Origin of the sequence: Paenibacillus sp. PK4536, assembly GCF_028594455.2 — a bacterium.
Lineage (GTDB): Bacteria > Bacillota > Bacilli > Paenibacillales > Paenibacillaceae > Saccharibacillus > Saccharibacillus nuruki.
The window spans coordinates 3,753,534-3,811,204 of sequence record NZ_CP126313.1 but is presented as its reverse complement, the minus strand read 5'-3'; the positions used below and the strand labels follow the sequence as shown (position 1 = coordinate 3,811,204).

Genomic DNA, 57,671 nt, shown 5'->3' with positions numbered 1-57,671 from the left:
GAAAAACCTCTAAAGGTTTATTTGCATCGCTATTGACCTTCTAAATACTGGTGTTAAGCTAATATTGCTGATTATCCTTACAAATAGCTAACATCAATCTTGCTTCTTGTATCTGGAATAGCATAAGGTAGACAAGACACTATTCTTTCTAGATATACATAATGGTAATATAAGTATTACATTGTTAAGTTTATAAAACCCTATGCATAATGATCTCATGATGACGGGCTATAAGGAGGAAATATTTTGTCCGAAAAATATGAATACTCACAATCTTCCGATCAGGACAAAGCTATATTTAATCGTGAATTGCATACCAAATCCTTATTGAGCGATGCATCTGTTGTGCATACTCCTGAGTCTTTTGCCACACTATTAGAAACGCTTGAAATGATGCCTTATCGTAATGTTAATCTTTCGGTCTATGAAGTTCGCAAAAGTCTGGAAATTGCTAAGTCGCTTAATGTTGAAGATTTGATTATTCGTACTCAACTCATTCATGCAGATATTATGGGCAGACAAGGTAAAATTGCAGAAGGTGGACGCAAAATCCGTACCATCAATAAATGGGCACTTGATCATAATCATCATTATTTATTAGCACGTAGTCATCGCTTATTAGCTGCTTTTTATAGACGTATCGGAGATAGCGAGAGTGCTCTGGAAAATGCTGTAATTGGTTTTAAATATTTGCCAGAAGATGCTTCTTTGCCGATCCGTGCCGACCATCTAATGACACTGGCGTTAACGTTAGATGAAGTAGGCGCATACGAAGATTCAGTACATCGTTTTCAAGAAGTGCTAGAGATCGCTACCAATACTAATGATTTTCAGATATCGATGTTCGTTCTCAATAATATGGCGTATACGCATTATGAACGTGAAAATATTCCTGAGACACTCAAATTAATTGATCAAATGCGTGAACTCAGTGTTAAACATAAAGTACCTTTAGAAGCGCAACAATTAGATACAATCGCTGTTATTGAAATTCAAGCCGGTCGTCCAGAAGAAGCTGAAAAAACGTTAAAACCTTTGTTAGATGAGCCGGTAGGTAGACGCAAATTAGGTGAACTGGCTACATTGCCCGAATGTCTATTAACGGTTGCCAAAGCACAACGTCTACAAGGGAAGTTGCATGAAGCTGAGAAAACGTTAAATGAAGCTGCTCATATTTCTGAAGAACACGGGCTGGGTCGTCTTAGTGTCAAAGTACGGTTGGAACGTTCAGAATGGTATGCCGCTTCCAATCGCTACCAAGAAGCTTATGAAGAACATCGTATGTTTTTCAAAGAAAACGAAACGTTACGTTCTACACAGCGCGAGACCAGAGCACGGATATTGCAGATTGTGTACGATGCTGAAGAAGCGAAGCGAGATAGTGAGTATTTCAAAGAAATGGCACTGCGTGATCCGTTGACAGGATTGCATAATCGCCGTTTTATGGATGTGCATATGAACAAATTGCTAGAACGGTGCATTGTACTCAATCAACCTCTAACCGTAGCGATGATCGATCTGGATTTTTTCAAATTAATCAATGATACATTGTCTCATGAAGTTGGCGATATTGTACTTGTTCATGTCGCTAAGATACTCTCTTTGACGATTCCATCGCTTGGAGCTGTAGCCCGAATTGGTGGGGAAGAATTTGTAGCCGTCTTCCCGGAAACGGATCTTAAGCAAGGACGGGTGTATGCGAATATGTTATGTGAAGCGATTCGTTCAGCAGATTGGAGCCCGATTACAGGTAACTTACCAGTGACAGCCAGTATCGGTATTGCAACGATTACTGATCACGCTCAATCGAGTTCAGAATTGCTCGCTATCGCTGATCATTATTTGTATGAAGCGAAAAAGGCGGGGCGTAATCAGGTCATTTGTGGCGAAGATATATCCAAAAATATAGAATGATTGAGAAGATATTTAGTTATTTTTAATAAATAACTTATAATTAATAACAATTAGGTGTATACTATAGAGATAGTGAATCCATAAGACCATCCATAATTAACAAGAAGGAGGTATTCATTATGTCTGAACAACACCAACATTCAGATTCATCACATTCTACTAATACATTAGGAAATATACCGATATCTGTACTTGACCTTGCACCTATTACAGCAGGTTCAACCGCAGGCGAAGCTTTTAAAAACAGTCTAGATATGGCACAACATGCTGAAAAATGGGGCTACAATCGCTACTGGGTTGCCGAGCATCATAATATGCCCGGGATTGCGAGTTCAGCAACTTCAGTAGTTATTGGCTATTTAGCCGCAGGAACTTCAACTATTCGTGTCGGTTCTGGTGGAATCATGCTTCCAAACCATGCGCCACTTGTGATTGCAGAGCAATTCGGTACTTTGGAATCGATGTATCCAGGTCGGATTGATCTAGGGCTTGGACGTGCGCCAGGTAGTGACCGTCGTACAACACTTGCATTACGCCGTCAATTGGACAGTGGAGAAGATTTCCCTGAATTGCTACAAGAATTAACTTCCTTTTTTGATGCATCAGCGACTTCTTATCACGCACCGATTCGTGCTGTACCCGGCGAAGGCTTAAATATTCCGATCTGGTTGTTAGGTTCTAGTGATTTTAGTGCTCAATTAGCTGGTCAAAAAGGATTGCCGTTTGCTTTTGCAGGTCATTTCTCACCAGATTATACACAGCGTGCATTAGCTGTCTATCGTCATCATTTTGAACCATCTGCTATTTTGGACAAACCATATGCTATGGTGGGTGTCAATGCAATTGCTGCCGATACCGATGAAGAAGCAGAATGGTTAGGTACCACGATGCAACAGCAATTCTTGAATATTATTCGTGGCAAAACAGGTCAAGTTCAACCGCCTACAGATATGTCTAGCAAATGGACACCTTATGAAAAAGATGCAGTGGAGCAACAACTACGCTCTACGATCAAAGGTGGCCCTGAAAAAGTAAAACAACAACTAACACAATATATTGCAGATACAGGTGCAGATGAATTGATTGTAACAGGTATGTTGTACGATCATCAGGCTAGACTACGCTCTTATGAAATTATTAGCGAAGTGGCTCAGATTCGTAATACTGTAAATAGTTAATCATTTTCTAAACTCATAGAACGAACTAACCGGCGATATGCTTTCGGAGCAGAGCCGGTTTTTCTTTTGAATAAAGCATGAAAATAAGATACATCATGATACCCAACCTGCTCGCTGACCTCACTAATCAACAGATCTGTAGTTCGCAACAAATCACAAGCTGCTTGAATACGTATCTTCTGTACATAATGAGACATTGATGCTCCAGTATGCTTAACAAATAAGCGATGAAGCTGACGAACACTGACTTTCATTTTTGCCGCCATCTCCGATACAGTAATAGACCCGGCATAATTAGTATGAAGTTCATGCACCATATCTTCCCATCCTGAAGAGGAGGGTTGTATCCGTAATTGAGTTTCTGTATCCAAGCGCTGTAAATGAATCAAAATCTGAATAACATAGGTATAGACCGATATCACCCAACCTTCACGACCTCGCTGATATTCTTCGTACACTTGCTCAAATAAACGCTGAAATTGTTGCCAGCGATCATCATAGTAACGATATTGCGTTTCTTTTAATAAAGGCTCAATTACCTCACTTCCCGGATAAGTAGACAACACCTCTAATAGCGAATCCGCATCAACCACACAATTGTATACAATCAACGGATCGGCATCACTGGCTGTGGAAGGGCGATATACATGAGAGATGCCCATCGGCAGAAGAAATAGGTCTCCTTTTTTGACAGAAGAGGTCACGCCATTAATGACATGACTTCCTGTACCTTCACTTACATAATTTAATTCTAAAAAATCATGAATATGTTCATGCAGTTCATATGATTCTGCGACTCGATTAATATAGATCGGAATTTCTTTGTTGAAAAAGTAGTCGCCTATCAGCGTATCTATTCTGCGTTTGATTGTCATAAGATGTTATTCCGTCCTTTCTGATGTCTGATTCACCATATAATGATGTCCGAATACACCATGTTAAACGCTTACAACTATCGTATGATAAAAAGGAATTCATCTCAAGAAAAGATCATCTCATAGATGTATATATCTTAGGATAGAAGGAGCGTGGGTCGAATGAAAGATACTCTGTTACAACCTAGTGGATTAGAAGTGATACAACTGCAATGCGAATATCGTAACGAATGGTTAGGTAGCGATCAATCTCATCCTCAATTTAGCTGGATCATTCAATCGGATCAGCGAGCCACTGTACAAGCTAGTTATCGGATACAGGTATCGCAAGATATCCAGAACTGGCAACAACTCTGTTGGGATTCTGGACATGTGAAAAGCGATCAATCGATTCAAGTTAAGTATGCAGGCTCACCTTTACAATCTCAAACACGTTATTATTATCGTGTCCAAGTTCAAGATCAATGGGAAAGAACGTCAGCATGGAGTGCTATTCAGTGGTTGGAGACGGCTTTCTTTGATCAGTCAGAGTGGCAAGCAGAGTGGATTACGTCTGAGAAGGAATGGCATAATGCGCAACCCGAATCTGTTTTTCAGCTACGCAAGTCATTGAATCTACCCAGTCGACCGATCTCTGCACGTATCTATGCCTCAGCGGCTGGATTATATGAGCTGACGATCAATGGGACGCGTGTAGGAAATGAATGGTTTACACCGGGATGGACAAGTTATAACCATCGTCATCAGTATCAGACTTATGATGTGACAGCATATCTGCACATGGGAGACAATGCGATAGGGGTAAGTCTAGCCGATGGATGGTATAGCGGTCGTCTCGGTTGGGAGAATCAGCGTCAGCATTACGGAGAACATAAAGCGTTATTGTTACAGCTTCATCTTCGGTATGAGGATGGACAAGAAATAATCATAGGTACAGATACATCATGGCAAAGTGCACCCAGTCCTATTACACTAGCTTCTATTTACGATGGAGAACATTATGATGCTTCCTTAGAACAGCAAGGTTGGGATCAACCGTTATTTGATGCTTCAGAGTGGTCCAAAGTGAAGGTGTTAGAATTGCCTTATCATCATCTGATTGCTCAAGAAAATTGGGCTGTTCGAGTGACTGAAGTGTTGACTCCTGTAGACGTTATACATACACCTGCTGGAGAAACGGTATTGGATATGGGGCAGAATATGGTAGGACGAGTACGTTTTACAGGTGTATTACCTGCTGGCGCATCATATACCTTATATCATGCTGAAATTTTAGATCAACAAGGGAACTTTTATCGGGGGAATTTGCGAACTGCTAAGCAGGCGGTTCATTATATAGCGGATGATACACAAGATCGTCAGATCAGTCATGCACCACGCTTTTCATTTCAAGGATTTCGTTATGTTCAAGTCGAAGGACTGGATCATCTCACCGATCAGCAATTACTGGAGGTGTTCACTGGAGAAGTGATGCATTCAGATATGCCTATTGCCGGTTCATTTGAATGTTCTCATCCGTTAATCAATCAGTTGCAAAGCAATATTGTCTGGGGGCAGCGAGGAAATTTTCTGGATGTGCCTACCGATTGCCCACAACGAGATGAGCGCTTAGGCTGGACAGGTGATGCACAGGTATTTATACGTACAGCAGCTTATAATTATAATATCGCACCTTTTTTCCAAAAATGGTTACGTGATCTTAGTGCAGATCAGCGCTCCAATGGTAGCGTACCGTTTGTTGTGCCTGATGTGCTAAGTGTGTTAGACGAGGAGAAAGGGGATACAGAACTGCCTGGTTCAGCGGCATGGGGCGATGCGGCTGTTATCTGTCCGTGGGTTATGTATTTGCATTATGGAGATAAGAAGTTATTGCAAGAACAATATAGCAGTATGAAGGCATGGGTCGACTATATTTACAATCAAGGCAATAATCAGCATCTATGGAATACAGGATTTCATTTTGGCGATTGGTTAGCATTGGATGCTAAAGAAAATAGTTATATGGGATCAACGCCTACGGATTTGGTAGCGACTTCCTATTTTGCTTATTCTACACGGATTGTACGTGATACGGCTGTCGTGTTGGGAGAAGTAGAAGATGAACAATTGTACAGCGAACGTCTTCAGCAGATTATTCAAGCGTACCGTCATGAATTTGTAACGCCTGCCGGACGTTTAGCTGCACCGACACAGACTGCACATGCTCTAGCCTTAATGTTTGATTTGCTAGATGAACATGATCAACAACGTACTGCTTTAGAATTGAATCGTTTAGTGATCCAAAATGGTTATCATTTAACAACTGGATTTGTAGGCACACCGTATCTGTGCTTTGCATTGTCAGATCATGGGTATCACGATACAGCGATCAAGTTATTACTCCAAGAACAATACCCATCTTGGTTATATCCTCTTTCCAAAGGCGCCACAACGATCTGGGAACATTGGGACAGTATTAAGCCAGACGGTTCATTCTGGCCGGACGATATGAACTCGTATAATCATTATGCCTATGGCGCTATAGGAGAATGGTTGTATCGTTATGTAGCAGGCCTCGATATGGATGAGAGTCTTCCAGCTTACAAGAAAGTTAAGATTCATCCGCTGTATGGAGAAGGAGAGATTACTTCTGCCCGGGCGACGTTAGAGTCTGCTTACGGTACTATTTTATGTAGTTGGATAGAAAGTGGGGAGAAGCGGCAACTGGAAGTCATTATTCCGCCAAATACCACTGCTGACGTTATCTTAGAGAATGCGCTATTATCTTCGATCCAAGAAAATGATCAGTCATTACAGGATGTTCAAGGGATTCAGACTGTAAAAGAAATCCAAAGCGCTGTTTCTGTAACGATTGGTTCTGGTCATTATCATTTTACGTATACACAGAAGCCTATCAGTTGATAACATCAGATGTATTCTCCATTTATAATCACATCAAAAAGCTCTGTTAATGCATCATTTAACAGGGCTTTTTGCATTTGGAAAATGATCTGGGTGATACGCTAAAGTGGCATAGTCATACAAGCATTGTTATAATCGTACGAAATGTGTTAGCGATTCACGAACAATATTGTAGGGTAAAACATGCATAAATTTACAATTCAATTCCTATAGATACCCCTATAATAACGTGCCCTCTCAGCACAGAACTAGAAGAACAGCTAGTCTTTGATAGCATTTTTCTTCTAGCAAAGGAGCGAAAGAGATGAACACGAGAGATTATTATTTTGATAATTTAAAATTCCTTCTGATTACATTGGTCGTTATTGGTCATTTAATTGAGCCTTTAAATGAAGATCCAGTACTGCGACCAATTTATTTGATGATTTATACATTTCATATTCCATTATTCGTGCTGATATCCGGTTACTTTGCTAAAAATATTGGTAGCGGTGATTATTTGAATAAAGTTATCAGTCGATTAATTGTGCCTTATTTGCTGTTTGAGTCATTATATTCGTTATTTGATTTCTGGATATATGATCGAGCAGAATTGAAGTTTTCTTATTTTACCCCTTACTGGTTGATGTGGTTCTTTTTAAGTATGATTTTGTGGAAAGTCGCAATGCCTTATATTATTCGTATTCGTTATGCTCTACCTATTGTTATTGGGATCGCTATACTTGCTGGATATGCAAATGATGCTCAATATTACGCCAGCGTATCGCGTACACTTGTGTTTTTCCCTTTCTTTCTAATCGGTTATTATATGGATAAATCATGGATCGAGAAGTTGCGTACCACTACAATGCGTATCATTTCAGGCGTCGGATTAATATCAACGTATGTGATAATGTCTTCGTATGGTTATATGTATAAAAAAGAATGGTTTTTCGGAAGCTTCTCCTATGAATCGTTAGGCCATCCTGAATGGAGTGCTGGACTTTATCGAGTTGCTGTCTATGTGGCTGCTGTACTGATTGGTGGAATGGTAATGATCTTGATTCCTCAGCGCTCACTTCCATGGATATCGACAATGGGGACAAATACGCTATATACGTATCTCCTACACGGATTTATTGTATTGTATCTGACAGCAGGCGATGCTTATGCTCATTTTACAACGACGACTGAGAAGTTATTATTAATTCCTTTAGGCATTATGTTAACGATGGTATTATCTTTTAGCAGTATCCGTTACCTTTTCAAATGGTTAGTCGAACCTAAAATGAAATTATTATTAAAACATAGCCAGAGTCGTTCTAATCGCAAAAGCCAGACTGAATAAACCAAGTATAGATGGAGGAACGTATGGAGGATATGAAAGTACAGCGCATCGATTGGAATACAGATCAATATCGAGCTTGCCTGGAATTACGTGATCAGGTGTTACGGCAACCTCTCGGACTCAGTATCTGGGACGATCCGTGGCAACAGGAGCAACACGATATTCATATCTGTGCCACTCTTGATAAAGACACTATCGGTGTTCTGTTATTACGTCCGCTTGATTCACAGCAAGTACAGATGAAGCAGGTTGCTGTGAGTGAAACGGCTAGAGGAAAGCAAGTGGGTAAAAAGTTGGTCGAACTCGCCGAACATATAGCAGTGACTGAAGGATATACAACGATTATGTTACATGCGCGTGAGAATGCTATTCCTTTTTATGAAAAAATGAATTACTTGTCGATCGGAGAACCTTTTACTGAAGTCGGCATTAATCATCGTCAAATGATCAAGCATTTCTCTTAAACGTTAATGAAGTATGTGTTGAACAGATCAGTAGTAGAATCTGTTGCAGATACTTCACTAACGTTTTTTTATTATGATTGATTGCGTGGGTATGAGACGGAATAGATATGACGTTCACTAGACGACTCCCTATCGGCAAGATATGATAATGAAGTATAAATCAGAACGTGTATATGAAGAAAGGAAATGATTATGTCAGCTATTTTATATTATAATGATTCATTTTTGCGAGAATGGACAACCACGATTGTCGAACGCAAGGAACAAGATGAGCAGTACTTTGTTCGTTTGGCAGAGACTGCTTTTTACCCGCATGGTGGAGGACAGCCTTGTGATACAGGAGTTATTAATGATATTGCTGTACTGGATGTAGTGAAAGAAGAAGAGGTTATCTGGCATCAAGTAGAGCGATTACCAATCGAGGATCAAGCAGACTGTCAATTGAACTGGGAACGTCGATTCGATCATATGCAACATCATACCGGTCAGCATTTATTATCAGCGACAGCACTTCAATTATTCGATGCCCCGACACTTAGTTTTCATTTGGGACAAGATATGGTCACAATAGATATTGACCGTTCATCGTTTAGTGATGCAGAAATGACTACATTAGAGCAAGCGGTTAATCAACGTATTTATAATAATCTGGCAATAAAAAGTTATTTTGTTAATGCAGAACAATTGGCTCAATTACCCATCGTCAAAATGCCTAAAGTGACTGAACATATTCGAATCGTGGAGATAGAAGGTGTTGAGTATAATGCTTGTGGAGGCACACATGTAGCGCAAACCGGGCAGATCAGCATCATCAAATTGTTCAAAGCTGAAAAACAAAAAGGGAGTATCCGTCTATATTTCAAATGCGGTGCTCGTGCTCTTCAAGATTATAACAATAGTCTGGATATTTTGAATACGCTTGCTGTCAAATTCAATACTGGTCGCAAAGACATTCTAGAACGCTTTGGCAAATGGGAAGAAGATCAACAACAACTCAAAACAGAATTAGAACAATTGCGTAAAGCTAACGATATACATGAAGCCAAGCAATTATCGTCTCAGATTCAAAATCAACAATTAACTCATATGTTTGAACACAAAACATTACCTGATTTGCAACGTATAGCGGCAAACTTGATGGCTGAGCAACCATTGATTGTACTTTTGGCAACCTCAAGTGAATACAAAGTATTTCTAGCTCAGAACGGTCATCCTCAGTTAGAATGTGGAGCTTTCTTTAAAGAGCATCTGTCGACGTTTAATGGAAAAGGTGGAGGAAGTGATCTGTCTGCACAAGCTACATTTACATCTGAAGCTGATCTCATCGCCTTTTATACTTTTGCAGAACAACAACTCGGCATTATGCATTAAATAGGGTGTCGTTTATCAGCAGAACTGATAAGTACTATAAGGCATTCTGATTGGAAGTCAATTGACCGCTACATCGCACTATGATAAGTTCAAAGAAGTAAATTAATTCTGATCACAATACTAGGAATTAGTATCGCAGGATGCTACAGATGGGGTGGATATTGTTGGAACTTCAAGTGATGAATAGTCCTTTTAATCAAGAGCAGGTCGATCTGCTAAATCGTCTTCTGCCTACGCTAAATACCACACAACGTATTTGGCTTAGTGGATATATTGCGGCATTGCCTGAAACGGCGGCAGGTCCGACAACAGCAAGCGCTGTTGCTACGCCAGTAGAGACAAGCCCTACAACAACAGAAACGGTATCCTTTTCCAAAGACGTAACGATCCTTTTTGGATCACAGACTGGTAATAGTAACGGCTTAGCGAAAAAGATGTCTAAAAAATTAGAAGAGCAAGGTTTTCAGATTACACTTTCATCGATGGGCGACTTCAAGCCTAATCAATTGAAAAAAGTAGAAAATCTGCTGATCGTGGTAAGTACTCAAGGAGAAGGAGATCCGCCGGATAATGCGATTCCTTTTTTCGAATTTGTGCATAGTAAACGAGCGCCTCAATTAGAACATGCACGCTTTGCAGTGTTGGGATTGGGCGATACTTCATATGAATTCTTTTGCCAGACTGGAAAAGATTTCGACAAGCGCTTAGCAGAGTTGGGTGCAGAACGTCTTGTACCTCGTGTTGATTGTGATGTGGATTTCGAAGAACCGGCAACAGCATGGATGAATGATGTACTGGCTGCTTTGACGCAATCGGCAACCGCTTCAGCTAGTTCTGCTACGACAGATCAACCCACGGTATCCAGTACAGTTGAATCAGAATATACACGGACGAATCCTTTTCAAGCTGAAGTATTGGAGAATCTTAACCTGAACGGACGTGGTTCCAGTCGGGAGACTCGCCATATTGAACTTTCATTAGAAGGTTCACATCTGGAATACCAACCTGGCGATAGTCTGGGTGTCTATCCACAGAATCATCCGCAATTAGTTAATGATATCATCTCTGCAATGAGCTGGAATAGTGATGATATCGTTACGATTAGCAAACATGGCGATCAAGCTTCTCTACACGAAGCGTTGCTTCATCATTATGAGATTACAACAGTTACCAAGCCGATTGTTCAGCAATTAGCAGAATTATCTTCAAGTGATGAACTAAAAGCATTAGTCGCACCGGGTCGTGAACAAGACCTTCGTGCTTATATCAGCGGCATTGATCTGCTGGATCTGATACAAGATCATTCTTTTGCAGGCGTGTCTGCCCAAGAATTCACTTCAGTATTACGTAAAATTCCTGCACGTTTGTATTCGATTGCAAGTAGTCCACAAGCTTTCCCAGAAGAAGTTCATGTTACTGTTCGAGCGGTTCGTTATGAAGCACGAGGTCGTGAACGTTATGGCGTATGCTCGGTTCATTTGGCAGAGCGTCTAGAAGCGGGTGATACATTACCTGTCTATATTCAGCATAATGATAATTTCCGTTTACCTGAGAATCCAGAGACACCGATTATTATGATCGGCCCGGGTACAGGAGTAGCGCCTTTTAGAGCATTTGTTGGAGAACGTGAAGAAACAGGAGCTTCTGGTAAGTCATGGTTATTCTATGGAGATCAGCATTTTGCTACTGATTTCTTGTACCAGACCGAATGGCAACGCTGGCTTAAAGATGGTGCGTTAACTCGTATGGATGTTGCTTTCTCCCGTGATACAGCTGACAAAGTCTATGTACAGCACCGCATGTTAGAACGTAGCAAAGAGTTATTCGAGTGGCTTCAAGAAGGTGCGGCTATCTATGTATGTGGTGATGAGAAACAGATGGCGAACGATGTACATTTAACACTTGAACAAATTATCGCTCAAGAAGGTCAATTAAGCCCTGAAGAAGCGACTGAATATTTAACACGGATGCAACAGGAAAAACGTTATCAACGGGATGTGTATTAAACGTTCAAGGTTCCAAGCGGTTGAACTTGATTCATTCTGTAGATATCGAGAGGAGACAGTTAGATGGGGAATCTAGAAAAAGAAAAACCGTATCCTCCACATGATCGAGCGCATAGCGATGTTGAGGATATCAAACGCAATAGTAATTATTTACGAGGTAGCTTAGAGGAAACATTGAAAGATCCGATTACCGGTTCGATTCCAGAAGATGATAACCGTCTAATGAAGCATCATGGTAGCTACATGCAGGATGATCGTGATCTACGTACCGAACGTAATAAGCAGAAGTTAGAACCTGCTTATCAATTTATGCTACGTGTGCGTGCTTCTGGTGGTGTGGTGACACCGGAACAATGGCTGATGATGGATAGTATTTCTCATAAATACGGCAACGATACGATTCGCTTAACGACACGTCAATCGTTTCAGTTGCATGGTGTATTGAAATGGAATTTGAAAAATACGATTCGTGAAGTTAACGAGTCGTTACTGAGTACACTTGCGGCTTGTGGAGACGTGAACCGTAACGTGATGTGTAATCCGAATCCCTATCAATCAGATGTACATGCTCAAGTGTACGAGTGGGCTTGTAAAGTCAGTGATCATCTCGATCCGAAGACAAGAGCGTATCACGAGATCTGGTTGGATGAAGAGAAGATTATCGACAGCAATGATGTAGAACCAGAACCGATCTATGGCGCAGTCTATTTGCCACGTAAGTTCAAGATTGGGATTGCGGTTCCACCTTCTAATGATGTAGATGTATTTTCACAAGATTTAGGCTTTATCGCTGTGGTCGAAAATGATGTATTGCTCGGATTCAACGTTTCAGTGGGTGGCGGTATGGGCATGACACACGGAGATGACAAAACATATCCGCAAGTGTCTAAAGTGATCGGATTCTGCACACCAGAACAAATGATTGATGTGGCTGAGAAAACAGTCACGATACAGCGTGACTATGGTGATCGTGCGGTACGTAAGCATGCTCGCTTCAAGTATACGATTGATGATCGTGGTCTACAGTGGTTTATAGACGAACTACATGAGCGTCTAGGCTGGCAGTTGCAGAGTGCACGTGCATTCCATTTTGATCATAATGGAGATCGTTACGGTTGGGTAAAAGGCAGTAATGGCAGATCCCACCTGACTTTATTTATTCAAAATGGACGGATTATGGATGATGGTGATTATCAGTTGATGACAGGCTTACGTGAAATTGCCAAAATTCATGATGGTGACTTCCGCCTCACAGCTAACCAAAATCTAATTATTGGCAATGTAAGCAATCGCAAAAAGAAAAAGATTGAAGAACTGATTGAGCGTCATCAATTAACCGCAGGTGCTCATTATTCTGCTCTTCGTCGTAATTCGATGGCTTGTGTATCGTTACCAACATGTGGAATGGCGATGGCAGAAGCAGAGCGTTATTTACCTGAGTTGATTGATAAGATTGAACCGATCTTAGAAGAAGCAGGTCTACGTGATGAAGATATCGTGATTCGTATGACAGGTTGTCCTAATGGATGCGCACGTCCAGCACTCGCGGAGATTTCATTTATTGGTAAAGCTCCTGGGAAATACAATATGTATCTAGGCGGTAGCTTTACAGGGCATCGTCTAAACAAGCTATACAAAGAAAACATTGGTGAAGAAGAGATTTTGAACTCACTACGTCCGATGGTGAATCAATATGCCAAAGAACGGATCGCTGGCGAGCATTTCGGTGATTTTGTAATTCGTGCAGGTTATGTAGAAGAAGTATTAGACGGTATGCAGTTCCATGCTTAATGATTAGTATCTCAGCTACAATTTAAATGATTATATCCAAATCCTTTACAGTACCTTTTATGCTGTAAAGGATTTTTTTATGTATTTCAATTATAAAATCTCCGCAATTATAACGTTGAGTTGTTAACGATTTCCCCCTATAATAAAACGAGGAAAAAAGTCTAACAGAAAAGGTGTTATATCAACCATGAGTATATTAAATGTAGAGAAGTTAAGTCACGGATTTGGTGATCGTGCTATTTTTAAAGATGTATCATTTCGTCTGCTAAAAGGCGAGCATATCGGCTTAATCGGAGCGAATGGTGAAGGTAAGTCTACTTTTATGAATATCGTTACAGGCAAATTACAGCCAGATGAAGGTAAAGTAGAATGGTCGAAGCGTGTACGTGTAGGTTATTTGGATCAACATGCTATTCTGGATAAAGGCATGAGTATTCGTGATGTATTAAAAGGTGCTTTCCAATACTTGCTTGATATGGAGCAAGAGATGAATGATATGTACGGCAAAATGGGAGATGTGACTCCTGAAGAACTAGAAGAATTGTTAGAGCAAGTGGGTACGATTCAAGATACACTAACTGCTCAAGATTTCTACTTGATCGATGCCAAAGTCGATGAAACGGCGCGTGGTCTAGGATTAACAGATATCGGTCTTGATAAAGATGTGAACGATCTCAGTGGTGGTCAACGTACCAAAGTCTTACTTGCCAAATTGCTGCTTGAAAAACCAGATATCCTTTTGCTGGATGAGCCGACCAACTATCTAGATGAAGTGCATATTGAATGGTTGAAGCGCTATTTGCTTGATTATGAGAATGCTTTTATTCTGATCTCTCATGATATTCCTTTCTTAAATAGTGTGATCAATATTATTTACCATATGGAAAATCAGGAATTAAGCCGTTATGTAGGCGATTATGATTACTTCCAAGAAGTCTATGATATGAAAAAACAACAGCTCGAATCTGCTTTCAAGCGTCAACAACAAGAGATTTCACAGTTAAAAGACTTTGTAGCACGTAACAAAGCAAGTGTAGCGACTCGTAATATGGCGATGTCCCGTCAGAAGAAGCTGGATAAAATGGATGTGATCGAACTTGCACAAGAACGTCCGAAACCGCAGTTCAACTTCAAAGTCGGTCGTACCGCAGGCAAATTGATTTTCGAAACGAACAATTTGATTATTGGTTATGATGAGCCATTGTCCAGACCGCTTGATCTCAAAATGGAACGTGGTCAAAAAATCGCTTTAGTCGGTGCCAATGGTATTGGTAAAACGACATTACTACGTAGCATTCTAGGCGAAATTCAAGCGATTTCGGGTACGGTACAACGTGGAGAACATCAGCAAATTGGTTATTTTGAGCAAGAAATGAAAGGCGACAATTACAATTCTTGTATTGAAGAGATTTGGAAAGAGTTCCCTTCGTATTCCCAGTTCGAAGTTCGTGCTGCACTAGCCAAATGTGGACTAACGACCAAGCATATCGAAAGTAAAATTGCTGTACTGAGCGGTGGCGAAAAAGCTAAAGTTCGTCTCTGTAAATTGATCAATCGTGAAACGAATATTCTTGTACTGGATGAGCCAACGAACCATTTGGATGTCGATGCCAAAGACGAGCTTAAACGTGCGCTTCAAGCGTACAAAGGCAGTATTTTGATGATCTCTCACGAACCTGAATTCTATCGTGATATCGTGACAGAGACTTGGAATTGTGAAGATTGGACAACAAAAGTATTTTAATTTAATAAATAGAGATTACAGTAGAAAGAGTGCTTACAGGCACTCTTTTTTATTGTTTATTTTTAAATGTATATATTGATATAAAAGTTATTGTATAATGTAAAACGAAGTCTAATCTTACATTAATAAGAGAGATCGACTACTTTTTATTCATTTCAAAGGAGAATCAAATGAACAATCTGGAGATTGCTTTATTGATCGTGATTGGTTTAATTGCTGTAGGGATTATCATGACAGGTCTACGTTGGATGAGTCTGAGTAACAAACGTAAGCAAAGTGGAGCAGTTGTGGAACCTAGCCATGGTGTTCTTGCCTTTACACCTGAAGAAATTGCGAAAAAACTGCTGTTTGTTTTTCTCAATACTGAATTTCTGTTTGTTGCTCTTTATCTATTAATCTATGTCAAATCCACTACAGCTAATATGATTGCTTATGTACTGCTTGCTGTATATATTGTCGGCACGATCTATAATATTATTGTAAATATCCGTAAGTTCAAGACCAATGAATAAATGAATAAGGGTCAATAGGATTGAATGGAGAAGTACATAGATACAAGGTTATCCTGACGAAACATTCCGTCCTAAAGGCAAATGAACATCTGCTGAAAGTGCTGTTATTTGGAAAAGATGACTGGATATGCACGTTATTGTGAACCAAAATGAACAGAAACAGCAGGAATGAACTTGTTCACGCATCTTTTTACGAGTATAATTAGACACTGACTGATTATATAGATTTAATATTAGAAAGAGAGCGGGATAACTATGGGCCGTAAATGGAATAATATTAAAGAGAAGAAAGCTTCAAAAGATGCTAACACAAGTCGTGTCTATGCCAAATTTGGAGTTGAAATTTATGTAGCTGCGAAGAAAGGCGATCCCGATCCGGAAACTAACCGTGCATTGAAAGTCGTTGTTGAACGCGCAAAAACATATAACGTACCTAAAGCGATTATCGATCGTGCACTTGAAAAAGCAAAAGGTAGCGGAGATGAGCAGTATGCTGAACTTCGTTATGAAGGCTTTGGTCCAAATGGTTCTATGATTATTGTGGACGCTTTAACTAATAACGTAAACCGTACTGCACCAGAAGTTCGTTCTGCTTTTAACAAAAACGGCGGTAATATGGGTGTGGCTGGTTCTGTTGCTTACATGTTCGATTCTACAGCAGTAATCGGAATCACAGGCAAAACAGCAGATGAAGTCTTGGAAATTTTGATGGAAGCAGATGTTGATGCTCGCGATATTCTTGAAGAAGATGAAGCGGTTATTGTCTATGCTGAACCGGATCAATTCCATGCTGTACAAGAAGCGTTCAAAGAAGCCGGTGTTACTGAATTTACCGTTGCTGAATTAACGATGTTGCCACAAAATTACCTTACTCTTCCGGATGAAGCAGCGTATGCACAATTTGAAAAATTAATTGATGCGCTTGAAGACTTGGAAGATGTACAACAGGTTTATCACAATGTAGAGTTCGAAGACTAAGATTCTACGTATGTAGTAGGATATATGATAGATTACTTTAAGCCCTTTGCCTGTTTATTCGGTAGAGGGCTTTTGTATATAATTACATATTGTTTGAGAAAGGTGACTCTGCGGGTAAAGAATGAATTATGTCGAAAGATTAAATAAAGAATAGACTATAGGAAATGAGAAGGTGACTGTACATGAAAAAAAATATTGCAGATTCAGTTGTAGAATCATTAATCAATGCAGGTGTTAAACGCATTTACGGAATCGTAGGCGATTCATTGAACGCTATTATGGATTCTGTACGTCGATCCGGTCAAATCCAGTGGATTCATGTTCGTCATGAAGAAGTGGCTGCTTTTGCCGCAGGAGCAGAAGCGGAATTAGAAGGTAGTATTGCTGTCTGTGCAGGAAGTAGTGGCCCGGGTAATCTGCATTTAATTAATGGATTGTATGATTGTTATCGCAATCGTGTACCTGTGCTAGCCATTGCTGCTCATATTCCAAGTGATGAGATTGGAAGTAGTTATTTTCAGGCGACACATCCAGAACAAATTTTTCAAGAATGTAGTGCTTTTTGTGAAACGATTATGACAGAGAAGCAAATGCCACGTACGATCAACATGGCGATCCAGACAGCTATAGCGCAATCTACAGTATCCGTTATTATTTTACCCGGAGATATTGCTGCACTAGAAGCAGGAAAACATCCTGTATCTGAAATTCCCGGTCATGTGACTCGTCCAGTCGTTCACCCTTCCACAGATGAATTGCAAAAGCTAGCCACCTACTTAAACGAAGGCAAAAAAATCAGTCTATTATGTGGTGCAGGATGTAAAGGTGCTCATGCTGAAGTGATGCAATTAGCAGAACGATTGCAATCTCCAATGGTGACTGCGCTTAGAGGGAAAGAACATTTAGAATATAACAATCCTTATTTTGCAGGTTTATCAGGATTGATCGGTTATTCTTCCGGTTATCATACGATGATGGATTGTGATGTACTCTTAATGTTAGGTACTGATTTCCCGTATCGTCAATTTTATCCTGAGAAAGCCATTATTTTGCAAGTGGATATTGATCCTTCTCATATCGGAAGACGGACAAATGTGAATTACGGACTCTGCGGAGATGTCAAACATACGATAGAACAATTATTACCTTTACTTACAACAGTACATGATTCGAATCATTTGCAGAAATGTGTAGATCGTTATACCAAAGTACGCGAAGGACTAGATGAATTAGCTGTTGGCAAACCAGGGCATACTCCAATTCATCCGCAATACCTCATGAAACTGTTAAGTGATGCAGCGACTGATGATGCGATCTTTACAGCAGACGTCGGGACGCCAACAGTATGGGCGGCTCGTTATCTACAAATGAACGGTCAACGTCGTCTTTTGGGCTCATTTAATCATGGGACGATGGCAAATGCACTTCCACAAGCGATCGGAGCGCAAGCCACCGCTCCAGAGCGTCAGGTGATCTCTTTATCCGGTGATGGTGGGTTATCGATGTTAATGGGCGATCTATTGACGTTAAAACAACATCAATTGCCTATCAAGACTGTTGTCTTCAATAACGGCGCACTTGGCTTTGTCGAACTGGAAATGAAAGCAGCAGGTTTTCTTGAAACAGGGACTTCGCTTGTGAACCCTGACTTTTCGGCTGTAGCAAATGCGTTAGGCATTATGGGGATTCGAGTTGAAGATCCTGCTGACCTTCCTTCTGCAATTGAGCGTATGCTTGCTCATGATGGTCCTGTACTACTTGATGTGGTCATTAACCGTCAAGAACTATCCATGCCACCGAAAATCACACTCAAACAAGCAGAAGGATTTACAGTATGGAGTATGAAAGCGATCCTTAATGGACGTGGTGATGAGATCATTGATTTGGCAAAAAGTAATCTTTTACGTTAAATCATTTCTTTTGGGTAATAGATAGTATGAGAAAACAAAGAAAAACACAAGGAGGTACTCTTATGGGTAACCCGATTAAAGATATCAAAAAAAGTATCGACAAATGTAAAGCCACCGCAGACCAGATCAAATTGACTTTGGATGATGTCAAAAAAGATGTAGATGGTGTAAAGAAAAATGTAGATCGTATTAAAGGTGAAGCGCAACAAAAGTCTGCTGACTTGAAAGTAGCAATGGCGACGATTAAAGGAGCAGGGGATAATACCAAAGAAATCGGTAACTCATTCATGTTATGTCTGCATGAAGTGAAAGCACTATTTTCGATGAAAGAAGAATCAACGTTGACGACATCTACGTCTACTTATTCTGAAAGCACAGGTGAACATCAACCTTCACTTCAATCCTCATCTCGTTATTAATCATCATAAACAAATCAACAGGATCATCTGCATACTTTTGTGCATATGATCCTGTTTTTTTGTAATTCAATCATTAACATACAAGATCATACAAGACTTGGTCACAATTGAGAGTCACTAGATATTCAAAATAAGTTCGACAATTCTGTGTTATAATCAATCTATATTACATAGAGGTCGAGGTGTCTGAATCATGGCAAATGAATTAATACATTCTTTAAACGAACAAATGAACTTTGAATTTTATTCGGCGCATACGTATATGGCAATGGCTGCTTACTGTTCAGGAGAAAGTCTGGATGGATTTGCTAACTTCTTTATTGTTCAAGCAGAAGAAGAACGTTTCCATGCGATGAAAATCTACAAATTTCTAAATGACCGTGGATACCGTGCTACACTTACAGCGATGCCTGAACCAACCAACGAATACACATCGATGCTTGATGTATTTGAACATGGCTATGCACATGAGAAACGAAATACAGAGAAGTTTTATCATCTGGCAGATTTAGCGCTTAATGAGCGTGAACATGCAACCATCTATTTCTTGAAATGGTTTATTGATGAGCAAGTAGAAGAAGAGGCTTTGTTCGATAATCTAATCCAAAAGTTACGTCGTATTGAACAAGACAGTAATGCTTTCTATATGATGGATACCGAATTTGCTGGACGTTCGTTCACTGCTCCTGCACTATAATAAAATAAAAAACTAAAATCCAAAAAGCCTACCTTTTACGGTAGGCTTTTTCATGGAAAGAAATAATATGACGAAATAGAGATTCTCCTTGATCATCGACAACAAAGTCAGCTTGTACAGGTAATACCATTGCACGATAAGGTTCGGGAACCCAGATATATTGATGTACATAAGAGGTCGCAATAAAGCCGCACTTTTCCCAAAATAATAATCGGCTTTGATTCAGCGGAGTATCCTCAGCTTCCACTTCGATCACAATAGCCGCCAAAGAATACTCCTGAATCGCCCATTGCTTGATCTGTTCCAAAAAAGACATCCCAATTCCTTGATCACGCCAATCGTGATGCACAGCCATATAATCAATAATTAATATATATTCAGCAGAAGAACCGACCAGACCCGTGATCGCCATCGCTATTACCTGATCTTGATCCATTAAAGCATGAATAAACGTATGATTTTGCTCCAGCATGGTACGCAATATCCTTTTGGGCTTCGCTCCATGTGGAAATGCTTCTTCATAAATAGGTTGAATCTTTTGCCATAATGATTCATCCCATGTTGTAGTTGTAACCCATTGTAATGATGTCATACCGTTCTCCCTCCACAATATCGCTTTCCTTATTCTATTAGACCAAACATCCTATATTCTAACCAACGTAAAATATTTCATTTCCTTCTTAGGTAAAAAGAGGTAAAGTTAGAAATAATATAAATGATTATTAAGTCACATTAGTATGGTTTCTATCTTTTTTTCTATATTTTTCTTAAAGGAGTTTTTGTATGAGTTCTGCCACTAACTATAGAGCATCGTATCAGTCCTATTTAACCCGTCAAGATGTAGATGGTTCCAAAATGAGGTACATATTTATTATCAATACAGCCGATAGTCTACAGCGGTATATGAAGCGTAATAATATGCAATCCGTCTTGACCAAGCTGTCACCGTTATCGATGTTCGGTGATATTGAAGTGATCGCCCAGACCGAAGGATCTTTTTACAAGTTACCTCATTTTGCAGAAGTGACCGCTTCTCATTATATGAAAACACATATTTACGGTAAAGATCCATTACGTGGAGAAAAAATAGATTTATTCGCAGAACTATTTCATACCAGTGAATTAACACATATTATCTGGTTTACAGATGAAGAAGTTACACCGTATACACGAGTCATTCAATCGATGAATGCACCGCATATGTTCTGGAATTTTGTATCGATTAAAGGATCACCTTTACGGTGTGCTGGAAAACCACCTAAAAATATTATGCTAACGCATATTCCTAAGATTTCTAGTCTAGCTACTTCGGTATTATATCGTAAATTGTTGAATAAATTTGCGCAGTATGTAAACAAAACAGATTTACCGATGCATGGACGAGTACGCATCAGTCAGATCGAAAACATAGCAGATTCACAACATGTGATCAAAGGCTCCAAATCCAAAGTAGAACAAACCAATCTCAAAGTAGGGATCGGTTGGAAAACAGTCGAAGGGGAATGTCTAAGCGCGGCGATGTTGCTTGCCAATAATCAATTAGCTGATGCTGAAAATATCGCTTTTTTCGGTAATAAATCCACGATCGGGATGACCCATGTCGATGGACGAGAATTACCAACAGAAGATATGGAGCAATACACTGTCAATCTATCGGCAGTAGAGCAAGCAGGGCAAGATAAGATTCTATTTTCACTGGTTATGCCTGATGGTACGCCTGAACAATTATATATTCGTGTGCTCACTTACGATAATCGTGAATTGATTCGTTTTCATATTGATATGGAGACATGTGCTTCTAATACAGCGCTAGAATTGGGTGCATTATACTACTACAAGCAAGAATGGCGCTTTAATGCTATCGGGAACGGTTATAATGCTGGCATGGAAAAGATCGGTGCCAATTATGGGATTCCTGATCTGACGGATACGTATAATTTCACGCCAGAAGTGTTAGAAGATATCGCTTTAAATGGTAAAACGTTTGAGTATCATATGCAGGATTTGTTTACCAAATTAGGCTATGAAGTCGAAGTCCCTACCAGTGATCCTTATGCTCCTGATTATGGGGTGGATCTGATTGCGATCAAAGGCGGAGTACGCAAAGCGGTGCAGTTAAAATGCTTTAGCAATGTGGTTCCAATCAAAGCTGTACAAGAAGTATATGCAGGCGCAAGAATGTACAATTGCGACAAATATATGGTTGTAGCAACAAATTATTTTAGCCGTGCTGCGCTACAATTAGCAGAACAATTAGATGTAGAAATATGGGATAAAATGCAGTTAGCCAAAGTGGAAGATCGTTTGCGCTCACGTATCGGAGTCTCTGATGAAAGTGAACTCAAGCTCAAATTATCTAAAAAAGATGTAGAAGACGAGATTGATATCGATATTTCTGCTTTTCTCGTCGATGGATCGGATCAATGTCAAAGTGATGAAGATTTAATTTTCTACAATCAGACTGATCACCCGAGTGGATGTATACGATTGATCAACGATAATGCATGGGAAAAAATGATGTATATCGATCTATCCATTTTGCCTGCATATTGCGAGAAAATTGTGATTGTAGGTTCACTCGATGCGTATAAGCAAAAAGTGGAATTGACGATTGATAATGAACTGAACTTGTATCATACGTTTGAATATATGCCGAGTACAGTATGTGATACACTCGTATTAGGTCAATTCCGCAAAATCGATGGGGAATGGGCATTTACCACTTCGGAAACGTATTTTGTCGGTGGATTAGAAGAAGCTTGCAAAATGTATGGTCTAACTACGGGTTAACTGTTAGTGCTGTATGTTCATCAATAGATTCATGTTCAATATAAGATAGAAAGTCGCTCTACGTAGCGGCTTTTTTACTTTTTTTTCAACGATACAAGGTACATAAGTTATCATTCTAATGATAATACGATCTATGCCATTCTATAAATCTGCAATATCGTACAAGACTTTTAACAATAATATTGATTAAAATAGAATCAGAACCCAGCAGGTTAGGAGGATAACAAGATGGCAAATGAACTCAGGACATTACATTTGGATACTCAGCTTCAGATAGAAGCTTATCAATTTCAAGGTATTATGCAGAAATTTTCTCCTCATTTTCATGAGTATTATGTGATCGGATTTATTGAAGCAGGTCAAAGGCAATTGATCTGTAAAGGGAAAGAATACATTATTAATCCGGGTGATTTACTGTTATTTAATCCATATGATATTCATAGCTGTGAACAGATCGATCATCTCACTCTGGACTACCGCTGTATCAACGTTAGTATTGATGTGATGCGAGAGTTTAACCAAGGAGAACTTCCTTATTTTGCTTACAATGTACTTGTAGATCATCCATTAACTCAGACGTTAAAGCAGTTACATTCATCTATTGTGAGCGCAGAAGATCAGCTTGCCAAAGAAGCACTATTCCAGCAATTACTACAATCTTTGATTGAGCAATATACAGATATGTCTGTGCAACATGCACATGCAGTATCTCATCAACACCCAGATATCCAGACCGTCTGTCATTACCTGGAGCAACATTATTCGCAGACCGTGACGCTGGCTGAATTAAGTGATCTGATAGGCTATAACAAATATCAATTGATTCGTGCTTTTCAAGATGAGAAAAAGATTACTCCTTACAATTACTTGGAGACGATACGTATTAACAAAGCGAAAGAACTGCTAGAGCAAGGCACACCTTTGATCGAAGTCGCTATACACACAGGATTCAGTGATCAAAGCCATTTCAGCAAGTTTTTCAAAAAAATGGTCGGTCTAACACCCAAGCAGTATCTCAATGTCTTTCGACAAGAACGGTTGAGTTCTTAAATGGAACATCTGTTGACCTACATATTAATGGCTGTGTTGATGTCGATGTTACCGGGTACAGATACGGTATTGATTATGCGGAATTATTTTGCCTATGGAGCCAAAGGGGCTTATTATACTGTAATTGGTATTGCAACAGGATTGTTGTTCTGGACATGTATTGCGGTGTTAGGTCTTTCTGTAGCGATCTCGCAATCTGTTTTTGTTTTCAATCTGATTCGATATGTAGGAGCAGCATACTTATTGTATATCGGGATTAGAGTATTATTGACCCGAAGTCATTTGCAAATTCAATCTTTACAACCTACCGATTCATCTGTGATGATGCATCAGCCTACCAAGCATTACAAAGAATCATTGTTACAAGGTATGATCAGTAATATTCTAAATCCCAAAACAGTGCTCGTATATGTTACTTTTATTCCTCAATTTATTGATACAGAAGGGCATGTGCATCAGCAATTACTGTATCTAGGATTGATTCTAACGTTGATTGCTGTAATCTGGTTTATCGTATTAGTCGGATTACTTCAACATCTTCAACACGTATTACAAAAGCCTAAAGTACAGCTTGTTTTCCAAAAGTTAACCGGACTTGCGCTAATCGGATTTGGTGTGAAAACAGCTCTATAATTATTTAGGTAGTAATTTTAAGTGTAGGTTTTATATGAGCGATTATGTATAACTTTGACTCCCATTATAAGAAGGATAGCAAGACGAATGGGTCGTTCAAAACCTTTGTTTGTTTTCTATAGTATGCCTTGTCTTGACAAGTCGATAGCATTTCCCACATACTAAATAAACCCTATTTATTATGTATTAGGAAAGGTTATTATGAAAAAGATAAGTACTCATTTAATCAAAGAAATTAATCTAAGCAATGTGCGCCGTGTGATGAAAGATATCGAAGTCGGTACTAAGCCACAGATCGCTGAATTGACTCAATTAAGTGTTGTTACCATTAACTCATTGATCAAAGAATTAGTGGAACAGGGCGAGATTGCTGAAGACAAAATGATTCCTTCTAATGGTGGTCGACCGGCTTTGACCTATCGTTATAATTATAATTTCAGTATGGCTCTGGTCATCTATATGAATGTAAAGCAAGGCAAAGATACCACTTCGGCAAGTGTTATCAATTTACGAGAAGATATTTTAGAAAAAAAAGAGTATCATATGCCGATCTTTGAACGTGAAAGCTTTTACGAAATGATCGATTATTATCTTGCTCGTTATCCTGCCATCAAAGTGATAGGAGTGGGCATCCCGGGACAAGCAATCGACGGACAGATTATTGTAAGTAGCCACCCTAATCTACAAGGTGTGCGTATGAGTGAAGATATTCAATCTCATTTTGGTATTCCAGTTGTGTTGGAAAATGATATTAATGCTGCGATTACTGGATATTATGTACAGCAGGAATCACCACAAGAACAATGCATCGTAGGGATGTATTTTCCAGAGAAGTATTGTCCGGGTATGGGAATCCATCTGAATGGGCAATTGATCAAAGGGAAACATGGTATGGCAGGAGAGATTAAGTTTTTGCCAATCAATATTGATTGGGAAAGCGATCTTAGCAAAGATACTTTTCTAGAAACGCTGTGTCATTTAGTTCAGACGACGAATGCTATTCTAGCACCACAACAGATCATTATGTATCAAAGTTATATTCAAGAAGAAGAGTGGGCTCCGTATTGGGAAGCATATCAAGTGAAGCGTGCTATGCCTTCTTATCCTGAACTTATTTTCCTAGATTCATTCCATGATGACTTTGAAATTGGAATGAAATGGTTAACACTCAAAGCATTAGAACCCTTTCTATCGCATATTCCGAATATTTAAATACTCTCATTACGCAATGAGAGTATTTTTTTATAAATAAAGTAAGATCGTATTGACAGTTAATACAGTCTATTGCATACTTAATAAATATTCTTTATTAAGTTGGTTTATTTAATTAGATATTATCATGTTGGAGGGGTATTGTCGGATGGCTACTTGGTTTCTTATTGTTATTTATCTTGCATTTATCAGTTTAGGGATTCCGGATGCATTGCTTGGTTCAGCATGGCCGGTCATGCATCCACAAATTGGAGCTTCACTTGAATCTGCTGGCTTATTATCTATGATTATTGCAGCAGGTACGATTGTATCCAGTCTAGCAAGTGGAACGATTATCAAAAAATGGGGAACCGGGCAGCTTACATTATTTAGCTGTGCGTTGACGGCTAGTGCTTTGCTAGGATTTTCATTTGCTCCTTCGTTATTATGGTTAGCTTTATTAGCTATTCCATTAGGGCTTGGTGCAGGCGCAGTAGATGCTGCACTTAACCATTATGTAGCCAATCATTATAAAGCCCATCATATGAGCTGGTTGCACTGCTTCTGGGGAGTCGGAGCAATGACAGGACCGATCATTATGTCTTATTTTATCGCTAAACATGGATCATGGCGTGAAGGATATTCGACGGTATCTATGATTCAATGGGGACTGGTTCTTATCTTACTAGTTACTTTACCCCTTTGGAAAAAAGTAGCGAACCTTCAACAATCCAAAGTCGATCATAACGACCTATCTGATCCATCATCGGAACCGACAAATGATACTTCTACAGATGTGAATTCAAAAAAGGTTCATCCGATCCGTATCAAAGGCGTAAAGATGACATTGATTGCATTTCTATTCTACTGTGGAGTAGAATCGACTGTCGGCTTATGGGGTGCTAGTTATCTTGTAGGTGCTAAATCAATGACTGCTGAAACCGCCGCTCTGTGGGTGTCTTTGTATTATGGCGGCATTACCGTAGGTCGATTGATAACCGGCTTTATTACGATGAAAGTCAACAATCGTATTTTGATTCTGGCAGGTCAGATTATCGCAGTGAGTGGAGTAGTGCTTATGTTACTTCCTTTACCTAATATCGCCAGTATGATCGGGTTAATTTTGATCGGTGTAGGCTTCGCACCTGTGTATCCAGGATTAATCCATGAAACGCCACATCGCTTCGGTAAAGTGAATTCAGCTCAACTGATTGGATACCAGATGGCAGTTGCTTATACAGGAACTACCTTTTTACCACCGCTATTCGGTGTTTTAGCATCTCAATGGAGTATTCAGTTGTTTCCTATTGTCGTGCTGATCTTTATAGTAGGGATGTTGTTAAGCTCTGAATCTGTAAATGTAGCACTCAAAAAAAGACAATCAAACCACTATTAATAACATCTTATTTTTTCGGACTTCTAATGACTACTGTATCTACTTAAAGTAGGAAATTGTTTGTATATCTGACTGAATAGAAAGAAGGGAGTATTATGTTACTCATTTCAGGATTAATTCTATGGATGTTATTATGTATTGTCATTTTATTCGGTGCTAGTTATGCAGCAACAGACAAAGTCCCAGATCTAGACAAGAAGAACTCTAAATCAGATGATCCATTTGCTTATTTATTTCCTTTATAACAAAGCTCTTTATTATAGAAATCTTTTTTCAAGTGTTTAGTAATCTATCTTTCTTATAAATACCTTTGCTATATTAGTAATAGTATTTATAAGAAAGGAGCTACATATATGTGTGCATTATATCAGAATCAAACAGCTGTTTTTTTAGGAGATAGTATTACCTTTGGTTATGAATTAAAAGAAGGAGAACAAGCGTATCCTGCTTTAGTTAGCGAAAGCTTAGGTTTGAATTCTTATGAAAATCACGGGATCTCTGGAAGCAGTGTATCTAGTGGCGGATGGGAACCGATGTGTGAACGATATCAACATATGAATAGAGACGCAGATATCATCTTTTTTATGGGGGGTCGAAATGATTTCTCCTCATTAGAAAATGAATTTGGAGATATAAATACTTCTGCCGATGATACATATACTTTTTATGGGGCTTTAAAACATATTGCTGAGGGACTTATTCAATATTATCCGGATCGCTTAATTGTCTTTTTGACTCCACCTCATGGATCAAGCAATAGCGTACCTGAGCATTTACCGAACACAACAACAGGTAAAATCTATAGCGATTACGTTCAAGCTGTACGAGAAGTCGCTTCGCTCTATTCTTTTCCTTGTTGTGACCTATGGAATACAGCAGGGATTCAGCCTCTACTGGAAGTTCACAAAAATATGTATTTTACAGGAGAAAACGGTATACCTGACGGACTGCATCCTAATCAAAAAGGGCATGAGCGATTAGCCAATCGGATCGTTGGATTTATGAAAACATTATAAAAGAATACGTTATAACCTAAAGGCTGATAGACCTATCAGCCTTTTTTTGTTGCATGTAATATATTCAGTCCACCCATAACGATCAGAACAACACTTTCAGCTAAATTAGATGGAGATTGTTCATGACTTTGTTTCCAACGATAAGCCGCTCCGTATATTGCCCAGCTAATCATGGTCGCTGCTGTTGCTAATGTATGCTCATCAGCATGTGTATGTTCTTGAGTGATTAACTTGAGTATAAATTTCTCTAACTGTACTTTAACGTTTTCTTCCATAATGGCAGATACTGAATTGTATTTTTTGATACAAGTCATACTCGAATCATGATATTCACACAGTGCCATGACTAACTCATAGATCATTTCTTCGGTTAAATTGATATGATTATCCACTTTGTTGATTACAAATTGTAAAAAAGTATCAGACAACATCGTTTCTAATAACGCATATTTATCTGGAAAATGAGCATAAAAGGTTGCCCGATTAATCGTCGCATGTTTGGTAATATCGCTGATCGTGATCGTTTCAAAATCCATGTTATGAAGTTGTTCTAAAAATGAATCCAAAATCAACTGTCTTGTACGAATCACACGCGGATCATTGGGATTAGGAGAAAGAACACTTGCCATCGTTATACACCGCTTTCGGTCTAAGTTATATTTATTATAGACGCACCTTCTTGTAGCAACAAGTATAAAGAAGATAAACAACAATATGATCGATCTGTTGCTTAAGCAAAATAACAGAAACATTGTTGGTTGTAGAGCATATCAAAGCTTGATAGGATCGATGTATACCAATCAGGAGGTGCTATTTTGAATAATCAACAACAACAAACTCATTCAACAGAAGCTTTATTTCAACCATATACACTAGGTACATTAACGTTACCTACTCGAATCGTGATGGCTCCAATGAGCCGTATGTTCTCGATCAATGGAGTACCCGGAGAAGATGTAGCGGCTTATTACCGTCGCCGAGCTGAAAAGGGAGTCGGATTGATCATCACAGAGAGTACCAATATAGATCATCCAGCAGTGATCAGTGAACCTAATATCCCTAACTTTTATGGAGAAGAAGCTTTACGTGGATGGGCTGAAGTGGCACGTCAAGTGCATGAAGTAGGGGGCAAGATATTCCCGCAATTTGGGCATATGGGTATTGCTCGTCCAGCAGGTTCTTTACCGCATCCAGAAGCTCCATCGCTTGCTCCGTCCGGGCTTGATTTGGATGGTAAGCAGGTAACTGCACCGATGACTCAGCAAGAGATTGATGAGGTGATTCAAGCCTTTGTCGATGCGGCTGTACAAGCGCAGAAACTTGGATTTGACGGTATACAGGTTCATGGTGCACATGGTTATTTGATTGATCAATTTTTCTGGGAGAAAACCAATCAACGTACTGACCGATACGGTGGAGACTTTATCAAGCGTGCTCAATTTGCTGTGGAGATCATTCAAAAGATACGAGCTGAAGTAGGGCCAGACTATCCAATAGCAATACGGTTATCTCAGTGGAAAATGAGCGATTATCAAGCCAAACTATTCGATACCCCTGAACAACTGGGTCAATTTCTAGATGTGTTAGTAGAAGCTGGTGTCGATATCTTTGACTGCTCCACACGTCGCTTCTGGGAGCCTGCTTTCGAAGGATCAGATCTAAGTCTAGCAGGATGGGTGAAGAAGCTAACAGGCAAGCCAACGATTACTGTCGGCTCTATTGGACTCGATAGTGACTTCACAACATTATATACCGAAGGAAAAGGAGCCGAGCAAAAAGATATCCAAGCGTTGTTAGATCGTTTGGATGATAATGAGTTCGATCTTGTCGCTGTCGGACGTGCATTGATTAGTGATCCCGATTGGGCGATCAAAATTCGCGAGAACCGCACGGAAGAATTGCATAATTTCACACCTGAATCGTTAACAACATTGATCTAAAATAAAGCTACACATCTTATACACAAAAATACACAAACATAAAAAAGCGTTCTTCATGTATAGTGAAGAGCGCTTTTTGCTGTAGAACTTTTGCTATAGAATAATAGATTAGATAAGAAGGTTAGGTATCATCATAAACAAAGCAGATTTATTTGATATTCAAATATTCTTTAAGCCCTGCTACAATCGCTTGCGCTACTTTATTTTGAAAATCATCTTGTACCATAATGGATTCTTCTGTTTTGTTAGTCAAAAATCCAATTTCAAGTAGCGCTGCTGGCATGGTTGTTTTGCGGATCACCAGATAGTTGGCTTGCTTGGAGTTGCGATCTTTAAACCCTGTAGCGGCAAGCACATGTTTTTGAATAATATCAGATAACAGCTTACTGCGCTTGGTATCGGCATAGAATGTTTCAGTACCGCTAGCGTCTTTGTTAGGAGCCGCATTACCATGAATCGAAAGAAACACATCGGCATTAGCATCTTCAGCGATTTTCACACGACTATCTAACGGAATAAATGTATCATCGGTGCGTGTCATAATCAGATCAATTTGCGATTCTTTTTTGAGTAGGGCAGCGACTTTATTCCCTACATTTAGAACTACATTTTTTTCAAGTACGCCTGTAGCTCCTATACCACCTGAATCGGTATCTCCATGACCGGGATCAATAATCACTACTTTTTTACCGCCAGAGCCAACCGGTTTGGTGGTTGCAGTGGTATTGAGATCGACAAAAGTCAGATCATTTTGTTGATACAGTTTATACGATTTGCTTTGATTAAGATCGATCACGATACGGACTTGAGAAGGTTGGCTACTGAAGATAGAGTAACGAATCTGCTTCACATCTGCTGATCCAGTCACCGGTATCGTTCCAACTTCACCTTGTTTTAATTCAGTGCCTTGTAGAAACCCTGCACCGAAAGATGTTTTGGGCAAGTCGATCACGATGCGATTCGGATTCGTAAGGACAGAGTCTACTGGATTTACTTTATCGCTCGACGAAATCATTAAGCGATTGTCACTGTAGCTAATCCCTTCGATAGTCGTACTATTGGGATCAGGGGTAACTCCATTATTGGTATCCGGCCCAGCAGTTACTTTTTCTAAATGAACTGTTTTGGATGTGTTATCCCATTTTACTTTCAATCCCATCTCTGTACCGACAAAACGTAAAGGAACATAGGTTGTATTAGACTTCATAAATGGAGATTGCTCTAGTACCACATTGCCACGGGTAGAGTCTGCATTAGACTGTCCGACGGTCAGCTTGATTGTTGCAGAAGGATTCGATATGGTCACTTGTTGATCTGACTTTTTCCATTTTACGTTATAGCCCAACTTTTCGGAGATCACTCGAATAGGAACCATTGTCGTCTGATTGGTAATCATGACATCACCAGCACCTTCGATAGGCTGGTTATCCAACATAATTTGTGTAGATGCCGCTGTCGTTGTCTGCGGAAGTAAAATGAAAAAGCTCATCAAGAATGCGAATGTTATCGTTAGCCATAGATTTCGAGTATTCCGGTTCATTGTTATCTCATCTTCTTTCCCGTTAGAATAGTGCTCACTTATGTATATTCGGTTTCTCCACTTAAAAGGTTAAACTCATCTAAAGAAAAAAAGTTTCTCTAATGCAAAAATAAAAGCAAAATAAAAAAAGCTATAATCGATTCCTCTATAGAAGAGAGAACCGATTATAGCTCTAATCATCACGTACCTATGATCTATTAAGCGATCAAACAGTACGCAATAATCATCAAGAAGATAATCGTAATATGATTGATCGAGAAGATAAACATTTTGTGTGACCATTTTTTGTTTTCGTATTTTTTGAATGTGGATACACTAAGAATCAACCATGCTAGTGTTACGACAAAAGATACGAGAGTCACATAAGGACTTAATGTCCAGAACAGAAAGCTTGAGAATAAAAGCAATACGATATATACATTGGTCTGAATATACGTGCGTCTGATTCCTTTAACGATCGGAAGCATAGGAACGCTTGCTGCTTTGTATTCATCAAATCTGCGAATCGCAATACCGTAGAAATGCGGCATCTGCCATAGTAACATTGTTACGACAAGTGCCCAAATTTCGAAATGCCCCAAATCTTGTGAAATCGCACACCAACCAATCAATGGTGGCACAGCTCCAGAAAGACTACCAACTTCCGTATTGTAGACTGTTGTACGCTTTGTCCACATGGTATAGGGAACGACATACAGAAAAAGTCCCAATATACCGAACACAGCCGCCATTGGCGTAGCCATATACAATACAATAGCACCCAAAATTGTCATCGTAAAACCGATAATCAAACCTGTTTTTGTATCCACTTGGCCAGTAACGGTTGGACGGGTTCGGGTTCGTTCCATAATGGCATCAATATCCCGGTCATACAAGTTATTAAATGCTCCTGCGGAAGCAATAATCAAAGTCGATCCAACCATAGCGAGGATAATCGGTACAATTTGTCCCCAGACGGATTCATTAAATACATAAAGTGCCATACATAAACCAGCAATAACAGCAATCAGATTAGATTTGATAATACCGACTTTGATTGTATCAAAAAAAGCTTTAGGTATTGAACTGTACTCCACTGTAATGTTAGACTGCGCACTATTATTCATCATTATCATCTACCCATTTCTATATAATTAAAATTTTATACGATATAATGTAGTAATTATATCACTGTTTATAGTAGGTGAATTCTGTAACTTGACTTCGTTAATAATAATGTCATTTAAATGTGAACAATTTTAGAACACTCCGTAATTGAATTGTGAAAAATACATCAATATGATACAAGTCATATCTATTAAAAATAGCCCAAATCCGCTGTAGAAGCAACAAAAAACGGTATCTTTTTGTATAGATACCGTTTTGGTGTTTGTTTTTTTTATTTTAAATTAAAATTGTCACATCTGAGATAACAGATCATTAACTTCTTGACCTATCACCAATTGAGCAGGATGGAATTGATTTGTTGTATCATTTTTCATCAGTCCCATTTGTAATACATCTACAATCGAGGAATATGCCCAGTGTTGCTGAGGTACATCGGTCGATATCTTAGCATGTTTTATTTCTATAGATGGTTTTGTAATCTTGCTCCAATTTGAGACCACGGTAGCCAGTTGAGCACGAGTGACTTGTTCATCAGGTGCGAAGGTGGTGGATGTTGTTCCTTTCATCAAACCTTGCGCAACCACCTGTTGAATAGGTTTTGTCATATCAGACGAGACAATGTCTACAAATGGTGTTGTCGATGTAGATTCAGATAGCTTCAGAACATGTGCTAAAGCATTTGCTAGTTGAGCACGAGTAACCATTTTATCCGCTGCTAGCTTTGAATTAGCTACTGAATTGGAACGAGATTGGTCAAATAACCAGTCAATAACCTCATCATTATTCAACGCAGGAACCCATGACCAGTGTAGCATTTTATCGTACAAATGTTGTTCTTTCATCCATTCATCACTATACAGCGTTTCTTTAACTTGGGTTGATCCTAATTCGGTTAAAGCTTGATAAGATAGCTTAGTCGTGCGGCTATCGGTCGTTGGATCATTTTCAGCATGGATCAGCCAAATCGGAACGTTGGTTAGCGATTGTAATGCTTGTTTGAATGGTTCTACGCTTCCTTTATAATCGGCAACAGCATCTTTGGCTGCAATCACAATGCTACCTGCAAATAGATCAGGATACTGCATCATAAAGCGTAGTGCACCACCGCCACCGCTGGATACACCTACCAAATAGATTCGCTGTGGATCAACTTTTCCTTCATCAACTAATTGTTGGATCAGTTCATATTGAAGAGTGAAATACGCTTGCATTTGCGATAATTCTACTGGATTGTTGTAGATCGCCCAGCCATAGTTTTGCGGATATTGTACAGCAAGCACCGAAGTATCTTGCCCTGATTCTGTCCAGACGGTTGCTCCGCGGTTCTCTGTTAATTGCTTGGTATTGTCTGTTCCGAACTCACCACCACCATGAAGCCAGACCACTAGAGGTTGAGGTTCAGTAGAAGAGGTTTCTTTGAAACGATAAGGTAATGTTGCTCCATCGCTTGCTGTAAATGAACTGGATTTAAAATCATCGACTGTACGTGTATTCACTTTAGTCACATTGTCTTTGGTAAAAGACAGTTCGGGATAGGTACTGCTTTTGACAGCGAATGGAGCTAGATTACCACCAGGATATCGAAAAGATTCCACTTTCATATGAATCATTTGATCTTTGATCGATAGTTCGATGCCGTCGTTTGTGTAATCATTCTGTACAATTTCACCTGCTTCATTGAGCGGATATCCATTGTAATTACCTGTAATATCAAAGTCACTGGCTTGCAAACGATCATATTTACTTATATCGTCAACAGCGATATCGAAAGACTCCACCATCGTACCAGCATCACCAATATATGTATTTGCAACGACCGATGATACAGAAGAAGCTTCTGCGCTTGAAGGGTTCGGTATTAAAGCCATAGTAGTCATTAACAAAGTCAGGGCTGCGACTCCACTAACATTTATTTTTTTCCTCATCTCAATTCCTCCTTGGGTATCTTGGGATTTATCTGAATGTCTATTCAAACGAAGCTACGCAAAAAAGGGCAAAACCAAAAATGATATCTGCAAGAAAACAGTCTTCTTCGCAAAATAGTCATAATGGTTTTGCCCACGTAAGCGGTTACAATCCAGATCATATAATTGCTTTCACCATAGCATGAGTTCTATTCATTTGTCAAAACGGTATCGTACTTTTATTAAAAAAGGAATTGACTTTTAGCTTGATTTAAGCGGGGACTTGACACCTATATGATATATTAAAATGGATGGTTGATAAGATGTTGAAGATATTGGAGGTCTATTGTGTATCAATATAAAGATCAAGAATACGATGCTGTAGAATTTGATGGACGAGATTTGCGGTACGGCGAATTGGTACGCTGTACGTTCAGAAAGTGTACTTTTATGAATGTATCTATGGATGAAATAGAAACCAGTTACTGCCGATTTATCGAATGCGATTTTAAAGGAGCCACTTTGAATGGTTCGATCCATACCGAATCTGCATTTGAAAATTGCTCGTTCACCGGTGCTAATCTATTTGTATCTAAATTTAACTTTTGCAAAATGACAGGTTCAGACTTTGCCGGTGCTCAAATGGATGGAATCACGCTCAATCAAGGTGATTGGTCGTACACGAATTTGAGTTATACGATATTCAAAAAGCAAGATTTAAAAGACATTAAATTCTATGAAACCGATTTTTCCAATGCAGATTTGTCATTTGCAGACTTGAGAAAATGTGATCTCACGGGTGCTGTATTGATCAAATCGAATTTGCATGGCACAGATCTTAGAGGGGCTAATCTTGAAGGGGTGGATCTGAAAGTACTGGTGATCAAAAATACTCGTATGGATCGAGAACAAGCTGTTCTGGTAGCACGTTCTTTGGGCGCTAAGATCGAGTAAGCGTTATAAGACTAGACTGGTGTGTAAATAAGTATAAATAACAAAATGAAATCAACGGATCGAGCTATACACATAGCTTTGATCCGTTTTTTTATATCTAATATGATATTAAAAGGAAAACATTTACATATATAACAAACTATAATAAGATCGCTATTAAAGATTGTAAGCGTTATCAAATAATGTATATAAAAGGAGATTCAACTAATGAAAAAGAATAGAATATCGATTGCGTTGGCGTTTACGATGTTGCTTTCTGTACCGGTTGCTTTATTATCGCCTACGACAACTGTAATGGCGGCAGATGCTTCAGGCACTACAGCCAGTCTGGCAGATATTATCAAAAATCAACAAGCCGATGGCGGATGGAAAAAAGACTACGCTGAAATGAGTGGAGACTGGGCGAAATCTACGATCGACAACAAAGCTACATATACCGAGATTCGTAGACTAGCTAGTGAATACACCAAAACCAAAGATAGCAAATATTCAGCGGCTGCGATCAAAGGGATTAATTTTCTGATTAATATGCAATATGCGAATGGAGGGTGGCCGCAAGTATACCAAAGCTCAGGCTACCATACGCATATTACGTACAATGATGATGCGATGATTAACGTTATGATTTTGTTAGATGAAGTCGGCAATAAAAAAGGTGATTTTGCCTTTATCGACAGCAATCTAGCTAGCAAAAGTAAACAGTCTGTCGATAAAGGAGTTAGTTGTATTTTGAAGACTCAAGTCACTTCAGGAGGCAAATTGACCGTATGGGGACAACAACATGATTCGAGTACACTCAAACCTGCCGCCGCACGCATCTATGAAGTCCCTTCACTGAGTTCCAAAGAAAGCGCAACGATTGTAAAATTCCTCAAAACCAGACCTTCCACTTCACAAATTGCGAATTCGATCAAAGCGGCTGAAGATTGGTTCAAAGCTGTACAAATTGTAGGGATCAAAGTGGTGAAAGAAAACAACGATGTGATTGTAGTGAACGATTCCAGTGTCACCAAGCCGATCTGGGCAAGATTTTACGAATTGAATACGAACAAACCTATCTTTGTCGGACGTGATGGTATTGTGAAATACAAATTGAGCGATATTGATCAGGAAAGAAGAACGGGTTATGCGTGGTATGGTAACTGGTCACCAAGCTGATAGGTGGTGTAAAGAATAATGATACGTGCTGAAGGAATAAGGGCTTTTAGATGGTTTATCATCTGGAAGTCTTTTTTTATGAAAATAATTCCTAAAATCTCGGAGGAGGTTATAATGTAAAGAGTAAAATCCATAAGAACTCGTCTGATTTGTATAAGTAATAAAATATTCACACTATGGACATGTGTAATCGACCCCTCATACGCTGGTTTTTGAATACAGGAAAGTTAGCTGAAATGTATAAATAAATGAAAGAAGATGATAGCAGATGAGAACAACTAGAAAATTTGATGAAGCAAAATTCTTTTTAGACTTATTAGAAGAAAATACTAATGAAGATCCACAGTTTGATTATTTTTTGAATGCATTTATCAGTTCTGCAAGATCAATTTTATGGATAATGAGAGCCGAATTCTCTGATATTAAGGGTTGGGAGCAATGGTTTGGTTCTCTAAATCCTTCTAAAGAAGAAATAAGTTTTTTGAAAAAGGTAAATGATATGCGAGTAAGGAGTTTGAAATCTGATCCATTACTCACAAGAGTTCATATGAAGGTAGATATATTAGATGGAGCGTTTACAGAAGAAGTTAATGAATATTTGAAAAGACTCGATGGAAAAAATGTAACTTTTACAATAGAAACGTTAGAAGAAGACATCGAAAATCAAGAATATGGAATTATAGAACAAGGTACTGTAAAACTTAGAGGTAAAGTAAATGGTGTAGTTAGAGCATTAGATGATTTTCCTGATAGGGACATATTAGACATTTGTAAAGAATATTACTATCAATTGAAAACTATAGTTGATGAATGTCTCGAAAAGTTTTCTGATAAGATAACTGTAAAAAATAATGGAAAGTTAAGAATAAAAATGAATAAAGTAGAGGAATAATTTCTCTAGTATTTACACTTCAGATAACATAATATTCATGCAGCAGCCCGACCGCCCTCGGTCGTGAATACATGAACATTATTTAAAATAGTTTTATTTTAAAAGGAGATGCTTGGATGTCAAAAGAAAAGAGAATAAGTAGCAAAAAATCTTCAAATTCCTCAGGGTTTTTTATTGCAACATGGTTTTGGGTAGTGGGAATGACATTTTTTTATTTGCCTAACTATTTTGGGGCCGTACCTAATATATTGGAAGTGATTTTTAATTCTATTGGATGGATTACTGTGATAATCGGCGTAGGTGGGATTTTAATTGAAGCCTCGTATTTTTTGAAAAATGAAGCATTTAATTATTGGGGTATTAGCCTTGTATTTTTATTAGTATTATTATGTTTGTATTATGTTCAAATTAATTATGTAAGTAATATAGTAATTATCAACGTTATAAAATCAATCTGTATCATTCTATTTTTAATCGGTACGGGTATGTTTTTATATGGAATATCATTCTTTTTTAATAAACCAATAGAAACCGATTTTGAGGTATCTAATGAAAAACAAACAAAGAAAAGTAAAGTAGAAATGATAATTACAATATCTATTGCAATGATTTCAATTATTACGGCAATTATTCAGCTAACTACAGCAATAATAAAAATAAATATGGAATAATAAGAAAATCAATAAATTAAAGAAAGAGGAGATGAATTTTATGGCGTTTTGTATTGATTTCAAGTTACTTCGAACGAATGATAATAAAGCATTATATATGTATGGGGATTGTTCCGAAAATTTTGAAGGTCTATTTGAATTGGATTTAGAAAAATTAATATCGGGGGAAACTTTATTTAATACTGATATGAGAGAAGTAGTGAAAGTAATTAAACCATGTATCAGTGATAGAGAATATCAGCATAAAGCAAATAGAGCATTTAGTAAAATTTACAAACACTATAAGGAAACAAAAGAATATTTATTAGAAGGTGGATATTATGCATAAAGTTTACCAATTAGCACAATGAATAAAACAACATTGTGGTAGCTACTCAAGATGCACGATTCGTTATATGACATAATATCCACGCTGTGTGTATTTAATGGATGGTCAAGAAATTACCTATGATAACAATGAAGTTAATGGTAGACAATGATCTACTGATGTATCCAATTAAAGAATTAGATACTGAGCTGTAAAGGTGATTCGTTTGAAGCAAGGAATCACTGGGGTTGAATGGAACTTCAAGTTGTAAAGTCAGAAAAAGACTCCTTTTTTATAATTAATTACAACGAATACAATAAATTTATTTTTATTAAAGAGGGATTACATAATGCAAAAGATAGTAAAGATAATATGGATTATAGCAGTTGTGATTGCAGGATTGGCGTTGATGTGGTTTATGTTTTTGTTAATTCGTGATAGAAACGATATTGGACCAGCAGGTCCTTTTATTCTTTATTTCATCTGGTGTCCAGTCCTAGTTTTTGTTGCTGTATCCATTGTTCTTTTGATTAAAAATAAGGTGCCCGTTCACATAACCTCTCAGAGTATTCTAATTATGTTTTTGGTGATATTTTCACTTGTTTTTTCTGCAACACTTCTTGGTGAACCACATTACGAAAAATTAATGCGAGAAATTGATGAACAAAATCGTCAATATATGGAGCAAAGTAGGCAAGTTACACCTGATGGAAAGTATGAATACTTTTTTGATTTAATTGGAAGACTAACCGACAATCCACGTTCACATATCTCTATTCGTAACTTAACTAACAATGTCGAAAAGAGTATTACAATCGATCTAAACTTTGAAGGAGTTAGAGCGGTGGAAAACCTTTCTCCAAGCATAAGACTGATTGAAATTTCTCCAACAGATGATGAGCATATTTATAAGTTAACCACAACGTCCCAATTAAAAGATGAAATAGAAACTTTCAAAGTGAATATGGAAACAGCGATAGCAAAAAAAATTGACTGATCTAGGTCTATCTCTGAAAACAGAGATATTGAGCCTTGTTAAAAAAGTATAAGTAATTATTAAAGTTTTGGACATTTAGCCGACACTCAGCAGACAAATCCTGTGAGGCTAAGTAGCGGAGCCACCCGGTTCTAACTGACCTTAAGCCTCTCGGATTCGTGAATACAACAACGTTATCAGAAATCAGCGTAAAATTTAATAATAAACATATCAATCATCTTCAAATATAAATCTAGAGAGGAGTGTTTTAAATGGAAAATGTCACTGATGTAGAGAAATTAGAATCTATAAAGTCCTTTCAATCTACAATCAATAAATTAGAAAATGCCAATGCTCAGATGACTAAGAAAGGAGCAAATATCACATTAACAACGAAAAGACTTGAAGCTTTATACGTTGGCTTGGCCATACTAGACTTCGTTTGGAATAAAAGACCACATGGGCATAAACAAGAAGAAATAATAGCAGCTCGCAATGTTCTCGCTGGATTACTTCCATCGATTAAATCCAGTTATGATAAGGCAAGAGAAGGTAGTCCTCAAAAGACACTTCTACAAAGAAGAATAAGATCATTGGAATTAGCTATTCAAGCAACTGATGATCAATCAGATAGTTAAAACTTAATTTAAGTGTATCAAAGTAGTCACTGACATTTGATTACGATAAATTCACGCATCTGTCCATTAGCCCCTCGGCCAGTAGATAATTTTACTAGAAAGCAGATTCAGCGAACAATCCTGTAATGGCTAAGTCTGACGACCCAATCGTTGCACTGCCTTAAGCCTGCCGGGTTCGTGAATACAGGAACGTTAGACAAAATCAGTGCAAAAACTAGAAAGAACAAAAGACAATCCTTTTAGCTACTAAATTAATGGTTAGTTATACGTAACTTCCAGGGAATGTAAACGTCTAAATAAAGTAAGAAATGAGGAGGCAGGCATTTTATGGGAGGAACGAATGTGTGGGATGCGGAGTGGGAGGTTAACGAAGAGCAAGCACGGATGCTGATCGGCAGACAATTTCCCCAGCTGTCATCGAAGCAAGTAAAACGATTGGGTTGGGGCTGGGACAATACGGTTTTTCTTATTGGTGACGAGTACGTGTTTCGGTTTCCAAGAAGAACGATTGCAGTTGGCTCGATTCGTATGGAAGGGGAGCTGCTGCCGAAGCTGGAGGCATATATGACCATCCCCTATCCGAAACCATTGTTTTATGGCGAAACAAGTGACGAATACCCGGTACCGTTTCTCGGCTATACCTACGTGCCAGGAGATTTCCCCATCGGTTTGACGGAAGAACGCCGGGCTTTATCGGCAGAGACGCTGGCGAAATTTTTGCGGAGATTGCATGAGTTTCCGGTGCAGGCGGCGCTGAAGTGCGGAGTTCAGCAAGATCATCGAAACTTGACGGACATAGCATCTCGCAAAGTGAAATTGGAAGGCTTTCTATCGAAGGTGATCGAACACTTGTCGTCAGAGGAGTCCTGTGTGATCGAAGCATATATTAGCAGGCTGCAAACGGACCATGTCAAGGCGGTGAATGTACTGCTACATGGCGATCTTCATTTCAAAAATATGCTTGTGAATGAGAACGGGATCGTTTCCGGCATCATCGATTGGGGCGATCTGAACGTAGGCCATCCGGCTTGCGATTTGAGCGTTGCTTACAGCTTTTTACCACCTTACGCTCGTGGCATGTTTTTCGAAACATACGGAGGAGCGGACGAGGAAACGAAGCTGCTGGCGCGTCTGATCGCGGTATATATCCCCGTATTGATCTTGATGCAAGCGGTCAATGACGGGAATAAAGCGATTGCGGCAGAGGCGAAATCCAACATCATGCGAGCACTGTCGGATTAAGCTCATTAATTTGTTGCAGCTATTGGATTATGGTTAACGCCCGACGATATGAGCTCAAAGTGATTCAGGCGAATAACGGTGAGAGGCTAAATCTTCGAATAGGTGCGTTTCGTCTCAAGCCTCTCAGTTTTTTGAACACAGATACATTATGCGAAACTTGCTAGAGATGATTAGATGAGGAGCTGGTTAGAGACGATTATTAGAGAAATGAAGCTCGAAGAGGCAGAAAAAATCAAAGAAATTGATCGATCAGAAAGAACTAATCTGATCTATGAAAACAGTAAGAAGGGACTAAAAGAAGTTAGAACCGATCATGAATGCCCAACATGGAATAGGAGTTGGAGCAATTATTAGAAAGGTTTAGAATTGAAATAACAGAGGGTGGAGTAGCTTATGGAGCATTTGAGAACGAATGTTTTATAGGTTTTAGTGTTTTAGGTCAAAAATTAAGAGGAAAGAATAAAAACCGACTTCAAATAGATCTCATGTATACGACAAAAAATTTTAGAAGGAAAGGAATAGGCAAACAATAAATGAATGAATTAAGCAAAGAAGCTATAAGCAGAGGCTCTAAATTCTTGTATATTTCATCGACAGAGACAGAGTCGGAAGTGAATTGACAGATGAAATAGATCAGGAATTATTTGATTTAGAACCAAATGATATACATATGTTAAAAATGCTTTGAAAATAGCGCATGTAAGTATCACCTAACATAATATTCATGCTACGGACATGCGTCCTCGGCCCGACATGCGTCGCACACCCAGCATACGTTGGGTCTTGAACACAGGAACGTTATCTGAAATAATCTAAAGAAAAAAAGAAGAAGGAAAAAAATCATGAAACTTATCTTTGAAAAATGGAATTCCCATAGGCTTATGATATCGAATTTGGAAGAAGAAGAAATTCTATTGGTACAAGATATTTATGAAACAAGTAAGTATATGAATCAGTGGGATGGGCAAAGCTACAACCCAGAACACATAAGAAATTGTTTCTTTAAAGGAAACCTCCCTCCGAGTGGTAAATTAGAAAATTATAGAATACAAACTATTCGAAATAAACAAGACCAAAAAATAATAGGAATATTGAGTGTATATCATGGTTACCCGTCTATAGATTCTGTATATCTTGAATTTTTGTATATAGATAAAGATATTCAAAAACAAGGCTTTGGACAAGAAGTAATCAATCAATTTATAGAAGTAACAACGTCTTTAGGTTATAAAGAAATTCGGATCAACGTAGCCTTGAAAAATTGGCCAGCTTTAAAGTTTTGGATTAAATCGGGGTTTAATCATGTAAGCGGGATTTATGGTGATAATGAATTTTCAGAAACAACTTATGCAAATTTAGAATTAATAAAGATATTATGAGTAATTCAGGATGATAGATTCTTTCAGATAACAATTCTAATTTTTTCAAAAGATATATAGGAATGTCATCATTAATAAACAAAGCGGAGGATTATAAAATGGATTTTAATATCGTTCAAGTCAATCAAAAGCATCGAGAAGTATTAAATAATCTTATGCAATTTTATATTTATGATTTTGCCGAATTCCTGAGCTTTGATGTAGAAGATGATGGAAAGTATAGTCCTTATCCTTTAGATGATTATTTCAAAGAAAGAAACCATCAATTTGCCTATGTAATTAAACGAGAAGAGAAGTATGTAGGATTTGTTTTAGTTCGTTTAATAGAGGAACTTGGACTTCGACATTATTCAATTGCAGAATTTTTCATATTAAAGAAGTACAGACGAAAAGGAATAGGAAAGTCAGTAGCAACAGATATATTTACACGGCATAAAGGGCCGTGGGAAGTGCATCAAATTGAGAGTAATCAAGGAGCACAGCTATTTTGGAAAAGAGTAATTAATGAATACACGAAAGGTCAATTTGAAGAGCGGATAGAGAGCGGAAAAACCATACAAACGTTTATCAGCTAATACCATGAAAATCGTTAAGAATCTATTAATGATCCAGTGCCCAAAAGCTAATTGCTAACAGTAAAATTAAGGTGAAAAAATAGTTTTTATGTTGAAGCATTCGAAATTAAATAAAGTCAACCACTTACCAACATATGGTATAGTTATACATAAATTACAAGTCAAAAGGATGGTGTAGATTTGAGTTTATTTCCTGTTACCTACTCGCTCTTGTCCAGGCAAGCCTTACTAGCGCATATCAAAGACAATTATAAATTTCAAGAGCCTATTCATTTAAAATACTTTCTTAAAGGCATGAACGATACATATATTGTAGAGAGTGGGTCAGGTAAATATATCTTTAGAGTGTATCGTGCAGATCGAAGAAGTAGATCGGATATCGCTTTTGAACTAGATGTATTAAATTATTTAAATGAGAATGATGTAAACGTCTCCATACCTATTGCCCAAAAAGATAGAACTTTCATAAATGATTTTTTGATTACTGAGGGTGTAAAGCATGGGGTTATGTTTAGTTATGCAGAAGGTAATGAAAAGCCGATTCATACTGTAGAAGATAGTTATTTATTTGGCGAATCTGTTGCTCAAATCCATAAAGTAACTGAACATTTTAGAAGTGAACACGTAAGAAGTAATCTAGATTTGGAATATCTAATAGAGAAACCGCTTAATATCATCAAATTACATATGGAACATCGTTTAGAGGATTATCATTTCATTTATAAACTAATCTTAGGATTAAAGGAACAGTTAGCAAGCAAGATAGAACAAGGCTTGGATTGGGGCATTTGTCATGGGGACTTGCATGGTAACACCAATGTAGCCTTTACTGACAATGGGAAATTAACACATTATGATTTTGATATTTGCGGTTATGGATGGAGATCTTATGATATCGCAGAGTTTAGATTGGCGAGAGAAATTCACAGTGGTCATAATAAAGATGAAGTTGAAAGACTTTGGGAAGCATTTCTAAACGGCTACAGGAATGTAAAAGATCTAAGTAGACATGATGTAGAAGCCGTCTCTCTATTCGTGGTAATTAGGCAACTGTGGCTCTTTAGCTTATGTTTTACTGAATCAGAGCTAATAGGGGGAGCTGACTTTGATGATGGATTTATTGACAGTAAGATGGAGTATTTTAGAAAAGTAAATTTTTGATCTTTTGTATCGTTCTTTTCGTGGATATAAAACACAAATCTTCATAAATAATGAATAGGAGCAAACCTATGATCATTGAATCTCTGAATCAGTCTCAAATCAACGATGAAAAAATAAAATCATTTATTAGCTATTTGAAAAAAGAAAAGATTGAAAGTTGTCTAATAAGCCTAGGTTCAGATATTGTACTTCAATATTTTAGAAACAATAAATCGAAAGATAAGCTCCATAAAATCAACTCGTGTACGAAAAGTATTACTTCATGCTTAATTGGAATTGCTGTCGAACAGGGATTAATTGCAAATCTCAATACACCGATTGTCCATTACTTTCCATCGCTTCAACAGGATAAAGATATTCGGAAACAAAGCATTACCATTGAACACTTATTGAGTATGAGTGCAGGCTTTGATTGGCCTGAGTTGGGGGAATGGAATGGCTGGCCAGCCATGATACATAGCTTGAACTGGGTTGATTACATATTAGAGCGCCCATTAAATGCCGAACCTGGTGAAAGAATGAACTATAATTCTGGCTGTAGCCATCTATTATTAGCAATACTTCAACAGGTATCGGGAATAAGTGCAAAAGATTTCGCAATAAAGTATCTATTCTCTAGTTTGAAGATGAAAGATTTCATATGGCATGTAGATCCTCAGGGAGTTCATATTGGTGGTTTTGGGATACATATGTCTATACAAGATATGCAAAAATTCGGCTACTTTTACTTAAACAAGGGACGTTGTGGGAAACGACAACTACTTAGTGAAGAATGGATAGCGACTTCAACCCAACCAAAGTATTTAACATATGATGATATCGGTTATTATGGTCATCACTGGTGGGTAGCCAATGAATCTTTAGAGCACTCTTTTTATTTTGCTATGGGTATGGGCGGGCAGTATATCTGTGTGGATCATTCTCAAAATATAGTCGTTGCATTAACAAGTGATACATACGGTGATACCCTAAAACCATTAAAAGCGATTGCAGAACTTTTGCGATAACACAAAGAAAATTAGCACATCTATTAATAAAAAGTTCATACATTGTCATATGCGCTCTTTGGTCGCCAAAGGAAATATTGGAAGTATGAATTCGGACTTATACGTCTAATCGGCTAAGTTAAATGACAGGTTTATTTGAGTGAATTAATCTACCTGAATATCTGGAAAGCACGTATTTTAGTCAGAAGAAGTTTTTAGTTGAGGGGGGAGTCTACATGATATTAGAAAAAGTCATAAATAAAATTGAAATACAAAGCGAATATAAGGATTTTGTTGATAAGTATATAGATAATGTACTTACCGAATTTAAAGGGAAAATTCATAGCATTTATATGTGTGGCTCGATCCCAAAAGGAACAGCTAAACCTTTTAAATCAGATGCAGATTTTACGATTGTATGTGTAGATCCCAAAGATATAGATTACGAAAGATTGTCAAAGATTAAAGACAGACTTTTGGAAGAATATCCAGTACTCACCAAGATTGATACGATCATTTGCTCGATGGACGATGTATTAAGTAAACCGAATGAGTGGGGCTTTTGGGTAAAGATCATTTGTGTTTGTGTATATGGTCAAGACGTTGGTGAACAAGTACCGCCGATCACCATTTCTCCTGAGTTCATTTTAGATTTAAATAAAGAGACCAAAGATGAAGTAGATCGTATACATCATTCACTTTCTAATGCTAGTGATCCCAAAATGAAAATGAGATATATAAAAGGTTATTCTAAGCGATTAATTCGTGCATTATACTCTTTAGTTTTAGAAAATACAGGTGTATGGGAAGATGATATGATTAAGATGAAAGATGCTATATTAGACTATTGTGAGATCGACTCGGCTTTAGTTGATTATCTGTACGCTTGTTACTTGGATAGCAATGTAGGTGTTGAAGAGTTTCTAGGAATGGCAGATGAAGTATATCGTTATTTTGAGAATACTCTAAATGCAATGGCTGCTTCTAGAAATTCTTTTAGCTAATAACAAAGTCTCTACTTTCCAAAGCATGTCATCGAATATGGGGAAGTTCCATTTCAATTGTAAAATAATTGAAATAGCCCTCAATTCTGTGTATGATAGAGGAAGAGATCATTCTTTACGAATCGATCTCTTCTTCAAATTCATTTTGTAAGCGTATACATAAAGGCGATTTTAATACCACCATCCGAAGGAGGACATATTGAATGGCGCAAACAAAGTACAAAAAACGGTTAGCAATACTCAACCACAGTATGCTGATCCTGGCATTACTAATCACAACGTATGGAGTGGTTCCGATGAAAAATGCATCTGCGGCAAGTTATAATGCAACGGTTAATCCAAATGTACAGTATCAGACATGGGAAGGTTGGGGAACATCCCTTGCATGGTGGGCGAATCGTGTAGGTGGTGCTTCTGAATCGGTACGTAATGATTATGCAGACAAATTGTTTGGCAGTAACGGTCTACAAATGAATATTGTTCGTTACAATATCGGTGGTGGCGAGAATCCAGCTTATCCGAATCATATGGAACTACGTGCACGTATTCCGGGCTTCAAAGATTCAGCAACGTCTGCTTATGATTGGACAAGAGACAGCAATCAGCGCTCGATCTTACAAGCAGCCAAATCTCGAATCCCTGCTAGCGAGTTTATTGCCGAAGCGTTCTCCAATTCACCACCGTGGTGGATGACCAAGAGTGGAAGTGTTACGGGTAATCAGAATGCTGCTGAAAATCTGAAAGACGATATGTATGATGATTTTGCAGATTATCTTACAACAGTGACCAAGCAGTTCCGTGATCAATGGGGCATTAATTTCCGTACATTATCTGCATTCAATGAGCCTAGTTCGGATTACTGGTATTTCGGCAATCGTCAAGAAGGTAACGTGATGTTTGCGCCTAATCAACAAGTGATGATCGGTCAGTTATCCAATGCGATAGCAGCTAAAGGTCTACCGATTGGCATTAGTGCTCCTGAAGAAACAAGTATCGATCTAACGCGCAAAAGTATTGATAGCTATTCAGCGGCTACCAAGTCCAAATTAGTGCAATACAATACTCATACGTATCAAGGTAGCGACCGTACAGGACTCAACACTTCTGCTAATGGTAAACGGTTGTGGAATTCCGAGCATGGTGACGGTGATAATACAGGTATGACGTTGTCTCGTACGATTCTATCGGATCTCAAATATATGAAAAATAGTGCATGGGTCTACTGGCAAGCGGTGGAGACACCCGGCGGTTGGGGTATGATCGAAACGGATCTGAATAATGCGAGTGCCAATCTAGGCACATATACCGTTACAAAGAAATATCATATGATGGCGCAATGGAGTAAATTTATTCGTCCGGGATACAAAATAATTGATATTGTCGATAATAACTCTGTGGCGGCTTACGATACAGTAGGCAAAAAGTTAGTCATTGTCACTGTGAATAGCACAACATCACCGAATACAGTCAATTACGATCTATCTCAATTCACTACATTGACTGGCAATGTGACCGGTTACCGGACAAGTAGTTCTGAGAATATGGCGGCAATTAGTGGACTATCTCTAGCCAATAAGAAATTCACTAATACTCAACCTGCGAATTCGGTCAGTACATTTGTGATTACAGGTATCTCTGGAGCAACAGGTGGAGGTGCGACGATCGATGGTAATGCGTATTACAAAATCGTCAACCAGAATAGTAACAAATTGCTTGATGTGAGCGAAGCATCTACAGCAGATGGAGCGAATGTGCTTCAATGGATGGACATTGGAGGAACGAATCAACAATGGAAATTTGTAGCAACCACCAATGGATATTACAAATTAATCAATCGTAAAACAGGTAAAGCGCTAGAAGTATCTGCTCAATCGGTAGCCGATGGTGGTGATGTGGTTCAGTGGACAGACAACGGTGGCACGAATCAACAGTGGAAACCTGTCTTTACAGACAATACGATGAAATTAATCAATCGCAATAGTAATAAGGTCGCTGAGATCAGCAGCGGATCAACCAGTAATGGCGGCGATGTGATTCAGTGGACAGATAACGGTGGTACGAATCAAAAGTGGATATTGCTCAAAGCGACAGACTAATGTTAATAGAACAACATTAGCATAGATAGACAAATCAAAAAGAAGCCTTTCACAATGAGAGGGCTTCTTTTTGATACATATATTTTGAGATACATATACAATAATGTGTTATGCCATTTGTAATGTTCTTTTACAAAGTAGCGATATCAATAACAAAGCGATAACGTACATCACTGTTTACAACACGCTCGTAAGCTTCGCCTACATAATCTGCACCGATTACTTCGATCATTGGAGCGATATTATGTTCAGCTGCGAAGTTAAGCATTTCTTGCGTTTCTGGAATACCACCTACAAGTGATCCTGCAAGGCTACGACGACCCATAATAAGTGAGAATACGCTGTATTGATCAGGATCAGCAGGAGCACCAACGTTTACCAGTGTTCCATCTACACGTAGCATAGAAAGGTAAGCATTCACATCAAGGTTAGCCGATACTGTATTCAAAATAAGATCGAATTTGCTGTTCAATGTTGTAAATGTTTCTTTATCAGCTGTTGCATAATAATGATCTGCTCCAAAGCCGATAGCTTCTTCTTTTTTGTCCATCGAACGGCTTAATACCGTTACTTCTGCACCTAGTGCATGAGCAAATTGAATAGCAAGGTGACCAAGACCACCTACACCAACGATTGCCACTTTTTTACCCGGGCCGATATTCCAATGTTTCAAAGGGGAATACGTAGTGATTCCAGCACATAGCAGTGGACTAGCTACGTCTAAGCCTAGAGCGTCTGGAACGCTAACAACGAAGCGATCTGTAACAACGATTTTTTGGCTGTATCCACCATAAGTCGGGTTACCGTCATAATCTCTTGAGTTGTATGTTTGGACAACACCTTTCGTACAGTATTGCTCGTCACCTTGCAGGCAATATTCACATTCGCCACAAGAATCTACGAAACAACCTACACCAACACGGTCGCCGATAGCAAATTTAGTCACATCTGTTCCGACTGCTTCAACCACACCAGCGATTTCATGACCGGGAACCATTGGGAAAATACCGCCGCCCCATTCGTCATAAGCGCTATGGATATCCGAGTGACAGATTCCGCTAAATTTGATATCAATTAAAATATCATTCGGACGTAATTCTCTCCGTTCAATCGTTGTTTTCTCAAATGGTGCTTTTGGACTTGCAGCACTGAGTACGTGTGTTTTGCACATAAGTTTCTCTGCTCCTTCTCCTTAAGCAATATCAATTTCGTTTGAAATGCTAAAGTGTTCGATTTTTTAGTGTACTAAAGGTATAACACATTTTACGAGTCAGCAAAACATGTACACTTTAATGTACGTCTGTATATTATCACTAAAACTAGATTGCTTACAATCGATAAAAAAGTGATATTTGTCTATTAATGAACAATAGATGCATATATGTTCAATAATTCATATGTGCTTGCAGTCTTAAAATGTATTATAAGTTTCGATCGAGCAATAAGCCTACTTGATCAGCCATCACTTCACTAGAATAAGGCATATTGTTGATGATCCACCACTCTGTGATCCCGACATACGAAGTGACGATAAATTGCAAAAGAATATCTTCGCTAACACTCGCATTTTTCTCGCCAAATTGTTTGACTTCATTTTCAAATTCTTCACGTAGAAATTCAACAAATTGTGTGCGGAAATAGGCTGCACCTTTGCTAGCTAACATCGTTGAGAAAAAGAGATAATTTCGTTCCAAATACTCAAACCACGGTAAAATCGCGTCTCTAAAATCAAGATCTGCTACAGATCGGCAAATATTTCTTAATTGCTGAATATGCTCTGCTATCAACTTATTAAGCAGGTCAAATTTATCGGAGTAATGAAGATAGATCGTCCCCCGACTGATATTGGCGCGATCAGAGATGTCTTGTAGTGTAATTTCATCAAAACTTTTTTCAGTCATTAATTCGATCACTGCTGTTTTCATCGCTTCTTGTGATTTGAGAATACGTCGATCGGTTTTGGGCATGAAAGGAGTCACCGTACTTTCTTAATGTGATTCAGTATGACTACGAGTTGAATGTGAATTCGTATTTTTCTTTGAGACGTTTGATATCTGTACGTGGTGGTGAGCCGAACATACGCGCATACTCCCGGCTGAATTGAGAAGCACTTTCATAACCGATACGGAAAGCCACATCGGCAGCATCAGCGGATTCAGCTAACAATAAGCGCCGTGCTTCTTGTAATCGCAATTGCTTTTGAAATTGAAGAGGGGTCATAGCAGTTACTTCTTTAAAATTGCGATGGAACGAAGAAATACTCATACTGGCTACCTCGGCAAGTTCCTCGATCGATAATGCATGATCGTAATGATCCATAATATGCTGAATCGCATCCTGAATACGGTACGTACTACTGCCTTCCATAGCCATCTGAGCGAGTGTCACTCCATATTCGCCTTGCAACAGTCGATACAATATTTCTTTGATACATAATGGAGCCAGAAATGGAATATCTGCCGGGTTATCTAACAAACGTGCTAAACGAAGAATCGAATCCAGTAAACCTGAATTAATTTGTCCCACAAATAGTGCACGTCCAGCGTTATCATTCACGCTAGGCTTGATCGAAGAATCATTCAGAACGTCTAAAATCTGCTTTTGAGTAAATTCAAGCTTGAAACTAACGTAAGGTTCTTCGCTAGAAGCTTTGATTACTTGACCGACAACAGGTAAATTGATAGATCCGACTAAATAATCATTAGGATTGTATAAAAATCGTTCTTTAGCTAGATAAATCTCTTTGGAACCTTGAGCGATAAAACACAATGCAGGTCGAGCTACCCGATAAGCAGGTTCGGTTGTAGATAAATAACGGATAAAAAACAACGAAGAAATCGCTGTTTCTTGAACACCTTCAGAGGTTGAGTGACGTTTGATTAAGCGAGCCAATTCCTCTTTTTTATTTTGCATTTCTTGAGACATACCCGAATCCTCCTTTGTAAATATGTATATCTGTCGATTACGCCAAATTCGTATAAAATGTACATCATATCTATCGTGTTACTTTTACTACGTATTGGATATAAGAGAATTAGGCAATCATTTAAGATAAATGGGATAACGATGCTTACAAGATATATTGCATAATATAAACAAGCAGTTGTGCACCGTATCCTGCTTAATGTGTCTACTATTATAGACATCTGTTCATTAACGAAGCAAGATTTTTTGCATCATACCATACGAAAGTGAGGAGAATCATCATGGAATATATCAAATTAGGAAATACAGGACTAGATGTATCACGCATTTGTTTGGGGTGTATGGGATTTGGAGATCCTAAGCGTTGGGTTCATTCATGGGTACTTAACGACGAGCAAAGTCGTCCGATCATTAAGCAAGCATTAGAACTAGGCATTAACTTTTTTGATACAGCGAATGTGTATTCTCTTGGCGCTAGTGAAGAAATTGTAGGACGTGCACTCAAAGAATACGCTAATCGTGATGAGATTGTAATAGCGACTAAAGTGCATGGCAAAATGCATGAAGGACCTAATGGTGGAGGTCTATCTCGTAAAGCCATTATGAGTGAAATTGATAAAAGTCTTCAACGTCTAGGTACAGATTATGTAGATTTGTATCAAATTCATCGTTGGGATTATGAGACACCGATCGAAGAAACGATGGAAGCGTTACATGATGTCGTTAAAGCAGGTAAAGCTAGATATATTGGAGCGTCTGCGATGTATGCATGGCAGTTTTTGAAAGCGATCCAGACGGCTAAAGCCAATCACTGGACTTCTTTTGTATCGATGCAGAATCATTTGAATTTGTTATATCGTGAAGAAGAACGAGAGATGTTGCCTCTTTGCTTAGAAGAAGGAGTAGGGGTGATTCCATACAGCCCATTAGCATCCGGGCGATTAACTCGTGATCCTAATGAAACAACTGAACGTTCAGAAACAGATAAGATTCAAAAATCCAAATATGACGCTACAGCGGATGCCGATCGTGTGATTATTGACCAAGTGGCTGAGATTGCACAAAAACGTGGCGTACCCCGTTCCCATATCGCTCTGGCATGGTTATTACAAAAGCAACCGGTAAGTGCTCCAATCGTAGGAGCAACCAAATCATCTCATTTGGAAGATGCTGTAGCCGCTCTGTCTGTCACATTAACTCCAGAAGAAGTGAACGCTCTGGAAGAAGGATATGTTCCGCATCCCGTTGTTGGCTTAGTTCCTTATCCATTAAATAAATAATAAATATAAGACATATCTATCGCTGAGTCATATCAAGAGCAGTAGTCCTAGACTTACTGCTCTTTATTATACATATCGTAAGAATAGAAGAGAATTATCCACATTTTCGCTATAATAAAGACATTCGCGTACAAGAAAGGAATGCAGTCATGAAGAAAGTAATCGTCATCGGAGCAGGGATTTTGGGAGCTTCAACAGCGTATCAGTTAACCAAAATGGGAGCAGAAGTACTTATTATAGACCGGAAAGATAACGGGCAAGCTACCGATGCGGCAGCAGGAATTATCTGTCCATGGTTATCTCAGCGTCGTAATCAAGCATGGTATCGCCTTGCCAAAGCAGGAGCACATTTTTATCCAGAACTGATTCGAGAACTGGAAAATGCAGGTGAAACGAATACCGGGTATGCTCAAGTCGGAGCGCTTAGTATCCATGAAGATATCGATAAAATTATCAAAATGCAAGAACGAGCACAGGTACGTAAAGAACATGCCCCTGAGATCGGAGATATTACTCTGCTAAACGATCAGGAGACTCAAGCAAAGTTCCCTTTGCTCAAAAAAGGCTATCATGCTGTTCATATTAGCGGAGCCGCTCGTGTAGACGGTCGTGCATTACGAGATGCGTTGATCCGATCAGCACAGAAGCAGGGGGCAAAGTGGATTCAAGGAGATGCTACACTACTTTATCAAGATCATCATGTCACTGGAGTTACAGTGAACGGAGAAAGCTGGCAAGCCGATCAAGTGGTTGTATGTGCAGGCGCATGGGCGGCTTCATTATTTCAACCTTTAGGGATAGAGCTACAGGTAAGTTACCAGAAAGCTCAGATTATTCATTTACAAGTAGAACAGCAATCGACTGATATCGGAAAATGGCCTGTCATTATGCCACCTACAGATCAGTATCTGCTTGCATTTGACGAGCAAAAAATAGTGGTTGGAGCCACACATGAAAATGATATCGAAGGCTATGATACTAGAGTTACAGCAGGCGGTATGCAAGAAGTATTGAATAAAGGATTAGAACTCGCACCTGATCTTGCAGATAGTACACTACAAGAAGTACGTGTAGGATTTAGACCTTTTACCCCTGGATTTCTACCCGTTATCGGAGCGATTCCAGAATGGACAGGATTATTAACTGCTAACGGGCTTGGAGCATCAGGCTTAACGATGGGGCCTTTTATCGGCTATCAACTGGCTAAGTTAGCGCTTAATCTCGATGTAGATATTGATATCAATGATTATGATATTAGAACAGCTTTAACTTAAATCAATAGAACGATCTGATATTTTACAATTGCAAAAAGTTCAAGATTGTAGGATCTTGAACTTTTTGATTTTATCTAAATAGATGTATCTCTTTTTATAAATAATGTACATATGTTCAATAGAGTCAGCATGGCTAGAGAGAGGAGACTACAACATATGAAAGAACGCTTGTGGACGAAATCATTTATTGTGATGACGCTAGCTTTACTTTTTCTATTTACTGCATTTTATATGTTATATCCAACATTACCTCTTTTTATTACACAAATGGGCGGTAACCAGCAACAGGTAGGATTAGCAATGGGGGCATTGATGTTATCTTCAGTCATATTCCGCCCTATTGTTGGTGGATTATTAGATCGATTTGGTAGACGTCCTTTTATGATTGGAGGACTGATTGTTTTTATTATTTCGATGTATATGTATAACTGGGTAGGTGGAATCATCATGTTGATGGGACTACGCGTTCTACATGGCATGAGCTGGGCAGTATCTACAACATCTATGATGACAGCTGTTACAGATATGATTCCATCTGCACGACGCGGAGAAGGAATGGGTTGGTTCAGCACTTCTATGACAGTGGCTATGGCTATCGGCCCAATGATTGGATTATTTGTGATGAAAGGTTCTTCATATCAAATCATGTTTTTGGTGGCTGTTGGTCTTTCTATAGTGGCTTTGCTGTTAACTTTATTTGCTCAAATGCCTTATAAACCACTGAAGGGTTCTCGAAAAATACAAATATTCGAAAAATCTGTTTTACCCGTAATGGTACCTATTTTCTTTCTATTTATTGCTTACGGAGGAATGACTACATTTGTACCCTTATTTGCAAATGAAATTCATGTAAATTCAGGCACTTTTTTTCTGGTCTATGCTGCAACACTTGCTTTGATTAGACCATTAGCAGGCAAACTTTCCGATCGCAAAGGGGAAACATATGTTATTATCCCTTCGCTAGTGATTACGGTTATTGCTCTAATCATACTAAGTTGTGCAACTGATCTATTAGGAGTGATCGTTGCCGCAGTATTATACGGTATAGGCTTTGGGTCTGCACAGCCAGCGCTACAAGCTATTATGATTCGTTTGGCTCCAGAAAATCGAAAAGGCGCGGCTAATGCTTTTTTCTCTACAGCTACAGATTTGGGAATTGGGCTTGGAGCTATACTTTTAGGTATAGTATCTGAACACTTGAATTATCAAGCTTTATTTTTGGTGAGCGCGTGCTCTGTAGTACTTTCGATTGTTCTTTTTATGTTGTTGGTTATTCGTTTATTAAAAATAAAAACAAATTAATTTCAAAATATTCTTTTAGTATCGTTTGTCTGATCATAAAATAAATAAATATCAAATAAGACTTATTCCTGCCGACACTCTGACAGATGAATAAGTCTTATTTTTTAGTTTTGTTTATATTTAGATAAAGGTTTGACAAATTTGTTCCAAAATACGCTGAGGGGAGTGACCACGGATGTCTTTTTGAAATACATATGAGTCATTTCGTAAGGCATTCATTATCATATCTGCTTTAAATAAAATAAGTGAATGTTCATCTTCAGTTGATACTTCTTGTAATAGATTACATAACATTTGATGAAATTGTTCATAAAGAGGGCTTTTGGTTTGGTAGCCTTTTTCACGATAATTTGAATTTTCGATCCCTGTCAGTAACTGTGCATTCTTCTCAATGAACTGGATAAATAGACCTAACAATCCGCACAAGCGCTCGTAAGAAGTCAGAGACTTATGTTGCTCCATATACACATCAATATCATTAAATAATAGATTAGTACTGTCTAGAATAAGCTCGGAACATAGCTCACTTTTATTACGATATCGGCGATATAGTGTACCCGATCCAATCTGTGCTTCTGTAGCAATCTGATTCATACTTACATGCTCCACACCATGCATTTCAAATAATTTAAAAGCGACATCCAAAATTCGTTTACGATTTTCTGCTGCATCCCGGCGTTCCAGTCGAGGGGCTTTGTTGATTTGCTCCATTATCTATCACTTCCTAAGTGTTATTCGCGAAATTTGACAAGAGGAGAGTTCTCCGTTTAAGCTTTAAGTAGGTTAAATGGAGAACTCTCCTCTTAATAATTATTTATACGAGAAGAATATGTAACCTATGAAAAGTAAACCTAATAACATTCTGTTTGTCAATGAATAACAGCCATATCATATCTATAGTCATGAAAGGAAGGTACGTATGAACTCATTTCAAAATATAACGGCAACGTCAAAACTGAATCCTTTTCGTAGTGATGCTGGTGAGGGACAATTTTCAATTTTTGCTCAATTGCGGGCGATGGGAGCTGTAATCCCGATCACTGTTCCGATGGGAAATACGAATGGTCAGCAATGGATGATTACTCGTATGGAAGAAGTATCCGAAGTTCTCAAAAATCCCAGACTGTTTACTGTCGATCAAAGTCTGATTGAAGGATTAACACCTGCTACACCTGAAATAACACCGGAAACAGATTCACCTGCACCGACTACTTTTTTTAGCGGTAAATCGATGATTTCTGTTGATGAACCAGATCATCGGCGTTTACGTAGACTGGTATCCAAAGCATTTACACCCCGATATATGGAAAGTCTGCGTCCAAGCGTACAGAAGATTGCAGATGAATTATTAGATCAAGTACAAGCGCAAGGACATATGGATATTGTCAAAGATTATGCGCATCCATTACCGATCAACGTGATCTGCGATATGTTAGGTGTACCTGTAGAAGAACGTGCTCAAGTGCATACATGGTCGACAGCGATTTCGCATGGTCTGGGTCTTGGAGTGAGAGAACCTGAAGTCGAAGCCAATTTACGTGCTTTTGGTGATTATACAGCGCAACTTGTAAAGGCTAAACGTAAACATCCAGCTGATGATCTGATTAGTCAATTGATTACGATTGAAGAAGAGGGCGATCATTTAAGTGAAGATGAGCTACTCTCTATGATTACCTTATTGATCTTTGCCGGTCATGAGACCACTTCTAATTTACTCGCTACGGGAACATTGATGTTATTGGATTATCCAGAACAATTGAACAAACTCAAAGCTGATCCTGAACTCACATCTTCAGCATTTGAAGAGTTACTTCGATTCAATGGCCCAGCTACAATGACAGGCCCTCGTTATGCTACCGAAGATACGATACTGGGTGGTCAGCAGATCCGCAAGGGGGATGTTGTGATTCCTTTACTGAAATCAGCGAATCGAGATGAACTTTTGTTCGAACATTCGGAAGAGTTGGATATTCATCGCAAAGTAAATCGTCATTTGGCTTTTGGGCATGGTATTCATTCTTGTCTGGGTGCACCTTTAGCGCGTGTTGAAGGTGATGTTGCATTTAGAACATTACTTCGACGAATGCCTAATTTACAGTTGGCTGTTCCGCGTGAAGAAGTGAACTGGCATTTTGCTTTGAGTTCTCAGAGTCTAATGACGTTACCTGTTGTATTTTGATAGTCATAATAGTGTGAT

At 38.6% G+C, this 57,671-nt stretch carries 51 protein-coding genes; 41 read left to right on the top strand and 10 right to left on the bottom strand.

Annotation, left to right across the window (positions count from 1 at the left end; genetic code table 11):
• The first annotated feature begins 246 nt into the window (after positions 1-246).
• Together PO903_RS16875 and PO903_RS16870 are read left to right on the top strand one after the other, a co-directional pair.
• The gene (locus PO903_RS16875; RefSeq protein ID WP_273594051.1) at positions 247-1,914 is read left to right on the top strand and encodes a diguanylate cyclase; all 1,668 of its coding nucleotides are present in this window, start codon (positions 247-249) and stop codon (positions 1,912-1,914) included.
• 119 nt (positions 1,915-2,033) lie between these two features.
• Positions 2,034-3,092 carry an LLM class flavin-dependent oxidoreductase gene (locus tag PO903_RS16870; protein ID WP_273594050.1) on the top strand — a complete coding sequence of 353 codons (1,059 nt, stop codon included), beginning with the start codon at positions 2,034-2,036 and terminating at the stop codon, positions 3,090-3,092.
• On the opposite strand, the gene PO903_RS16865 is transcribed toward PO903_RS16870, so the two are convergent.
• Positions 3,089-3,967 carry an AraC family transcriptional regulator gene (locus tag PO903_RS16865; protein ID WP_273594049.1) on the bottom strand — a complete coding sequence of 293 codons (879 nt, stop codon included), beginning with the start codon at positions 3,965-3,967 and terminating at the stop codon, positions 3,089-3,091. The two genes, PO903_RS16870 and PO903_RS16865, sit on opposite strands and share 4 nt — an antisense overlap.
• A 162-nt stretch (positions 3,968-4,129) precedes the next feature.
• Here PO903_RS16865 and PO903_RS16860 point away from each other — a divergent pair, with 162 nt between their 5' ends.
• The 12 genes from PO903_RS16860 (at position 4,130) to PO903_RS16805 (ending at position 20,087) form a co-directional block, all read left to right on the top strand.
• The gene (locus tag PO903_RS16860; protein ID WP_273594048.1) at positions 4,130-6,868 is read left to right on the top strand and encodes a family 78 glycoside hydrolase catalytic domain; all 2,739 of its coding nucleotides are present in this window, start codon (positions 4,130-4,132) and stop codon (positions 6,866-6,868) included.
• A 304-nt stretch (positions 6,869-7,172) separates the two neighbouring features.
• Positions 7,173-8,195, top strand: coding sequence for an acyltransferase family protein (locus PO903_RS16855; protein WP_273594047.1), 1,023 nt, complete (start codon positions 7,173-7,175; stop codon positions 8,193-8,195).
• 23 nt (positions 8,196-8,218) lie between these two features.
• Positions 8,219-8,659, top strand: a complete 441-nt coding sequence (locus PO903_RS16850) for a GNAT family N-acetyltransferase (protein ID WP_273594046.1) — start codon at positions 8,219-8,221, stop codon at positions 8,657-8,659.
• A 192-nt stretch (positions 8,660-8,851) separates the two neighbouring features.
• Entirely contained in the window at positions 8,852-10,030 is a 1,179-nt protein-coding gene (locus PO903_RS16845) for an alanyl-tRNA editing protein (RefSeq protein WP_273594045.1), read from the top strand.
• A 164-nt stretch (positions 10,031-10,194) separates the two neighbouring features.
• Positions 10,195-12,036 (top strand): assimilatory sulfite reductase (NADPH) flavoprotein subunit, encoded by a 1,842-nt coding sequence (locus tag PO903_RS16840; protein WP_273594670.1) that lies wholly within the window; start codon positions 10,195-10,197, stop codon positions 12,034-12,036.
• Between the two features lie 63 nt (positions 12,037-12,099).
• Positions 12,100-13,827 carry an assimilatory sulfite reductase (NADPH) hemoprotein subunit gene (cysI, locus tag PO903_RS16835; protein WP_273594044.1) on the top strand — a complete coding sequence of 576 codons (1,728 nt, stop codon included), beginning with the start codon at positions 12,100-12,102 and terminating at the stop codon, positions 13,825-13,827.
• A gap of 187 nt (positions 13,828-14,014) precedes the next feature.
• Positions 14,015-15,571 carry a ribosomal protection-like ABC-F family protein gene (gene abc-f, locus PO903_RS16830; RefSeq protein WP_273594043.1) on the top strand — a complete coding sequence of 519 codons (1,557 nt, stop codon included), beginning with the start codon at positions 14,015-14,017 and terminating at the stop codon, positions 15,569-15,571.
• A 170-nt stretch (positions 15,572-15,741) separates the two neighbouring features.
• On the top strand, positions 15,742-16,083 hold the full coding sequence (locus tag PO903_RS16825; protein ID WP_273594042.1) for a hypothetical protein: 342 nt from the start codon (positions 15,742-15,744) through the stop codon (positions 16,081-16,083).
• A gap of 255 nt (positions 16,084-16,338) precedes the next feature.
• A complete protein-coding gene (locus PO903_RS16820) occupies positions 16,339-17,061 on the top strand; it encodes a YebC/PmpR family DNA-binding transcriptional regulator (RefSeq protein ID WP_069328630.1) in 723 nt (240 codons plus the stop codon).
• 182 nt (positions 17,062-17,243) lie between these two features.
• Positions 17,244-18,971 (top strand): ubiquinone-dependent pyruvate dehydrogenase, encoded by a 1,728-nt coding sequence (gene poxB / locus PO903_RS16815; protein WP_069328629.1) that lies wholly within the window; start codon positions 17,244-17,246, stop codon positions 18,969-18,971.
• Between the two features lie 62 nt (positions 18,972-19,033).
• On the top strand, positions 19,034-19,390 hold the full coding sequence (locus PO903_RS16810; RefSeq protein ID WP_137221904.1) for a DUF948 domain-containing protein: 357 nt from the start codon (positions 19,034-19,036) through the stop codon (positions 19,388-19,390).
• A gap of 193 nt (positions 19,391-19,583) precedes the next feature.
• Complete coding sequence (locus tag PO903_RS16805; RefSeq protein WP_069328627.1) at positions 19,584-20,087, top strand: ferritin; 504 nt, start codon at positions 19,584-19,586, stop codon at positions 20,085-20,087.
• A 28-nt stretch (positions 20,088-20,115) separates the two neighbouring features.
• Here the strand turns inward: PO903_RS16805 and PO903_RS16800 are convergent, their stop codons facing one another.
• A complete protein-coding gene (locus tag PO903_RS16800; protein ID WP_069328626.1) occupies positions 20,116-20,679 on the bottom strand; it encodes a GNAT family N-acetyltransferase in 564 nt (187 codons plus the stop codon).
• A gap of 191 nt (positions 20,680-20,870) precedes the next feature.
• On the opposite strand from PO903_RS16800, the gene PO903_RS16795 reads away from it, so the two are divergent.
• The 7 genes from PO903_RS16795 (at position 20,871) to PO903_RS16765 (ending at position 28,163) form a co-directional block, all read left to right on the top strand.
• Positions 20,871-22,877 carry a TerD family protein gene (locus tag PO903_RS16795; protein WP_273594041.1) on the top strand — a complete coding sequence of 669 codons (2,007 nt, stop codon included), beginning with the start codon at positions 20,871-20,873 and terminating at the stop codon, positions 22,875-22,877.
• A 228-nt stretch (positions 22,878-23,105) separates the two neighbouring features.
• Positions 23,106-23,927, top strand: a complete 822-nt coding sequence (locus tag PO903_RS16790) for an AraC family ligand binding domain-containing protein (protein WP_273594040.1) — start codon at positions 23,106-23,108, stop codon at positions 23,925-23,927.
• On the top strand, positions 23,928-24,560 hold the full coding sequence (locus tag PO903_RS16785) for a LysE family translocator (RefSeq protein ID WP_069328623.1): 633 nt from the start codon (positions 23,928-23,930) through the stop codon (positions 24,558-24,560).
• A gap of 201 nt (positions 24,561-24,761) precedes the next feature.
• Positions 24,762-25,772, top strand: a complete 1,011-nt coding sequence (locus PO903_RS16780) for an ROK family protein (protein WP_273594039.1) — start codon at positions 24,762-24,764, stop codon at positions 25,770-25,772.
• A 148-nt stretch (positions 25,773-25,920) separates the two neighbouring features.
• A complete protein-coding gene (locus tag PO903_RS16775; protein WP_273594038.1) occupies positions 25,921-27,147 on the top strand; it encodes an MFS transporter in 1,227 nt (408 codons plus the stop codon).
• 95 nt (positions 27,148-27,242) lie between these two features.
• Positions 27,243-27,392, top strand: coding sequence for a hypothetical protein (locus tag PO903_RS16770; RefSeq protein WP_161594223.1), 150 nt, complete (start codon positions 27,243-27,245; stop codon positions 27,390-27,392).
• A 108-nt stretch (positions 27,393-27,500) separates the two neighbouring features.
• Positions 27,501-28,163, top strand: coding sequence for an SGNH/GDSL hydrolase family protein (locus PO903_RS16765; protein WP_273594037.1), 663 nt, complete (start codon positions 27,501-27,503; stop codon positions 28,161-28,163).
• A gap of 35 nt (positions 28,164-28,198) precedes the next feature.
• On the opposite strand, the gene PO903_RS16760 is transcribed toward PO903_RS16765, so the two are convergent.
• The gene (locus PO903_RS16760; protein ID WP_161594224.1) at positions 28,199-28,792 is read right to left on the bottom strand and encodes a TetR family transcriptional regulator; all 594 of its coding nucleotides are present in this window, start codon (positions 28,790-28,792) and stop codon (positions 28,199-28,201) included.
• A 186-nt stretch (positions 28,793-28,978) separates the two neighbouring features.
• Between PO903_RS16760 and PO903_RS16755 the strand changes: the two genes are divergently transcribed.
• Positions 28,979-30,103: an NADH:flavin oxidoreductase gene (locus tag PO903_RS16755; RefSeq protein WP_273594036.1), complete on the top strand. Its 1,125-nt coding sequence runs from the start codon at positions 28,979-28,981 to the stop codon at positions 30,101-30,103.
• Between the two features lie 148 nt (positions 30,104-30,251).
• Here the strand turns inward: PO903_RS16755 and PO903_RS16750 are convergent, their stop codons facing one another.
• From PO903_RS16750 to PO903_RS16740, 3 genes are all read right to left on the bottom strand, one after another.
• The gene (locus PO903_RS16750) at positions 30,252-31,643 is read right to left on the bottom strand and encodes an N-acetylmuramoyl-L-alanine amidase family protein (protein WP_273594035.1); all 1,392 of its coding nucleotides are present in this window, start codon (positions 31,641-31,643) and stop codon (positions 30,252-30,254) included.
• 197 nt (positions 31,644-31,840) lie between these two features.
• Positions 31,841-32,752, bottom strand: coding sequence for a heme o synthase (cyoE, locus tag PO903_RS16745; RefSeq protein ID WP_069328616.1), 912 nt, complete (start codon positions 32,750-32,752; stop codon positions 31,841-31,843).
• Positions 32,753-33,040: 288 nt separating this feature from the next.
• Positions 33,041-34,675 (bottom strand): S-layer homology domain-containing protein, encoded by a 1,635-nt coding sequence (locus PO903_RS16740; RefSeq protein ID WP_273594034.1) that lies wholly within the window; start codon positions 34,673-34,675, stop codon positions 33,041-33,043.
• Positions 34,676-35,002: 327 nt separating this feature from the next.
• On the opposite strand from PO903_RS16740, the gene PO903_RS16735 reads away from it, so the two are divergent.
• From PO903_RS16735 to PO903_RS16665, 15 genes are all read left to right on the top strand, one after another.
• A complete protein-coding gene (locus tag PO903_RS16735) occupies positions 35,003-35,608 on the top strand; it encodes a pentapeptide repeat-containing protein (protein WP_273594033.1) in 606 nt (201 codons plus the stop codon).
• Positions 35,609-35,815: 207 nt separating this feature from the next.
• Positions 35,816-36,766 (top strand): pectate lyase, encoded by a 951-nt coding sequence (pelA, locus tag PO903_RS16730; RefSeq protein WP_273594032.1) that lies wholly within the window; start codon positions 35,816-35,818, stop codon positions 36,764-36,766.
• A gap of 268 nt (positions 36,767-37,034) precedes the next feature.
• Complete coding sequence (locus PO903_RS16725; protein ID WP_273594031.1) at positions 37,035-37,658, top strand: hypothetical protein; 624 nt, start codon at positions 37,035-37,037, stop codon at positions 37,656-37,658.
• A 116-nt stretch (positions 37,659-37,774) separates the two neighbouring features.
• A complete protein-coding gene (locus tag PO903_RS16720; protein ID WP_273594030.1) occupies positions 37,775-38,329 on the top strand; it encodes a hypothetical protein in 555 nt (184 codons plus the stop codon).
• Positions 38,330-38,369: 40 nt separating this feature from the next.
• Positions 38,370-38,657 carry a hypothetical protein gene (locus PO903_RS16715; protein ID WP_273594029.1) on the top strand — a complete coding sequence of 96 codons (288 nt, stop codon included), beginning with the start codon at positions 38,370-38,372 and terminating at the stop codon, positions 38,655-38,657.
• A 328-nt stretch (positions 38,658-38,985) separates the two neighbouring features.
• The gene (locus PO903_RS16710; protein ID WP_273594028.1) at positions 38,986-39,633 is read left to right on the top strand and encodes a hypothetical protein; all 648 of its coding nucleotides are present in this window, start codon (positions 38,986-38,988) and stop codon (positions 39,631-39,633) included.
• A gap of 251 nt (positions 39,634-39,884) precedes the next feature.
• On the top strand, positions 39,885-40,250 hold the full coding sequence (locus tag PO903_RS16705) for a hypothetical protein (protein WP_069328830.1): 366 nt from the start codon (positions 39,885-39,887) through the stop codon (positions 40,248-40,250).
• Between the two features lie 327 nt (positions 40,251-40,577).
• On the top strand, positions 40,578-41,492 hold the full coding sequence (locus PO903_RS16700; RefSeq protein ID WP_273594027.1) for a phosphotransferase: 915 nt from the start codon (positions 40,578-40,580) through the stop codon (positions 41,490-41,492).
• Positions 41,493-41,830: 338 nt separating this feature from the next.
• A complete protein-coding gene (locus tag PO903_RS16695) occupies positions 41,831-42,025 on the top strand; it encodes a GNAT family N-acetyltransferase (protein WP_273594026.1) in 195 nt (64 codons plus the stop codon).
• A gap of 309 nt (positions 42,026-42,334) precedes the next feature.
• Positions 42,335-42,871, top strand: a complete 537-nt coding sequence (locus PO903_RS16690; protein ID WP_273594025.1) for a GNAT family N-acetyltransferase — start codon at positions 42,335-42,337, stop codon at positions 42,869-42,871.
• A 98-nt stretch (positions 42,872-42,969) separates the two neighbouring features.
• Positions 42,970-43,446, top strand: a complete 477-nt coding sequence (locus tag PO903_RS16685) for a GNAT family N-acetyltransferase (RefSeq protein ID WP_273594024.1) — start codon at positions 42,970-42,972, stop codon at positions 43,444-43,446.
• A gap of 180 nt (positions 43,447-43,626) precedes the next feature.
• Positions 43,627-44,607: a phosphotransferase gene (locus tag PO903_RS16680; RefSeq protein ID WP_273594023.1), complete on the top strand. Its 981-nt coding sequence runs from the start codon at positions 43,627-43,629 to the stop codon at positions 44,605-44,607.
• Positions 44,608-44,675: 68 nt separating this feature from the next.
• On the top strand, positions 44,676-45,614 hold the full coding sequence (locus PO903_RS16675) for a serine hydrolase domain-containing protein (RefSeq protein ID WP_273594022.1): 939 nt from the start codon (positions 44,676-44,678) through the stop codon (positions 45,612-45,614).
• A 215-nt stretch (positions 45,615-45,829) separates the two neighbouring features.
• Entirely contained in the window at positions 45,830-46,597 is a 768-nt protein-coding gene (locus tag PO903_RS16670) for a nucleotidyltransferase domain-containing protein (protein WP_273594021.1), read from the top strand.
• 203 nt (positions 46,598-46,800) lie between these two features.
• Positions 46,801-48,693, top strand: a complete 1,893-nt coding sequence (locus PO903_RS16665) for an RICIN domain-containing protein (RefSeq protein ID WP_273594020.1) — start codon at positions 46,801-46,803, stop codon at positions 48,691-48,693.
• A gap of 130 nt (positions 48,694-48,823) precedes the next feature.
• On the opposite strand, the gene PO903_RS16660 is transcribed toward PO903_RS16665, so the two are convergent.
• The 3 genes from PO903_RS16660 to PO903_RS16650 all read right to left on the bottom strand — a co-directional run bounded on the left by PO903_RS16660 (position 48,824) and on the right by PO903_RS16650 (position 51,618).
• On the bottom strand, positions 48,824-49,864 hold the full coding sequence (locus PO903_RS16660; protein ID WP_273594019.1) for an NAD(P)-dependent alcohol dehydrogenase: 1,041 nt from the start codon (positions 49,862-49,864) through the stop codon (positions 48,824-48,826).
• A gap of 250 nt (positions 49,865-50,114) precedes the next feature.
• Positions 50,115-50,660, bottom strand: coding sequence for a TetR/AcrR family transcriptional regulator (locus PO903_RS16655; RefSeq protein ID WP_273594018.1), 546 nt, complete (start codon positions 50,658-50,660; stop codon positions 50,115-50,117).
• Between the two features lie 40 nt (positions 50,661-50,700).
• A complete protein-coding gene (locus PO903_RS16650) occupies positions 50,701-51,618 on the bottom strand; it encodes an AraC family transcriptional regulator (RefSeq protein ID WP_273594017.1) in 918 nt (305 codons plus the stop codon).
• 281 nt (positions 51,619-51,899) lie between these two features.
• Here PO903_RS16650 and PO903_RS16645 point away from each other — a divergent pair, with 281 nt between their 5' ends.
• The 3 genes from PO903_RS16645 to PO903_RS16635 all read left to right on the top strand — a co-directional run bounded on the left by PO903_RS16645 (position 51,900) and on the right by PO903_RS16635 (position 55,474).
• Positions 51,900-52,898 (top strand): aldo/keto reductase, encoded by a 999-nt coding sequence (locus tag PO903_RS16645; protein ID WP_273594016.1) that lies wholly within the window; start codon positions 51,900-51,902, stop codon positions 52,896-52,898.
• 149 nt (positions 52,899-53,047) lie between these two features.
• Positions 53,048-54,172 carry an NAD(P)/FAD-dependent oxidoreductase gene (locus PO903_RS16640; RefSeq protein ID WP_273594015.1) on the top strand — a complete coding sequence of 375 codons (1,125 nt, stop codon included), beginning with the start codon at positions 53,048-53,050 and terminating at the stop codon, positions 54,170-54,172.
• Positions 54,173-54,328: 156 nt separating this feature from the next.
• Positions 54,329-55,474: an MFS transporter gene (locus PO903_RS16635; RefSeq protein WP_273594014.1), complete on the top strand. Its 1,146-nt coding sequence runs from the start codon at positions 54,329-54,331 to the stop codon at positions 55,472-55,474.
• Positions 55,475-55,594: 120 nt separating this feature from the next.
• Here the strand turns inward: PO903_RS16635 and PO903_RS16630 are convergent, their stop codons facing one another.
• Positions 55,595-56,185, bottom strand: a complete 591-nt coding sequence (locus tag PO903_RS16630; RefSeq protein WP_273594013.1) for a TetR/AcrR family transcriptional regulator — start codon at positions 56,183-56,185, stop codon at positions 55,595-55,597.
• Positions 56,186-56,393: 208 nt separating this feature from the next.
• On the opposite strand from PO903_RS16630, the gene PO903_RS16625 reads away from it, so the two are divergent.
• The gene (locus PO903_RS16625; RefSeq protein ID WP_273594012.1) at positions 56,394-57,653 is read left to right on the top strand and encodes a cytochrome P450 family protein; all 1,260 of its coding nucleotides are present in this window, start codon (positions 56,394-56,396) and stop codon (positions 57,651-57,653) included.
• Positions 57,654-57,671: the final 18 nt, after the last annotated feature.

What these genes read in the sequence shown, in the direction of transcription:
- PO903_RS16870 (WP_273594050.1), top strand. Translation starts at nt 2,034, where the DNA reads ATGTCTGAACAACACCAACATTCAGATTCATCACATTCTACTAATACA.
- PO903_RS16865 (WP_273594049.1), bottom strand. Translation starts at nt 3,967, where the DNA reads ATGACAATCAAACGCAGAATAGATACGCTGATAGGCGACTACTTTTTC.
- PO903_RS16860 (WP_273594048.1), top strand. Translation starts at nt 4,130, where the DNA reads ATGAAAGATACTCTGTTACAACCTAGTGGATTAGAAGTGATACAACTG.
- PO903_RS16855 (WP_273594047.1), top strand. Translation starts at nt 7,173, where the DNA reads ATGAACACGAGAGATTATTATTTTGATAATTTAAAATTCCTTCTGATT.
- PO903_RS16850 (WP_273594046.1), top strand. Translation starts at nt 8,219, where the DNA reads ATGGAGGATATGAAAGTACAGCGCATCGATTGGAATACAGATCAATAT.
- PO903_RS16845 (WP_273594045.1), top strand. Translation starts at nt 8,852, where the DNA reads ATGTCAGCTATTTTATATTATAATGATTCATTTTTGCGAGAATGGACA.
- cysI (WP_273594044.1), top strand. Translation starts at nt 12,100, where the DNA reads ATGGGGAATCTAGAAAAAGAAAAACCGTATCCTCCACATGATCGAGCG.
- abc-f (WP_273594043.1), top strand. Translation starts at nt 14,015, where the DNA reads ATGAGTATATTAAATGTAGAGAAGTTAAGTCACGGATTTGGTGATCGT.
- PO903_RS16825 (WP_273594042.1), top strand. Translation starts at nt 15,742, where the DNA reads ATGAACAATCTGGAGATTGCTTTATTGATCGTGATTGGTTTAATTGCT.
- PO903_RS16820 (WP_069328630.1), top strand. Translation starts at nt 16,339, where the DNA reads ATGGGCCGTAAATGGAATAATATTAAAGAGAAGAAAGCTTCAAAAGAT.
- poxB (WP_069328629.1), top strand. Translation starts at nt 17,244, where the DNA reads ATGAAAAAAAATATTGCAGATTCAGTTGTAGAATCATTAATCAATGCA.
- PO903_RS16810 (WP_137221904.1), top strand. Translation starts at nt 19,034, where the DNA reads ATGGGTAACCCGATTAAAGATATCAAAAAAAGTATCGACAAATGTAAA.
- PO903_RS16805 (WP_069328627.1), top strand. Translation starts at nt 19,584, where the DNA reads ATGGCAAATGAATTAATACATTCTTTAAACGAACAAATGAACTTTGAA.
- PO903_RS16800 (WP_069328626.1), bottom strand. Translation starts at nt 20,679, where the DNA reads ATGACATCATTACAATGGGTTACAACTACAACATGGGATGAATCATTA.
- PO903_RS16795 (WP_273594041.1), top strand. Translation starts at nt 20,871, where the DNA reads ATGAGTTCTGCCACTAACTATAGAGCATCGTATCAGTCCTATTTAACC.
- PO903_RS16790 (WP_273594040.1), top strand. Translation starts at nt 23,106, where the DNA reads ATGGCAAATGAACTCAGGACATTACATTTGGATACTCAGCTTCAGATA.
- PO903_RS16785 (WP_069328623.1), top strand. Translation starts at nt 23,928, where the DNA reads ATGGAACATCTGTTGACCTACATATTAATGGCTGTGTTGATGTCGATG.
- PO903_RS16780 (WP_273594039.1), top strand. Translation starts at nt 24,762, where the DNA reads ATGAAAAAGATAAGTACTCATTTAATCAAAGAAATTAATCTAAGCAAT.
- PO903_RS16775 (WP_273594038.1), top strand. Translation starts at nt 25,921, where the DNA reads ATGGCTACTTGGTTTCTTATTGTTATTTATCTTGCATTTATCAGTTTA.
- PO903_RS16770 (WP_161594223.1), top strand. Translation starts at nt 27,243, where the DNA reads ATGTTACTCATTTCAGGATTAATTCTATGGATGTTATTATGTATTGTC.
- PO903_RS16765 (WP_273594037.1), top strand. Translation starts at nt 27,501, where the DNA reads ATGTGTGCATTATATCAGAATCAAACAGCTGTTTTTTTAGGAGATAGT.
- PO903_RS16760 (WP_161594224.1), bottom strand. Translation starts at nt 28,792, where the DNA reads ATGGCAAGTGTTCTTTCTCCTAATCCCAATGATCCGCGTGTGATTCGT.
- PO903_RS16750 (WP_273594035.1), bottom strand. Translation starts at nt 31,643, where the DNA reads ATGAACCGGAATACTCGAAATCTATGGCTAACGATAACATTCGCATTC.
- cyoE (WP_069328616.1), bottom strand. Translation starts at nt 32,752, where the DNA reads ATGATGAATAATAGTGCGCAGTCTAACATTACAGTGGAGTACAGTTCA.
- PO903_RS16740 (WP_273594034.1), bottom strand. Translation starts at nt 34,675, where the DNA reads ATGAGGAAAAAAATAAATGTTAGTGGAGTCGCAGCCCTGACTTTGTTA.
- pelA (WP_273594032.1), top strand. Translation starts at nt 35,816, where the DNA reads ATGAAAAAGAATAGAATATCGATTGCGTTGGCGTTTACGATGTTGCTT.
- PO903_RS16725 (WP_273594031.1), top strand. Translation starts at nt 37,035, where the DNA reads ATGAGAACAACTAGAAAATTTGATGAAGCAAAATTCTTTTTAGACTTA.
- PO903_RS16720 (WP_273594030.1), top strand. Translation starts at nt 37,775, where the DNA reads ATGTCAAAAGAAAAGAGAATAAGTAGCAAAAAATCTTCAAATTCCTCA.
- PO903_RS16715 (WP_273594029.1), top strand. Translation starts at nt 38,370, where the DNA reads ATGGCGTTTTGTATTGATTTCAAGTTACTTCGAACGAATGATAATAAA.
- PO903_RS16710 (WP_273594028.1), top strand. Translation starts at nt 38,986, where the DNA reads ATGCAAAAGATAGTAAAGATAATATGGATTATAGCAGTTGTGATTGCA.
- PO903_RS16705 (WP_069328830.1), top strand. Translation starts at nt 39,885, where the DNA reads ATGGAAAATGTCACTGATGTAGAGAAATTAGAATCTATAAAGTCCTTT.
- PO903_RS16700 (WP_273594027.1), top strand. Translation starts at nt 40,578, where the DNA reads ATGGGAGGAACGAATGTGTGGGATGCGGAGTGGGAGGTTAACGAAGAG.
- PO903_RS16690 (WP_273594025.1), top strand. Translation starts at nt 42,335, where the DNA reads ATGAAACTTATCTTTGAAAAATGGAATTCCCATAGGCTTATGATATCG.
- PO903_RS16685 (WP_273594024.1), top strand. Translation starts at nt 42,970, where the DNA reads ATGGATTTTAATATCGTTCAAGTCAATCAAAAGCATCGAGAAGTATTA.
- PO903_RS16675 (WP_273594022.1), top strand. Translation starts at nt 44,676, where the DNA reads ATGATCATTGAATCTCTGAATCAGTCTCAAATCAACGATGAAAAAATA.
- PO903_RS16670 (WP_273594021.1), top strand. Translation starts at nt 45,830, where the DNA reads ATGATATTAGAAAAAGTCATAAATAAAATTGAAATACAAAGCGAATAT.
- PO903_RS16665 (WP_273594020.1), top strand. Translation starts at nt 46,801, where the DNA reads ATGGCGCAAACAAAGTACAAAAAACGGTTAGCAATACTCAACCACAGT.
- PO903_RS16660 (WP_273594019.1), bottom strand. Translation starts at nt 49,864, where the DNA reads ATGTGCAAAACACACGTACTCAGTGCTGCAAGTCCAAAAGCACCATTT.
- PO903_RS16655 (WP_273594018.1), bottom strand. Translation starts at nt 50,660, where the DNA reads ATGCCCAAAACCGATCGACGTATTCTCAAATCACAAGAAGCGATGAAA.
- PO903_RS16650 (WP_273594017.1), bottom strand. Translation starts at nt 51,618, where the DNA reads ATGTCTCAAGAAATGCAAAATAAAAAAGAGGAATTGGCTCGCTTAATC.
- PO903_RS16645 (WP_273594016.1), top strand. Translation starts at nt 51,900, where the DNA reads ATGGAATATATCAAATTAGGAAATACAGGACTAGATGTATCACGCATT.
- PO903_RS16640 (WP_273594015.1), top strand. Translation starts at nt 53,048, where the DNA reads ATGAAGAAAGTAATCGTCATCGGAGCAGGGATTTTGGGAGCTTCAACA.
- PO903_RS16635 (WP_273594014.1), top strand. Translation starts at nt 54,329, where the DNA reads ATGAAAGAACGCTTGTGGACGAAATCATTTATTGTGATGACGCTAGCT.
- PO903_RS16630 (WP_273594013.1), bottom strand. Translation starts at nt 56,185, where the DNA reads ATGGAGCAAATCAACAAAGCCCCTCGACTGGAACGCCGGGATGCAGCA.
- PO903_RS16625 (WP_273594012.1), top strand. Translation starts at nt 56,394, where the DNA reads ATGAACTCATTTCAAAATATAACGGCAACGTCAAAACTGAATCCTTTT.